A 52,009-nucleotide genomic window follows, 5' to 3' on the forward strand; every position below is an offset into this window, starting at 1 on the left:
GTCACACCCGTTCCCATACCGAACACGGAAGTTAAGCTTCTTTGCGCCGATGGTAGTTGGGACTTTGTCCCTGTGAGAGTAGGACGTTGCCAGGCTATTATTATTATTATTCCGCAGTAGCTCAGTGGTAGAGCTATCGGCTGTTAACCGATCGGTCGTAGGTTCGAGTCCTACCTGCGGAGCCATTTTTATTAATTTGAGGATTAGCTATGCTTCCATAGCTCAGTAGGTAGAGCACTTCCATGGTAAGGAAGAGGTCAGCGGTTCGAGCCCGCTTGGGAGCTTACCTATTTTTATAAAAATGGCCCCTTGGTCAAGCGGTTAAGACACCTCCCTTTCACGGAGGTAACACGGGTTCGAGTCCCGTAGGGGTCACCAAATTTTTTCGCGTTAACGAATATATCTTACCATACACGATAGTGAATGCAACATTTCTTATATATTGGAGGATTAGCTCAGCTGGGAGAGCATCTGCCTTACAAGCAGAGGGTCGGCGGTTCGATCCCGTCATCCTCCACCATAATTTTTTCACGCTAGTGGAAATAATCTTTCCTTATGTGCCGGGGTAGCTCAATTGGTAGAGCAACTGACTTGTAATCAGTAGGTTGGGGGTTCAAGTCCTCTCGCCGGCACCATGCAGTTTTAATAAGTGGAGGGGTAGCGAAGTGGCTAAACGCGGCGGACTGTAAATCCGCTCCCTCCGGGTTCGGCGGTTCGAATCCGTCCCCCTCCACCACTTATATTTTAATTAAATGTTGGACAAACTAGATAATGTCCTTAAACATTGGGCTATAGCCAAGCGGTAAGGCATCGCACTTTGACTGCGACATGCGTTGGTTCAAATCCAGCTAGCCCAGCCAAGAGCCATTAGCTCAGTTGGTAGAGCATCTGACTTTTAATCAGAGGGTCGAAGGTTCGAATCCTTCATGGCTCATCATTTAACAAATTGGCCCCAAGAGAATTATTTCTCTGAGGGTCTTTATCTTTAAAAAATAGTGAGTTTCCCGGTTTTCTACTCCAATACTATGGGGCCTTAGCTCAGCTGGGAGAGCGCCTGCTTTGCACGCAGGAGGTCAGCGGTTCGATCCCGCTAGGCTCCACCATCACACTACATAAAATATTTACCTTAGATCATCTGGTGATCTAAGGTTTTTTTGTGTTCAAGCACGATTTAGTCCACATTGAACAGCTGATTCAAAAGCCCGAAAGGCAATAAGTGACCGGAATCTTGTAAGAAAAGAAAAAGTGGTCACTAATGAAGGCTATAAGTGACCGGAATCTTGTAAGAAAAGAAAAAGTGGTCACTAATGAGGGCTATAAGTGACCGAAATCTTGTAAGAAAAGAAAAAGTGGTCACTAATGAAGGTTATAAGTGACCGGAATCTTGTAAGAAAAGAAAAAGTGGTTACTAATGAGGGCTATAAGTGACCGAAATCTTGTAAGAAAAGAAAAAGTGGTCACTAACTAAAAGATCCTATAAAAAACGATAGCAGCCTTCAATAGATTAGCAATAATACTCCGTCCGCTACCGCCCGTATATATATACATAACTTTGTCGAGTTGAGTCATTGGCTTGCAAACGGTTAAAATAGGAATTAACAAGGGATAGGGGGAGACTATGAAAAAGCTATCTATTATTGGAATGCCGATGGATTTAGGACAAATGAGACGTGGAGTTGATATGGGTCCGAGTGCTATACGTTATGCTGGAATAAACGAGAGATTAAAACCACTTTTTGACGAAATCCATGACATGGGAGACATCCCGATTGGCAGACCCGAAGTGGTGATCGATAAAGAATCGAATTTAAGAAATTTAGACCTCGTAGCAGAAAAAAGTACATTGCTGGCAGAAAAAGTAGATGAAGTTATTCAGTCTGGTTCATTTCCTCTGGTTTTAGGAGGAGACCATAGCATTGCCATCGGTACATTAGCAGGTGTTTCAAAACATTATAAGCAGCTTGGAGTTATCTGGTATGATGCCCATGGCGATTTAAATACGGCTGATACATCGCCAACTGGAAATATACATGGTATGCCATTGGCTGTAAGTTTAGGTATTGGCCATCATTCATTAACGGATATTGCCGGGTATGCACCAAAAGTTAAACCAGAGAACGTAATCATCATTGGTGCGAGATCACTTGATGAAGGTGAGAAGATGCTTATTAAAGAACAAGGAATAAAAGTCTATACGATGCATGAGATTGACCGATTAGGGATGGCAAAAGTAATGGAAGAAACCATTTCATATCTAAAGGGAAAGACAGACGGTGTTCACTTATCGCTAGATCTTGACGGTTTAGACCCTAATGATGCTCCTGGAGTGGGAACCCCCGTTATGGGTGGGATTAGTTATCGTGAGAGTCATCTAGCAATGGAAATGCTTGAAGAAGCAAAGATAATAACTTCAGCAGAATTTGTTGAAGTCAACCCGATTTTAGATGAAAAAAATAAAACGGCAAGAGCAGCTGTTGAATTGATGGGCTCATTGTTCGGTGAAAAATTATTATAATCATTCGTCAGCAGCTTTCCACAGAAAGCTGCTATATCTTTTTCCACTATCTTTTTCCTCTAAAAAAAATCTTTTAAGCTTCCTTTTATCCAAATTAGTTAATATTTGTTAATATAAAAAGTGTGTAAGAAGATATTATTTATAGTGAAACCTTTTTGCTATTGATTCGTAAGATTGTATAGCCGCATTGGAGCTGAGAAAAACAAATGGATGCCCTTATAAAAAAGAGAATAAAACAAGTAATTAAAGGCGATCAGGATGCATTTGCTGAAATTGTTGAAATTTATAGCAATAGTATTTATCAGCTTGGTTACCGTATGCTTGGAAATCGTCATGAGGCAGAGGACATTGCACAGGAAGCCTTCATTCGTGCATATGTAAATATCAAATCTTTTAATCAAGATTTAAAGTTTTCAACTTGGTTATTCAGGATTGCAACTAATTTATGTATTGACAGAATTAGAAAGAAAAAGCCAGATTACTACCTAGATGCCGAAGTTTCGGGAACTGAAGGTCTCACCATGTATTCGCAGCTTTCATCCAATTCTCCTTTACCCGAAACGGAATTGGAAAGTCTTGAACTTCAAGATACCGTTCAAAAGGAAATTTTAAAGCTTCCTGAAAAATACAGATCGGTTATTGTTTTAAAATATATTGAAGAATTGTCTTTAAATGAAATAAGTGAAATCCTTGACATGCCATTAGGTACAGTCAAAACCCGTATCCATCGTGGACGAGAGGCTTTACGTCAACAATTACGTTATGTGTGATAAGAGGTGAACACGTTGAAGTGTGAAGAAGAAATCGTTGAATTAATGCATGAATATTTAGATGAAGACATAGACCCTCAAAATGAGATGATTTTAAGAGAACACCTCAAAGGCTGCAAGGACTGTGAGACACTGTTCAATGAATTCAAGAGGACAATCGCTGTTGTAAAAGGATCCTCTAGGATGCAGGCCCCTCCTAATTTTACAGCGAATGTAATGGCCCGCCTGCCTAAAGAAAAGAAAAAGGTCGGTGTCCAAAGATGGATGCGAAATCATCCACTAATCGCTGCGGCTTCACTATTTTTAGTTTTAATGATGGGAAGTATATTTTCAACCTGGAATCAAGAACGAGAATTTTCTGTTTCTAAACAAGAAAACCTGATTGTTCAAAATGATACGGTAATTGTCCCTGAAGGAGAAGTGGTCAAGGGCGATGTGATTGTTCGCAATGGAAAGTTGAAAATCGAAGGTGAAGTCCAAGGAAATGTAACGGTTATAAATGGAGAACAGTATTTAGCATCTGCCGGTCGTGTAACGGGGCAAATAGAAGAGGTTAATGAAGTATTCGATTGGATCTGGTATCACATGAAAAAGACAGCTATCGAGGTTGTTGATATCTTTAACGAAAGTGAAGAATAATAGTAAGAAGTCACTCGGAGTGAGTGATTTCTTTTTTAATGAGGCAGTTTTCTGTGAAAACACAGTACAATCATTAATTTTTGTTATAATAAGCAACAACGTTTAAAAAAAGAGCTTTTCATGATTTCTATTCTGACAAAAATAGGGTGCAAGCTTAATTTGTGGTATAATAAATTGGTTATAAGTTAGACAAATTTACGGAGGAAAAACAATGCCGTTTTTTGAAGATTTTACTATATGGGAGTATCTAGCTAGTATTGTTGATATAATCCTTGTGTCGTATGTCATTTATAAACTTTTAAATCTAATAAAGGGAACAAAGGCCGTACAATTATTAAAAGGAATTGTGGTTATTCTCCTTGTAAGAGTTGTAAGTGGTTTTTTTGGTCTAAATACACTAAGTTGGCTCATGCAACAGGCAATTGATTGGGGATTTCTTGCAGTCATTATTATTTTCCAGCCTGAGCTTAGAAGAGCCCTTGAGCAACTTGGAAGAGGGAAGTTTTTTTCAAGAAGCAGTGGACCTGATGATGAAGATCAAGAGAAAATGGTGGACGCCATCACGAAGGCAACCGATTATATGGCAAAACGGCGTATTGGGGCATTAATTTCCATTGAGAGGGAAACAGGCATGAGTGATTACATAGAAACAGGTATTCCACTCGACGCGAAAATTTCTTCCGAATTACTCATAAATATCTTTATTCCAAATACACCGCTCCATGATGGGGCCGTTATTATTCAAAAAGGTAATGTAGCTGCAGCTGCATGTTATCTTCCTTTATCTGAAAGTCCATTTATCTCAAAAGAACTAGGTACAAGACATCGTGCTGCTTTAGGGATAAGTGAGGTTACGGACAGTATTACGGTGGTCGTTTCAGAAGAAACAGGAAATATCTCTTTAACGAAAAATGGCGAGCTGCACCGAAATTTAACCGTAGAGGGTTTTAAGGAATTAATTTCGCATGATTTAATTGTTACCAACACAAAAGTAAAACCGGCTTCTTCAGCTCGTTGGAACTGGAGGGGGAAGAGTAATGGATAAATTGATGGATAATCCCTGGTTTATTAAAATCCTTGCTTTATTAATGGCTGTTCTACTTTATTCAGCCGTTCCGAATGCTGCCAGTAAAACGAATGATATTAATGTACCAGGGGTAAAAACCTCTGAGATACTAGAAGAAATTCCAGTTAAAGCCTATTATGATACCGAAAACCTAGTTGTTTCAGGACTGCCTGATATGGTTGAAGTAACACTCGAAGGTCCAATGCCCCATGTGCAGTCAGCAAAGGCGTTAAAAAACTTCGAGGTATTTGTTGACCTAACCAATGCTAAAATAGGTAATCAAAAAGTAAAGTTTGAAGTAAGCGGGTTATCAGAAAAATTAAAAGCAACCATCAAACCAGCTTCAGTAACCGTATCGATTCAAGAAAGGATATCGAAAGAGTTTACCGTAGAAGCTGAATTTGACCGTGAATTGATAAAAGAAGGTTATTCAGCCGGACAACCTACGGTTAAACCAAACAAGGTGAAAATCACCGGTGCCAAGGATGTAATCGATCGAATTACATATGTAAAGGCAACACTTGATGGTAAAGCTCTTCTTGATAGTACTGTTTCAAAAAATGCACAGGTACGGGTACTCGATAAAGAATTAAATAAACTAGATGTAGTGGTCGAGCCGGATACAGTGGAAGTGACCATTCCAGTTAAAAGCAACAATAAAACTGTACCTATTAATATTGTTGAAAAAGGTACCCCGCCAGCAGGGGTGACACTTGAATCGATTACTTTAGATGTTAAGGAAGCTGTCATTTCAGGATCTGAGGATGTTTTAAAAGATACTAATAGTGTCCGTGTCGAAGTTGATATCAGTAAAATAAATGAAAATACAACACTCACATTACCAATCATTATCTCAAACGGAGTAACGAAAGTGACACCTGAAACAGTCAAAGCAACGGTTGTTGTTGCTAAAAGTGAAAGCGAGAAAGCTGTATCAGCTATCCCGATAAATGTGAAAGGATTATCCGACCAATATGAGGCGGTTGTTAATGATCCATCCAATCGATTAATAAATTTATTAGTCTTTGGACCAGGTAATGCAATAACTGGGTTAGGACCAAATGACTTCACGATATTCGTTGATTTAACGGGCCTTACAGATGGTGTTCATACCGTCAATATTCAGGTTACTGGGCCAACTAATGTAACATGGAAACCGGATAAATTATCTGCAAAAGTTACCATAATGAAAGCCAACGCATAAATCACAGCAGTATACATGATAAGGAGCGATTTTGATAATGGGAAAATACTTTGGAACCGATGGCGTCCGCGGAGTTGCAAATAGCGAATTAACACCTGAATTAGCCTTTAAACTAGGACGTTTCGGGGGTTTTGTTTTAACAAAGGACAAGGACAGACCAAAAGTGTTAATCGGCCGTGATACACGCGTATCAGGTCATATGCTCGAAGGGGCATTGGTGGCAGGTTTACTTTCAATTGGTGCAGAGGTTATGCGCTTAGGAGTCATTTCAACTCCAGGAGTATCTTATTTAACGAAGGCACTTGGTGCTGAAGCAGGTGTAATGATATCTGCCTCCCACAATCCAGTTGCAGACAACGGAATTAAATTCTTTGGTCCAGATGGTTTTAAGCTATCAGATGAGCAAGAGCTTGAGATCGAAGAGTTAATTGATATGGCAGATGATCAATTACCAAGACCTGTTGGTGCAGATCTAGGCCAAGTGATGGATTATTTTGAAGGCGGACAAAAGTACCTTCAATACCTGAAGAATACAGTTGATGAAGATTTTTCGGGGATCCATATTGCCTTAGACTGTGCTCATGGTGCAACGTCTTCGCTCGCGACACACTTATTTGCTGATTTGGATGCAGATATCTCTATTATGGGTGCTTCTCCAAATGGCATTAACATAAATGCTGGTGTTGGCTCAACCCACCCGGAAAGCTTAGCGGCTATGGTAAAGGAAAAAGGAGCTGATGTGGGACTATCATTTGATGGTGATGGAGACCGCTTAATCGCAATCGATGAAAAGGGGAATATCGTCGATGGCGACCAAATCATGTTTATTTGTGGAAAGTACATGAAAGAACAGGGGCGTCTGAAACATAGTACGATTGTATCAACGGTTATGAGTAATCTTGGCTTTTATAAAGGTCTAGAAGTACTCGGAATCCATAGCGTTCCTACTGCAGTGGGTGATCGCTATGTTGTGGAAGAAATGAAGAAAAGTGGATTTAATCTCGGCGGTGAACAATCCGGACACATCATTTTCTTGGATTACAATACTACAGGAGATGGCTTATTAACGGGTCTGCAATTAGTCAATATAATGAAATCAACCCAGAAAACTTTATCTGAATTAGCTGCAGATATGAAAAAGTTTCCTCAGAAGCTTGTTAACGTTCGGGTAACGGATAAGCACCATGTTACGGATAATGAGAAGGTAAAAGCGGTAATCGAACAGGTAGAAGCAGAAATGAATGGGGACGGGAGAATCCTCGTTCGTCCATCTGGCACAGAGCCACTTGTTCGGGTAATGGCAGAAGCCCCTACAGAAGAATTATGTGAAGCTTATGTTGAACGAATTGTTTCTGTAGTAAAGGAAGAAATGGAATTAAAAGAATAGACTTTTATAAAGATATGCATAAGGGAACGGTATGGAGCCCTTATGCATATTTTATTATGTAAATGGAAAAAAACAGTAACTAGTTGACGAATGTCCATTCATCAGTTACGATTATTTTGCTTTTTCTTTTTAAAGGCAAAAATTTTAGTAAAGGAGGGCCGAGAAGTAAAAAAGTAGTAATAAAAGCGCCTGAACTAACCAAGGTGGGTTAGTTGACGAGGAGGAGGTTTATCGAATGTTCGGCGGATACCTCCCGGTTGGACGCACAACCGATTGTTTCTTCTTTAAAACATCAAGGCAACTTGGTGCACAAAGAGAAGGAAATGCGCATACTAAACATAGCAACAAAAAGAAGAAGGTATATACAGATACCTTCTAAAACAGAGATAAGGGGGCAAGGTGAGCCTCCCAAGCATTCTTGCCCCCTGTATCAGGGAGGAAAAGAAAAATGTGTGGAATAGTTGGATATATTGGAAATAATGATACGAAAGAAATTTTACTAAAAGGCTTAGAAAAGCTCGAATATAGAGGTTATGACTCAGCAGGTATTGCTGTAATGAACGAAAACGGAGTTCAGGTTTTTAAAGAAAAGGGTCGAATTGCTGATTTACGTGAGATTGTCGATGTGGATGTTATGGCTAACATCGGAATTGGCCATACACGCTGGGCTACTCATGGCGTTCCAAGTAGAACAAATTCCCATCCACATCAAAGTGCATCTGGACGGTTTACTCTTGTTCACAATGGTGTGATCGAGAATTATGACCTGTTAAAACGTGAATACTTAACAGATGTTACTTTTGTCAGTGAAACAGACACAGAAGTCATCGTTCTATTGGTTGAAAAGTTTGCTCACGAAGGCTTAGAGGTTTTAGAAGCTTTTCGTAAGACGCTTACTCTTTTACATGGCTCCTATGCGCTTGCATTATTAGATGAACAAAATAGTGACACAATCTTTGTTGCAAAAAACAAAAGTCCATTACTCGTTGGCGTAGGTGCTGATTTCAATGTAGTGGCCAGCGACGCAATGGCAATGCTGCAAGTTACGAATGAATATGTTGAGCTTATGGATAAAGAGATCGTGATTGTGACTAAGAATGGCGTCACCATCCAAAATCTTGCTGGAGAGACAATTACTCGTACTTCCTACATGGCAGAATTGGATGCAAGTGATATCGAAAAAGGCACTTACCCACACTACATGTTAAAAGAGATTGATGAGCAGCCTGCAGTTATGCGTAAAATTATCCAAGCATACCAAAATGAACAGGGTGTATTAACCATAGATCCTGAAATCATTTCTGCGCTGAATAACGCTGACCGTGTATACATTATTGCAGCTGGAACATCCTATCATGCAGGTCTTGTTGGGAAGCAGTTCATTGAAAAAATGGCTAAAATTCCTGTAGAAGTCCATATTTCAAGTGAATTTGGTTATAATATGCCACTTCTCTCTGAAAAACCATTATTCGTCTTCATTTCTCAGAGTGGTGAGACTGCGGATAGTCGTGCGGTTCTTGTTACGATTAAGGAAATGGGTTATCCATCATTAACGATTACAAATGTGCCTGGATCTACCCTTTCTCGTGAAGCAGACTATACGTTATTGCTGCATGCTGGTCCTGAAATTGCTGTTGCCTCTACAAAAGCTTATACGGCACAATTAGCAGTTTTGGCTATATTAGCAGAAGTAACAGCAAAAAGCCGCAATCTTGAACCAGGATTTGATCTTATTCACGAACTTGGACTCGTTGCCAATGCGATGGAAGTACTTTGTGACTCAAAAGAGATTATCGAGTATATTTCTAGGGAGTTTTTATCGGTAACACGTAATGCTTTCTTCATCGGACGTGGAATTGATTACTACGTTGGGTTAGAAGGTGCCTTAAAGCTAAAAGAAATTTCTTATATACAAGCAGAAGGATTTGCTGGTGGAGAATTAAAGCATGGTACCATTGCTTTAATTGAAGAAGGTACCCCAGTGATTGCACTTGCCACCCAAGCAAGTGTAAACTTAAGCATTCGCGGAAACGTAAAGGAAGTAGTGGCCCGCGGTGCAAACCCATGCATCATTTCCATGAATGGACTAAACATGGACGAAGACAGCTTCGTTATTCCGGAAGTACATGATTTATTAACACCACTTATCTCTGTAATACCATTGCAAATCCTTTCCTACTACGCAGCACTACACCGTGATTGCGATGTTGACAAACCGCGTAACCTTGCTAAATCGGTGACAGTGGAGTAGGTAGAATAGTACAAGAAAATTTATTGTGGATGACAACATAGTCAGGACCTAATCGTGCTATTTCAAAAAACTAGTAACTCCTTATCTCAAGTAGAGACCTCGGTAATCAGAGGTCTCTTTTCTTTAATTCAATTCAACTGTTTTATTAACATCTGCCGATTTAGAACTTTGCCCTGTCATGCGTTTATAAAAAAAGGCGATTCTTTTCGTGAAATTACCGGTTTCCCAATATTCAGCAGCTTCTGCTTTAACCTTTATCAAGACAACGTTAGGATCATCATAAGAAGTTTGCATAATCTTCTCATATGCTTTGTTCCACAATTCCTTTTTCTTGCGTAAGTCTTCAACGATTTCCGCTCTTCCACGGACGGAAACATAGGATTTACCTGCATAAGCCACATTCACTTCTTGATCATGTAAAATTTCTTCATATTTATTAGTCTCTTTTTTTGTGAAAAACCATAAGTCACCATCAAACTCTACTTCTTGTGTTTTCATAGGACGAGAAACTAGCCCATCTTCTGTTAACGTAGTCAACATGGCCGTGTCTACGTCTTTGATTAACTCGCGTAATGTTTGCAATTCCTCTTGTTTTATCATGTTAGACATTTTCATCACCTCATTAATTCTTACAGAGGTATACTCCCCTTTACACCAACTTTTATTCAGGTAGGATGAATTAAATAAAATTTTAAACAAAATGAAAGCAGACAACTATAATGAATAGATAAGGTAAAATAGTTTGATTTACTAAATTATATATTTTAGTTTATATATAGACCAATTGGTATAAAAAATTGAGTAGGGTGCCTTTATTGGATATAAGTGATGCCAAAAAGGCACTAGTTTATTTTACGATTTTTGATAATACAAATATTTGTATATACTTAAACTAGTATGAGTTTAAAAAATAAGGGGGAGCTAAATTTGAACAGCATTAAGCTGGAGTTGTCACTAGAACAGCGTGAAGAATTACTAGGAGTATTGGAAGCTCGTTTTGAGAAAAACATGAACCGCCATATTGGCCTTGAATGGGCTAAAGTCCAAGCAAAGCTGGAAGTTAATCCTGATAAACTATGGTCGCTCAATGAAATGGAAAGAACGGGCGGTGAACCAGATGTTGTTGGTCATGGTGAGCAGAATGACGAATACATTTTTTATGATTGTTCAGCGGAAAGTCCTAAAGGCCGCAGAAGTATTTGTTACGACCGTGAAGCACTGGAGTCAAGGAAACAACATAAACCAGAAAATACCGTTATTGATATGGCAACTGCCATGGGCATTGAACTTTTAACGGAAGAACAATATCGAGCTTTACAGGAACTTGGAGATTTCGATAAAAAATCATCGAGCTGGGTGCAAACACCATCTGATATTAGAAAACTTGGTGGTGCAATCTTTTGTGACCGTCGTTATGACACTGTCTTTGTGTATCACAATGGTGCGGACTCTTACTATGGCGCAAGAGGATTCCGTGGATCGCTAAGGGTCTAACATAATAGAAACAAAGAAGGCCGAGTAGCCTTCTTTGTTAATAGGTTTCATAAATAATTTTTCCAATCTGCGAGGTATCATAATCTCCTAATGAGGTAATTTCAGAATTGAACTGTGGGGAAGATAAGATTCCTTTAATCGTGCTAATGAGTTGTTCAGTTTCAGTTGTTTTTAGAATAACCAAATCATACTGTTCGGTGATTAATGGAATAAAATCGATTCCAACTATTTTTGCAGCCTTTTCAATTCCCACACCAACATCAGCTATTCCAGTTGAGACTGCAGAAGCCACACTTAAATGATTGGTCTCTTCATGATCATAGCCCTTAATCTTCCTTGTAGGTATCTCGTTAATTCTTAGTTGTTCATCAAGTAGGATTCGTGCCCCTGAGCCTTTTTCTCGATTAATAATTTTCACATCTTCCCGTTTTAAATCAGCCCAAGATGTGAGGTTTAAAGGGTTCCCTTTTTTAACGTAGAAACCTGCTTTTCTTGCTAGGAGGTTTATTAAAATAAATGGATATCCCACTAAAATTCTTTTTATATATGGCAGATTATACTCGCCTGTATCCCCATCAAATAAATGTAAGCTAACGATGTCACCTTCACCATTGTACATAGAGATTAAGCTATTTAAACTTCCTGTAAAAGATCGTAATGGTTTATAGGAAGTATTTTTCTCGATGTGTTTACCGAGTATGTCTAAAACCAGGTCTTGTCCGCTAATGACAATGTTATTCTTTGTTTCGTTCCTGTGAGGAACGGCAGCTGAGGGCTGGAAGGTGGGTTGTTGATTCGTCTTGTGGTTATTTATATAAACCTCCAAGTCTTTTGCATCTATTCTCATCTGTCTACCTACACGGAATACAGGTAGTTGCCCTTTTTTAACAAGGTCATATAAGGTTAATTTTGATACTTTTAAAAGCTGCGATACCTCTTCAATCGTATAGGAAAGCTCCTTGGACATTTGCATCCCTCCATTCTTAATTGTAACGTATTATCTGTGAAAAAGTATAACTATAAAAAAATGACGAAATGTGATTATTCTTATACCTTTTTATGACATAACTAATTATAATTAGTTATAGTTAGTTATAAATAGTTTGAAAGGGAGAAGGAAAATGAAAAAACTTTTATTTTTAACGATGATGCTATTTTTACTTACAGTGGCTGGATGTTCAGGTGCAGCAAATGAGCAAACGAAAAAGCCTGAAGGGAAGAAACAAGAAGCTCCTGTGGAGAAAGTGGAGTTGACCGTTTCAGCAGCTGCAAGTTTGCAAGATGCATTAAATGAAATTACAGCAAACTTTGAGAAGGAACATTCAAATGTAAAAATAAACTATAACTTTGGAGCTTCAGGAGCTCTGCAACAACAAATTTCTCAAGGTGCACCTGCAGATCTTTTCTTTTCTGCTGCCGAAGACAAATTTGATAAATTGGTGCTAGACGGACTTATCGAAGAGGCAAAGGGAATCGATTTAGTTGGAAATGAACTAGTATTAGTGGTACCGAAAGATTCAACGAAAGAGATTAAAACATTCGAGGATCTTACAAAAGCAGATAAAATTTCCATTGGTACTCCAGAAGCAGTACCGGTAGGAAAATATGCGAAGGATACATTAGAAAAATTAAATGTATGGCAAGCAATTGAAGGAAAAGTGGTTTTTGCCAAGGATGTTCGGCAGGTGCTTACATATGTTGAGACGAACAATGTGGACGCAGGAATTGTCTATAAAACAGATGCATTGATTTCTGAAAAGGTTAAGATTGCAGCGACGGCACCTGAGGATTCTCATGCTCCTATTATTTATCCTTTGGGTGTGATTAAGAATAGTGCCCATGCGAAAGAAGCCCAATTATTCTACGACTTTTTACAAAATGAAAATTCAATGAAGACTTTTAAAAAGTATGGGTTTAAGGGTCTAAAATAAAATGGCAACTGATTTTTGGTCACCCATTAGGCTATCCGTTGAGATAGCCTCTATTTCTGGAATAATGGTAGTGGCGCTTGGGCTTGTTTTAGGGAAGATGATGGCTAATAAAAAATTCAAAGGGATCGCCGTAGTTGAAACGATTTTCCTTTTACCGTTAGTCTTACCACCTTCCGTTGTTGGATTTTTGTTAATTGTTATTTTTGGAAGGAATAGTCCCATAGGACAGTTGATAGAAGAGTTGTTTAGGCAACCTATTATGTTTACCTGGTGGGCTGCCGTTATTGCCTCTTCTGTTGTCGCGTTCCCTCTTATGTATCAATCTGCTAAAACAGGATTTGAAGCGATTGATGAGGATATTGAGAATGCAGCACGTGTTGATGGGGCAAATGCGTACAAGTTGTTTATGTTTGTTACCATTCCACTCGCATATAGAGCTATCATATCGGGTGCAATATTGAGTTTTGCACGAGCATTAGGGGAGTTTGGAGCGACTTTAATGTTTGCTGGAAACATCCCAGGGAAAACCCAAACCATCCCTACAGCAATCTATGTTGCCATTGATTCAGGTAATATGGAATTGGCCTGGTTATGGGTGGCGAGCATAATGGTGATTTCATTTTTGATGTTAATATGCATGCGCCTAGTGAAAGCTTGATTTTATAATATGGTTTTATCCCTAGGAACTTGGTTAAAATCCAAAAACTATGACCAAGGCCTGGCGTCCGCCAGGCTTTTAAGCTGTTTCGGAACCAATAAAATTGTTTAATTTTATACTGCATTTTAAAGGAGATAAAACTCCTTTTTTTATTTGGGATTAAATAATAATTACAACATTAAATTTTTTTAATCATTCAATCCTTAAATTTTCATTCTTTATTGTTACTCTTTATTATATGTTTCCAGAATACCAATTCATTGATAAATGAAAGTAGGTGTTAACTAAATGAAATTAAAAGGGCATTTATTAAGTGCTTTTCTCATAGGCCGTGTATCACTAATTGGTTTTAGTTTAGTTAACTATGTTAAAAAGAAAGCAAAAAAGAATAGCGACTGATAGGAGTGCTTGTACGTGGATTCAGTGAATGTGATTGAACTATTAAAATATTTAATATTAGGACTAGTACAGGGGATAACAGAACCAATTCCTGTCTCGTCCAGTGGACATTTAGTTTTATTCGAACATTTTTTCGGCTTGGAAATTTCCGGATTAAGTTTTGAGGTGTTGGTCAACTTCGCTTCATTACTTGCTGTATTGTTCATCTACCGCTCTGACTTGATGCAGTTGGCAAAGAATAGTGTATCCTATTTAGTCGTTTCAGATAAAACCGAGAGTATGAAGAAAGACTTTTATTTTGTCCTTTATCTGATTATTGGTACCATACCTGCAGGAATTATTGGTGTCCTCTTTCAGGATCAGATAGCATCCACATTTAAAGGCATAAGGGTTATTGGCTACACTTTAATATTAACGGGTATTGCACTTTGGCTAATCCGAAACTTAAAGGGTAGTAAAGGTGATGGCGAATTAACCCTCAAGGATTCGATTATTATTGGGTTATCACAGGCAGTGGCATTAATACCGGGGGTCAGTCGCTCAGGGGCAACCATTGTATCTTCTATGGCCCTAGGAATAAAACGCGAGACAGCACTTAAGTTTTCCTTTTTCCTCTATATTCCTGTTAGTGTAGGCGGGATGATTTTATCACTTTCCGATTTAATTCACGATCCAGGAATAGGACAACTCTTTCTCCCATATACAATAGCCTTTATGGCTTCCTTAGTCGCTTCCTATTTTTCATTAAAGTGGTTCATTAATATTATGAAAAAAGGAAAACTCGGTTACTTTTCAATCTACTGTTTTGTAGTTGGAATTGCAGTGATTATTTTAGGGTAAATAAATTCTTATTATCCACTCCACTTAATAGTGGGGTTTTTTATTTTGTTGATTATGAAAAAAATTTCATTGAAATTTTAAGTTGTATTTTTTTAACTTTCGGGAGTAGTTCATAGTTATTCTTTATATTAAATATGTACTTAAAAAGTAGGCGGTAGGGGGATTTGAAATGATTAAAGCAACAAATTTAACTAAACAATACGACAATGGTTTTGTGGCTGTTGACTCTTTGAATCTTCAAGTGAATAAAGGGGATATATATGGCTTTTTAGGTCCAAATGGTGCGGGGAAAACGACTACGATTCGAATGTTAAATGGATTAATAGAACCTAGTAATGGGTCAGTAACCATTGAAGGAAAGGAAGTAAAGCGTGAAAACGCATCGGTGAGCAAATTAATTGGGGTATTGCCAGAATCTCATGGTTACTATAATTGGATGACGGGAAGAGAATATTTAAAATTATTTGCCGAACTCTATGGTGTTAATAAAAGAAGGGTCAAGTCGAGAGTTGAAGAGGTTCTTGAGTGGGTAGGAATGGCCGGGAAGGCAGATGTTCTCATTGGAAAATATTCACGAGGTATGAGGCAACGGATTGGTATTGCGAAAACAATTGTGCATGAGCCCTCTATTATTTTTCTTGATGAACCTACGTTAGGCTTGGACCCACAAGGGCAAAAAGATATACAGTCGATTATTACAAGATTAAATCAAGAACAGAATGTTACTGTTTTTATCACATCACATTTATTAAAAGAAATCTCAGAAATTTGTAACCGTGTAGCTATTGTAAAACAAGGAAAACTGCTTGAAGAAGGGTATTTAGACGAGTTAATAAAAGGTTATCGTTTAGTCTTAAGGAATGAGAATCCTACATTAGAGGATATATTCTTTCGTTTAACAACGGATGAAGTTGGGGGGAGCATCTAATGTCAAGTTTAATAAAAAAGGAAATAAGGGAACATGTCTTTTCCCGAAAAGGCATTTGGATTTTCTTTGCTATTTCCATTCTATTCAGTGGTTTGACCTATAGTTTTATCTCGGTGAAGGAACTAAGTTTGCTTGCTCAAGTCGAAGTAAATATGACATTTATGAAGGCGTTAATTGGTATCAGTATTCTATTATCCATCATTTTAGGATCAACAATGGTTTCTGGTGAAAGGGAGCAAGGAACATTAGAAAGTCTATTATTAACACCCTTATCAAAGGTGAAAATAATCCTTTCTAAGGTAGTGGGAATTTTGGTTTTTTGGCTAATAATCTCAGTTATATCCATTCCCTACTTCTATGCTTTGACATATGGAACGAATATGCTATTTACGATTTTAGCCTATTTATATCTAATTGGATTGCCGTTAGTAATTAGTTTTTCATTGCTGTCATTAGCATTTTCTTCTTGGATATCGTCAAGTAAAAATGCAACACTTTTGTCGATTGTCTTGTTTTTGGTGACTGCCATACCTATGTTTCTATCGACAACAATGAAAAAATCAGGATTTGCCCATTTAGTTGATTCATTAAGTCCTGTTTCTGCTAGTATGCTGACTTTAAAAGATTGGTTAGTAAATAAATTAAGTTTCTTCTCTATCGTTATGGATAGTTTACCTGTTTTGTGTTTCTTGGGTATATCAATCATTTGCTTATTCTATGCAAGTAAAAAAATGGACTTTTTAGGAGGGGAGTAATTTGTTGAAAAAGGCAGGAATCATTCTGGTGATACTTCTGGGATTTGTAGTAACTGGGCAAAATGTTTTTGCTATGGAACAACCAAATGTTGAGGTTAAAGTAATCTCTCCTAATCAGGTTAAAGATTATCCAGGGAAAGAGACAACAGTTAAAGCACAAGTTACAAATCATACAAATCAATCTATAAAAGATTTAGTCGTCTATATTACAATGGCGGATATGGGCAAAAAATGGACGGTTAATTTAGAAGACTATAGTGCAGATAAACCGGAACAAGTTAAGGAATTAAAGCCGGGTGAAACAAAGGAAATTTCACTCCCCATTCGTTTTGTATATACCAGCAATTATTATCTATACGTAACGGCTGCTAGTGCTCATAGTTTAGATATATATTCTAGTAATGGAATCCCTATCGAAATTATGGGTAATACAAAGATTAATCCGACGATTATACAAGTTGTATCAATAGGAACCCCGCTTATAATTCTGATTTTTGTGGGATTGAATTTCACAAAAAATAGAAGGAAGCGAGTTGCTTAAAGATTATTAAAATGAAAATTTTTTCACGTAAAGATTAATTTAATTTTCAATTCAATTCAGATTTACTTCATGGTAGAGGCTTAAGATGAGGATGTACCACAGTTAATAATATGAGGAGGAAGACAAATGAAGAAAAAGTTTATAATACCCGCATTGGCAGCAGCAATTTTAGGAGGCGGAGTGGCAGGCTCTCTTTTAAACACTTCCGCATTTGCAGCAAATAATGATAGTAATAGTAATAAGGTAGAGGTAACAGATAAGCAGGAGCAGAACCAATTGGCAAAAGAAGCATCGATCACTAAGGAAGAAGCCATTTCAGCTGCATTAAAAGAGGTTGCAGGAAAAGCAGAGAAGACAGAACTTGAAGATGAAGATGGAACCGTTGTTTATGGCGTAGAAGTTACTGACGATCAAGGGAAAAAACATGATGTAAAAGTAGACGCCAAAACTGGTAAGGTCTTAAAAGTTGATGTGGACGATGAAAATGATTCCGAAAGTGACAGTGAACAAGAGTAATAAAGTAAATTCAAAAGGGTCCTACTTGCTTGTGCGAGTAGGACTTATTCATTTCAGATGAGCGCACTAATTTCAATTAAATGCATTTGGTATTATAACTTTTCTTTTTGGTTTAAGATAATAGGGACATTTTAATCATATATAGAAAAAATTAAATAGATGCAGTCATATTTGGAGGTTGAAAAGTTGGATATTTTAGTAATTGAAGACGAAGAGGCTTTATCAGAATTTATTGTACTTGAGTTAACGCATGAAGGATACAATGTAAGTGCTGCTTTTGACGGGAGAGAAGGGCTTGAACTTGCATTAGAAAGAAAGTGGGATGTTATCCTTTTAGATTTAATGCTGCCAAAGTTAAACGGTATCGAAGTTTGCCGAAGATTAAAAGCAGTTAAGGATATTCCGATTATTATGATTACAGCAAGAGACAGCGTAATGGACCGAGTAGCAGGGCTGGATAGTGGTGCTGATGATTATATACCAAAACCTTTTGCGATTGAAGAGTTACTGGCAAGAATTAGAGTCATTATGAGAAGAGAAGAAAAGCGTAACGACTTACCGACTTTGCTTTTATCATTTAAAGATTTAGAGTTGAATATTGAATCAAGGTTATTAAAAAAAGGCGAACAATTGATAGAATTAACGAAAAAGGAATATGACTTATTGTTTATGTTTATGAAAAATATTAATCGTGTCTTAACAAGGGAGGTTCTCCTAGAAAATATTTGGGGTTATGATGCAGAAATTGAAACAAATGTCGTCGATGTTTATGTAAGACATCTTCGAAATAAACTAGATTCTGTAGATAAAGAAAGTTTTATTCAAACAATGAGAGGGATGGGGTATGTGATGAGAGAATGAGAAACTTAAAAGATTTAATTCCAAGAAGCATCAATATTAAATGGAAATTAACTTTATGGGCTGCCCTTTTAATGCTATTTTTATTTATCTCTTATAATATTTTACAGTATTTTGTCATTCAGAACTGGGTAGTTAATCGAGAAAAGCAAACCATCCAAAAAAAGATGGATGAAGTAACCGCGTACATTCAAGATTCAAATTTTAAAGGGAATATTTCGGAGAGTGAACACTATTTAGACGTTCTGAATGAAAAGTATCAACTGATAAGGATTGTGAGGGAAAACAATTCTCCGTTATTTACGATATCAGACGAGGTACCACAAGGGTGGGTATCTCCGAAAAATGTGACAAAAGCAGAACTAGTGGAATTTTCTCCAAAAGGTGATCGTTTGTTGATATTTAGGAAGCCATTCGAAGTAAATGGCTTTAAAGGAACAGTAGAAATCGTTCGTAATTTAGAGAACTTTGATAGTTTGATTAATCAAATATTTATGTTGGTTATTGTAACAGGGCTGGTTGCAATTCTCCTTAGTTTATTTGGGGGCAGACTTATTTCCTTTCAACTGTTAAAGCCAATTAATTCAATGATAAGAACAATGAAAAGAATAAAAGAAAATGGTTTGAAAGAAAGGGTTCCAATAAACAAGCAACGTGATGAAATGACAGAATTAGGGATTATGTTTAATGAATTAATGGATAACTTAGAAAAGTCATTTCAGCAGCAACAACAATTTGTAGAAGATGCTTCCCATGAATTAAAAACACCGTTATCCATCATTCATGGGCATTTATCGCTTATCAATCGCTGGGGGAAGGATGACCCAAAAGTATTGGAACGCTCCATTCATTTAAGTTTACATGAAACCGATAGACTTATTCACCTTGTTTCGGAATTATTAACTCTCTCAAGAGTAGAAGAATCCACTACAAATATGAACTCATTGGAAGAAGTCAAAATGAAGGAGATTTTGGTGAATATTGTTGAAAACTTCCAAACTATAAATAATGATTTTGAAATATCCTCCACTATTGATATTGATACGGATTTTACGATAAAAATTCTAAAAAGTCACCTTGAACAAATAATGATAATATTATTAGACAACGCCATTAAATATTCAACAAATGAAAAAGTTGTACAGATGAATGTAAGACATACAGATAAGCAATTGACGATTGAGGTAAAAGATTATGGAGTGGGTATCCCGAAAGAAGAATTACCTTTTGTACTCAATCGCTTTTATCGTGTGGATAAGGCAAGAAGTAGAAAACATGGTGGGAATGGGCTAGGACTATCGATTGCAAAAAGGTTATTGGATATTTATCGAGGAACCTTAGAAATCGATAGTATGTATGGGAAATGGACGAAGGTTCAAATTACTTTTCCACTAGATTAGTGAGGAATGGTTTTTCGATATTTGTCGATTTTCACCGTAGGTTTCCTGATGCGATTTAGCAGATTCAAACGAGTCAAAAGCGTGAAATAAGCCTGGAAAAGCGGGAATGATATTTTAATTCGAAGACATTAGACTCAATTCAATTTTAGAATTGAGTTTTTTTGTATTCTGGATGAATATGAAACGATTTTTAACTATTTCAGTTAGTTATTTTATTCCATGAATCCAAAGAATCGTACCGTTCTTATGCCCATCTCGATTCTTTTTTATTAATCAATCGTTTAATTAGTTTAGGTCGAATACTAATCAAACGATTGATTAACAACGGAGAAAGCCCGATAAATCAACGATCTGTCTCAGAATAAAAATGGATACGTTTGTTAATAGCCATTGGTATTGCTGTGATTGTCATTTTTTATAAATAAAGTGAGACCAAAAGGGTTGATGTTTCGTAGATAAATAGTGAAACATTATTTGCGATACTTGAATATATTAACTATTTTCATATTCAACTTTCATACGACAATTCTTCTGATATCAAGTATCTTCTAAAGTCAAAGAGGCTAAAACAGGCATGTTTACGTAAAGACTTTGAGAGAGTAGAGGAAAGGAAATGGTATCAACAGAGTTAGTAATATGAGATTGAAGCAATTTGCTGTTACAAATGGGCTTATTTTATTTCAGGAAGTTAAAGAACGGAGGGGATTTGCGAGTGAATAGAAGAATTCAAGAATTAATTGATTTTACGAAAGAGAAATTTGGATTAGAGAACTACTACTTAGAACGACATAGCCTTTCTCGAAACGTCACTATCTTCAATGAAACGGTCTATACACTTTGTATGGAATGGTTTCCGAATCATGTAACCGAACTAGAGGAAGATGGTTCAAATCCAGATGGTACAGCAGTTATTGAGATCAATATGGATACTCGTAAGTTTGAGAGTGCTATTTTTGTAATGGGTAAGACATATGCAAAAGATGGGGTTACATTTACCAATCTGGATACAAAGACAATCATAAAATGGATTGAACGTGAAACAGGACTTACATATAGGAGGCATTTCCAACTACATAAAGAAAGTGAAGGAGAACTTCAATTTAAAGAATGCTTTGAGGGTGTAGCGGTGTCTCCTTCTGGATTTATAGACGTTAAATTTAATCAAGAAGGGAGGCTCACCTCGTTCTCTGTACATGGTCATTTTCCTTCTAAAGAAATAATTAATGAAGAAACGTATACGATTTCCCTTGAAACGGTGGAACATTTGGCGAAGGAACAATTGAAATTAGTTGAATTTCCTTCCTATGAACAGAAAAAATTATTCCCTGTTTATGCGGTGGAAGAGGTTTTTGTTACGAATGATGGAACGACAACGATTCCATTTGAATTTATAGCGGATGTAAGGTCGTATTTGAAAATTGACGAAACCATTTCTTGGGATGAACCAATCAATGATCCTTTTGAAAGAAAAGAGATTAGTTGGATTGAGAATGTAACAGCAGAACAAGCATTTTTATGCGAGCCAAGCCCTGTTTCATTCCCAATCACAAAAGTAGAACAAGATAAATGTTTAATGGCGGTCAATAACTTTTTACGACAGGAATATCCTAATGACACAGGAAAGTGGATGCTTAAAACGTTACATCGAGACAAAGGTTATATTCATGCAATAGTAAGGGCTAACCACCAGGACAATCGAGTATTTCAAAGAAAACTGATGGTGATGATTGATGCGGGGAGCCTCCAAGCAGTAAATTACATGGATAATAAACCAATGTTGGAGATTTATGATCAATTTCAAGCAGCTGATAAAGTAACAATCGCGAAAGAAGAGGCATTTGAAAAAATCAAGGAGTTGTTTGAGCTAACCCCTTATTATGTTTATGACTATGAGCAAAAACAATATGTTTTATACGGAAAATTAGATTGCCACTATGGGGTACATGCAGGAAGCGGTAAAGTCGTTTCATTAGATGATTTGTAGTTTTATTGGTCAAGGAGGAGAGATTGGTCGTTCATTAAAAGGATTAACTCTCCTTATTGAAAATGCTATAGCACTTACAGCAGAGGATTTTGTAAATGAACAGGATGTATTTGTGGTGGATAAGGAAGGTCATTGGTGACTGAAACAGCAGGGAAAGTAGAAAAGTGGTAACCAATAGAGGTCGTTGGTGACCGAAACAGCAAGGGGAAATGGAAAAGTGGTCACCAATAAAGGTCATTGGTGACCGAAACAGCAAGAGAAATAGCAAAGTGGTAACCAATAGAGGTCATTGGTTACCAAAACAGCAAGGGAAAATAGCAAAGTGGTAACCAATAGAGGTCATTGGTGACCGAAACAGCAATGGAAAGTAGAAAAGTGGTAACCAATAGAGGTCATTGGTGACCAAAACAGAAAGGAAAATAGCAAAGTGGTAACCAATAAAGGTCATTGGTGACCGAAACAACAATAGAAATAGATATATGGTAGCCAATGAAGGAAATCCTTCTTAAACCCCTATTACATTACTCATAAAAAGCCCATTGCCCATACCCTACAGTTTTAAAGTTCTTCTTTAAAAACTTTCGAATCGTCTTCCTAGACTCAACCACCCGACACCAGTCATGAATAATATTAGTAGTGATTTTTAGATTTGGAAAAAGCAGCTTAAATTCTCCCACACTCCGTACGACTGCTGATTCAACCTCCTCTACAAAACCGCACTGATCACACTTAGCTTTTCTATCATCACAGGAAATAAAAAAGGAGTTACAGATTGCACAAGTTAAACCTTTCTCAAGTGAATGGTATTCATAAGGAGGTAATTTGGGATAGGGAGGTTCAATGATGTGATCTGATATCATCTTGTCAGCCAGTTTTTGCTGCTTCCCATTTAGGTTTGATGTCTTTGAGTTTAGTTTTTCCATAAAGGAGCTTAGCTGTGGGGGGAAAATAATCGAATCGTTTTGGGGAGCTTGATATAAGAAGAACTTTGGATTAATAAAAACTAGATAAGGAACAATTCGAAAATAGAACCCATTTTTTTGAGATATTGTTGGAGTAACGTTTCAGCTCTCTTAACCTGGTGCAATGGATTCGTAATTGGATTTTTTGCACCACAAAAATAAAACTCATCATCCTTAAGAAAGTAATTACCTTCAAAATTTTTTACCTCACATGGAAAAATGGTGTCTTGAATGATTAGAGAAGAATCGATTTGAAATTTTGTATGGTTTATTTCAAGCATTATATCGTTTAAAACAAATACGTCACTATTGAGGTTTGCTGCCGTCAATAGATCAAAAGCCACTTCTCCTTCGTAACCTTTCTTCAAATTTAAATACTGTTTCAAGTCTTCTTCGGTTAAGTTCATTCGTGTGTTTAGAAATCCTAGTAGCTTTAATAAATCTGATTCAGTTCTAGATCTTAAGGGCATACTCCACTTCCTTTCAACTCTAATAATATAGAAAATTCCCCAACCAAGCTGTGACAATATATCTACAAAAAAACAATTCTAAAAATTCTTGACACTCTTCCGCCCTGAATGTTATTATTTTCCTTTGTGACAAAAAGGGAGGGAACTATTTGATAAAAGTAGAAGGCATTACGAAATCGTTCAAGGTGGCGAAACGTTCCACTGGGTTGCTACAAGCCACCAAGGCACTTTTCCATAGAGAACATACCATCGTAGAAGCCCTAAAAGATATCTCATTCACCATCGAACCTGGTGAAATTGTAGGTTACATCGGTCCGAATGGTGCAGGAAAATCAACAACGATAAAAGTCATGAGCGGAATACTTGTCCCTGACGGAGGAAATTGTAGCATAATGGGCTTTATACCATGGAAGGAACGCACCCAGTTTGTAAAAAATATCGGGGTTGTCTTCGGTCAACGTTCTCAGTTATGGTGGGATGTTCCGGTAATAGATTCATTTGAACTTTTAAAGGATATTTACAAAGTTCCACAGCAAGAATATAAAACTACATTAGACTTACTCGTTGAAACACTAGAATTACAAACGATCATGAATTCCCCTGTCCGGCAATTGAGTTTAGGCCAACGAATGCGCTGTGAAATTGCTGCTTCCTTATTACATAATCCTAAAATATTATTTTTAGATGAACCAACCATTGGGCTAGATGCCGTTTCGAAGATAGCTGTCCGTCAATTCATCAAGACGATCAATCAGGAAAAGGGTGTGACGGTTGTCCTTACCACACACGATATGAATGATATTGAGGCATTGGCCAACCGAGTGATATTAATTGGTAAAGGCAGTCTGCTTTATGATGGGAAATTGGAGGAATTAAGGAAGCGTTTTGGAACTAATAAAACGATTACCGCTGATTACCGCAAACACACACATTCCATTGATATACCTGGGACAACCATCATTCACTGGTCTCCTGAACGCGCTGTCCTAAGCATCGATACAGAACAAATCCTTACCTCGGATATTATTACCGAACTATCCAAACAGGTGGACCTATTAGACATGACAATCGAATCCCAGCCCATTGAAGACATCATCGTCCAGCTGTATAAGGAGTTCCAAATATGAAGGTATATGCAGCGGTTTTAAAACTAAGGCTCCTAATTGGTATGCAATACCGGGCGGCCGCTTTGGCTGGAGTGGCGACGCAATTTTTCTGGGGATTCATTTCGATCATGGTATTTGTAGCATTTTATGAATTCACAACTGTAACACCGCCAATATCTTTAAAAGAATTAATCACATACATATGGCTGCAGCAGGCTTTCCTAGCTTTTGTTATGCTCTGGTTCCGTGACAATGAATTATTTGACCTCATCACAAGCGGAAATATCGCCTACGAACTGTGCCGGCCAGCCGATTTATACGGTTTCTGGTATGCAAAACTTCTAGCACAGCGGTTATCCAGTGCGTTGTTGCGCTGTTATCCAATCTTAATCATAGCTTTCTTTTTACCAAAGCCCTACAACATGACGCTTCCTCCAAATGGTACAACCTTTCTTTTATTTGTGATTACCCTTTTATTAGGATTATTGCTTTTAGTAGCTATTTCTATGTTCTTATATATATCTGTATTTGTAACGTTATCTCCAATGGGGTCACTGTTAGTATTCGGGGTCTTCGGGGAATTTTTTGCAGGGTTGATAATTCCCATTCCATTGATGCCGCTCTGGCTACAAAAAATAGCCTACGTTCTGCCATTTCGCTGGACGGCTGATTTTCCATTTCGTGTTTATTCCGGACATATCGCTCAAACAGAAGCACTAATAGGAGTTTTTATTCAATTTGGATATCTTATTGGATTGCTATGGCTTGGAAAACTGGCACTTAATGCGGTATTAAAAAGAGTCGTCGTACAGGGGGGATAAAAAAAGATGAACCTTTATTTTAAGTATCTGTTAATCTTATTTAAATCACAAATGCAATATCGGACGTCATTCTGGCTTTTATCGCTTGGACAGTTTTTCATTCCTTTCTCCATTTTTGCGGGTCTTTATTTTTTGTTTGAGAGATTTGGGCAAATTAAGGGCTGGGATTTTTTCGAGGTGGCCCTTTGTTTTGCTGTTATTCACATGGCTTTTTCGTTAAGTGAATGCTTTGCTCGGGGATTTGACACTTTTTCCAGCTTAATCATAAAGGGAGACTTCGATCGCGTTCTAGTCCGCCCGCGAAGCACATTCATCCAGGTTCTCGGATCTAAATTTGAATTCACTCGGATAGGCAGGCTGCTTCAAAGTGCCATGGTCTTAATTTGGGCATTGAATAATCTCCCCCTCGAATGGAGTTTCACCAAAGCAATTACGCTGTTTTTTATGATTTCAAGTGGAGTGCTTATTTTCACAGGTATTTATATGCTCGCTGCAACGATGTGCTTTTGGACGGTTCAAGGACTTGAAATCGCTAATATTTTTACGGATGGCGGCAGAGAGATGGCTCAATATCCGCTTAATATTTACCAAAAGTGGGTTGCCCGTTTCTTCACCTATGTCATCCCATTTGGAACGGTCAATTATTTGCCTTTACTTTTTATTCTCGGAAAGACAGAAGGAAACGAAATCTTATATATGCTGACTCCTGTCGCAGGCAGCCTCTTTATTCTTCCCTGTTTTCTTGTATGGCAATTTGGGGTCAGGCACTATCGTTCGACGGGGTCATAAGAGAGGCAGTGGGGAGTCCCACTGCCTACCTTTTTTTAATCATGTTTTCCTGTGCCATTTTAACAAGTTCTCTAACCATGCTGCCACCAAGTCTGCCGCCGACCTTCCCAGCTTGCTCGGAAGTGAGTTGCCCATTGTATCCTTTCTTCAAAGGAACACCAACTTCTTCAGCAGCCTCAAATTTGGCATCCTCTGGGTTTTGTGCCTGAACGACCTTCGCCTTCAAGGCATCTAATCCATTTCGTGCTTCAGGAACGAGAATTTTATTTCTTCTAGCCATATTATCCCTCCTTTACTCGTTAGGATGACCAATTTTGAAAAATAATCAGCAATGACTGGATAAATCCTTTTTTATCCAGTATAATAACAACAAAATCAAGCCGAAAAAAATCAATGAAAAAGAGAGTAGTTTTCTGGAAAGTCGTAGCGAGTCAGGGGTGGTGGGAGCCTGATACGGAACAGAGGATGAAGCGCACTTTGGAGATGTCTGCCTGAAAATAGTAGGGCAAGCCGGAGCGATCCTCCGTTAACAAACCAAGCTGGTTCTTTGGAACAAGTAGAGTGGTACCGCGAGTTAACTCTCGTCTCTTCAATATAGAGACGGGAGTTTTTTGTATTTAGAAGATAAAAATAGGGAGGTTTTAAATATGAATTATAAACAGGAGCTTGCTGAGAAATTATTTGAAGTCCTGGGCCACGAAATGGATGTCAAAGAGCTTGAAATGCTAATTGAAAAGCCGAAAAACCAACAACATGGAGATTTAGCCTTTCCATGTTTCACATTAGCAAAAATAATACGAAAATCGCCCAATATGATTGCTCAAGAATTAAGTGAAAAGATCCAATCACCAACTTTCGAGAAAATTGAAGTGTTGGGTGCTTATCTCAACATCTTCTTAAATAAAAAATTGGTTTCGGAAGATACGGTTGCTGAAATTATTAAGCAAAAAGAAAAGTATGGTGCTCTAAACATTGGGAATAACCGCCCTGTAACCATTGACCTGTCATCTCCCAATATCGCAAAGCCGTTTTCGATGGGTCATTTACGTTCAACCGTCATTGGTAACTCTTTGGCCTTCATTGTAGAAAAATGTGGATTTAAGCCAATTAGAATTAACCATATAGGTGACTGGGGAACACAGTTCGGCAAGCTAATTACTGCTTATAAGCTTTGGGGAGATGCGGAGAAGGTAAAACAAAACCCCATTAAGGAATTGTTAACCCTCTACGTTAAGTTTCATGAGGAAGCGGAAAGTAATCCTTCACTTGTCGAGCAGGGCAGGAGCTGGTTTAAAAGTCTTGAAGATGGTGATGAGGATGCATTATCGCTTTGGCAGTGGTTTCGTGATGAGTCCTTACAAGAGTTTTCTAGAATCTATGAACTAATGAACGTTGAATTTGATTCCTTTGCAGGGGAAGCTTTTTATAATGATAAAATGGACCGTGTCGTCAAGCTGTTAGAGGAAAAGCAATTGCTTGTAGAATCGGATCAGGCTCAAGTGGTTGAACTAACAGACGAACAACTACCTCCTTGCTTAATTAAAAAGTCTGATGGTGCCACCCTTTATGCCACCCGTGATTTAGCGGCAGCTCTTTATCGTAAAGAAAACTATGACTTTGATTTGTCATTATATGTCGTCGGTAATGAGCAAAGCCTTCATTTTAAACAGTTAATTGCTGTGTTAGATAAAATGGGCTACTCATGGGCAAAGAAGATGGTCCATATTCCATTTGGAATGATGCTTAAAGATGGAAAGAAAATGTCGACACGAAAAGGGAAGGTTGTCTTATTAGAAGAGGTCTTAAATGAATCGATCGCGATGGCGAAAAACAGTATAGAAGAAAAAAATCCTAACCTCACGGACAAAGATACAGTAGCGAAACAGGTCGGCGTAGGGGCCGTTATGTTTCATGACTTAAAGAACTTTAGAATGAATGATATTGACTTTTCGCTGGAAGATATGCTTCGTTTTGAAGGAGAAACAGGCCCCTATGTCCAATATACGTATGCAAGGGCATGTTCCATTTTACGTAAAGCAAATAAGGCTACAGAAACTTCCATTCAACCATCTTCGATATCATGGGAAAAAGAATGGAAGGTTGTTATTCTACTGACAGAGTTCCCGAATGCGATTAAAAGATCATTTGAGCAGTTTGATCCATCCCAAATTGCCAAATATATTGTGGATCTCGCGCAAGCCTTTAATAAATATTATGCTGAGGTAAAAATTCTCGAAGAAAATGCAGACCAACAGGCCCGCTTAGCACTCGTAGCTTCTGTAACGATTGTTCTGAAGGAAGGGATGAGATTATTGGGGATTGAAGCCCCAGAAGAAATGTAAAGCGAAAAAATGTAGTCTATGTCAAATTGTTTTCCAAAACCACCTTTCTGGTGGTTTTTTTTTGTATAAGAGTAAATGGAAGGAGGGGCGGAATAATAAAAAGTGAATAACCTGAATTTTACTATTTTCCTTCAAATGATTGACACAAGTAACCGTTACCACTATACTCGGTTTTATGAATGAAAAAGTGTCGATATTTGTCGAAATAAAAGGTGTTTTCTAACTACTTAGACTATACATCATGAAAAGGAGAGAAAAATAATTTGAAATATGTTCTATTTCTGGCTGCAATTATAATCATCTTTTTGTTAGCCTATATCGTGAGTAACAATAAGAAAAGAATTAAGGTTAAACCGCTTGTCACAATGCTTGTAATTCAGCTCGTTTTTGCTTTTTTACTCCTAAACACAGGAATAGGTTTTGTCATTATTACAGCAGTCGCGGGTTTGTTCGATCATCTTTTAAGTTATGCTGCTGCGGGAATCAACTTTGTTTTCGGAGGAATGGCGAATGAAGGTGCCGGGCCATTTTTCTTAAATGTACTTCTTCCCATCGTTTTTATTTCTGTATTAATTGGGATTGCGCAATATATTAAAGTACTTCCGATAATCATTCGTTATCTCGGCATTATTTTAAGTAAGGTAAATGGTTTAGGCAAATTAGAATCCTATAATGCAGTTGCGTCTGCTGTTTTTGGTCAGTCAGAGGTGTTTATCTCGTTGAAAAAACAGCTTCCCTATATTCCTGAACATCGCCTATATACTTTATGTACTTCAGCAATGTCAACGGTTTCTGCGTCGATTTTAGGGGCTTATATGACAATGATTGACCCCAAATATGTTATTACAGCGTTAGTATTAAATTTATTTGGCGGATTCATGGTTGCCAATATTATTAATCCTTATGATGTAAAAGAGGAAGAAGATATTATCGATGTCCAAGAAGGAGAAAAGCAAACATTTTTCGAAGTCCTAGGGGAGTATATCTTAGATGGTTTCAAGGTTGCTATCATCGTTGGAGCAATGTTAATCGGTTTTGTAGCGATCATTAGTATGATTAACGCTGTATTTGAAGCGATTTTTGGAATCAGCTTCCAGGTGGTCCTTGGATATGTATTTTCACCGCTTGCCTTTATTATTGGTGTACCTGCAGCAGAGATGGTGGAGGCTGGTACAATTATGGCAACAAAATTACTGTCGAATGAGTTTGTAGCGATGATGGATTTAGCAAAAGTAGCAGATTCTCTATCCAGTAGAACGGTTGGGATAATCTCCGTATTTTTGGTATCCTTTGCGAACTTTTCATCGATTGGGATTATTACGGGTGCTGTAAAAGGTCTAAATGAAGCAAAAGGAAATCAAGTAGCGAAGTTTGGGTTGAAATTGCTTTACGGAGCAACCCTAGTAAGCTTATTAACAGCTGCTATAACGAGTATTATGTTATAAATATGTAAATAAAAACAACCACAGAGCTCAATCTGTGGTTGTTTTTTTGGTTTTCTTTATTAAATAGTAAATAACGCCTAGAATTACAGCACCGATGAGAATAGGCAAAGTATATTGCGCTGCATATTCTTTAATATGTGACCAATTCTTCCCTAACACATGTCCTAAATAAAGGAAAAGAATCGTCCATGGAATGACGGCCGCTACCGTATAAAGCGTAAATTTTGTTGCAGACATTTTTGCAATACCAGCGGGAATAGATATTGCATGGCGGACAACAGGAATAAAGCGGGCAAAGAAGATGACACCGACACCATATTTTTTAAACCATTGTTCTGATTGGTCAATTTGCTTCTTTTTAATTAAGACATACTTTCCATACTTTTCTAAAAATGGACGACCTCCGAAATACCCAGCCCAATAAAGAAATAACTGTGCAAGGGTTCCGCCAATGGTCCCGGCAATAATGGCTCCAGGGTACCCGAGAATTCCTTCCGAAATCATATAACCGCCATACCCTAAGACTATTTCACTTGGAATCACTTCTATCATTAATCCTAGTGCAATTCCGAAGTAACCTAACTGTGATAAGAACTCCAATACTGAAAAAATAAATTCCTTCATAGTCCACCTTCACTTTTGTAAATAATTTTTACTTTTCTTAGTGTATACCACTTTCGATAATAAAGAAATAAAAACAGCGGAATTCTCCGCTGCTCTTCTTTTAGCTGCTTAACGCCCTGGAGGATGAGAACATGTAGTTGCGATGATGAAAACGAATGCTGTAGACGAACCCCATGGCAAACATATTGCCCATCAATGAACTGCCCCCATAGCTGATGAAGGGTAAGGGAATTCCTGTAATCGGAAGGACCTGAATGGTCATGCCGACATTTTGGAAAACATGGAAGGTAATCATTGAAATGATTCCAGTACAGACATATGTATTAAAAGGATCATTCGTATCTAACGCCGTTTTAATTAAGTGATAGATTAAAAGAAAGTATAAACCAATGACAATACTGCCGCCAACAAAACCATATTCCTCACCAATTACGCTAAAAATGAAGTCCGTATGTCCTTCAGGAATGTAAACTTCACGATTGCCAAAGCCTTTTCCGGTTATCAGCCCTGATCCAATGGCACTTAATGATTTTAACAAATGGTAGCCTGAGCTGCTTGAATGGTTAAACGGATCGAGCCATGCATAAATCCTATTAAATTTATACTGCTGTACATGTAAATATTTTTCAAGAATATCCGGTCTTTGCACAACTAAATAGATGATGAAAACCCCAAGTGATGCACCAGTACCGAATAGCGGTAAAATAATTTTCCATGTAATCCCCGAGACTAAAATGAAACCCATTAAAATCGATAATAGGACGAGTGAAGTCCCTAAATCATTCTGCTTCATAATGAAGAAAATAGGAACAGCTGTAGTAATCCCCAATTTAATCAATAACCAAAAGTCTAATTTTGCGGTTTTCACAAGATATTTTTCCTGGTGCTGGGTAGCAACACGGCTAAGGGCTAAAATCAAAAATGTTTTAACAAACTCAGAAGGTTGAATGGAACCAACGGGAGTGATAAACCAGCTTTTTGCTCCGTTTCTAATTGGTGCGATATCTAACGGTGCAACCAAAACTCCTATTAGTAAAATAATTCCAAATCCATACAAATACCAAGAAAGCCGCTTGTATTGATAGCTGTCAAATAGAATTGTAATGGAAATGATTACCGCCCCAACGACATACCAGAAAGTTTGTCTGACTAAAAAATTATCCTCGTACTGCCCAGCAGTTTGTGCGCTATAAATACCTACACAACTAACTAGAAAAAATAAAAACAGAATTAATGTTAACGTCCAATCAAAGCGGTCCACTTTTTTTGTATATTTGTCCATACCATATGTCACACCCATTTTTATCTGTTTGTATAGTGTTATGCTAACAAAGAAAAGATTTAGTAACAATATATTAAGGAAATATATTACAATACCCTCTTTATTAAGACGGACATGCTACGGGGAATGTTTCAAAAAAACGGTCTAGAAGACCGTGCCTACATAAGACGATTTAGGAACATCGTTGCAATGCCAAAGTAGGTGAGTAACGAAAAAATATCATTAATTGTCGTAATTAATGGACCGGATGCTACAGCTGGGTCTATTTTTAAATAAAATAATATAAGGGGGATAATCGTCCCGGCTAACGTTCCGATAATCAGTGTAAAAAAGAGTGAAACACCCACGACTGCCCCTAAGATAAAGCTGCCTTGCCAGATATAAGCAATGATAGAGATGAGAATGGCGCATGTAACACCAATGGTCACGCCGACACCAAGCTCGCGAGCGACTAAGCGGACGATTACTCCTTTATCGATATCATGTGAAATTAGTCCCCGTACTACAACGGCAAGCGATTGAGTTCCTGTATTTCCGGTCATGCCAGCTATCATTGGCATAAAGAAGGCAAGAGCCACCACCTGATCTAGAGTATTTTCAAAGCTGCTTATGATTTTGCCAGAGATGAGTCCGATAAATAAAAGCAATATGAGCCACGGAAGCCTTCTAGCAGCAGCCACCAATGTTTTGGTGTCAAAGTCAATCGATTTCCCGGAGGCTGATAATTTCTCTATATCTTCATTCGCTTCCTTAATAACGACATCAATAATGTCATCAATTGTTACAATCCCGACAAGGATATTTTCCTCATCGACAACTGGTATAGCAAGGAAATCGTAGCGTTCTGTCATCTGGGCCACTACTTCTTGATCGGTCGTAACCGAAACAGAGATTACGCGTTCATACATAATGTAATTTATTTTTTCATTAGGATCCGCCAAAAGTAAGTCACGGTAAGAAACAACACCCACCAATTTCCTAGCTTCATCGACAACATAGAGGTAGTTAATGGACTCGGCATACTCGGCAAACATTTTTAACTTATCAACTGCTTCCCTAACGGTGTAATAATTTCGAATCCAGACAAACCGATTGGTCATCAATCTACCGGCTGTTTCAGGCGGATAATTCATAATATCCGTAACAGCTTTAGATTCTTCAATCTTCATGCCCGAAAGAAGTGACTCTTTTTTCTCTGGTGAGAGGTCATCAAGCATTAATGCTAAATCATCATTGTCCATTAAATCCAGGACTTTACTGGATTTCTCAATCCCAAGCTTATTTAACACCTCAATCTGTTCTTCTTTTTCTAGTTCCTGCATCAGGTCAGCAAGTACCTCAAAATTTAAAAACAGAAGGAACCGAAGTTTATGTTTTTCGGGTAATTCTTCGTATATTTTTGCGGTATCATATGGTTGTAATTCTTCAAGAATCGTTATAAAGTCTGCCTTTTTGTTTTCTTTTAATAACTTAATAATATGCAGCGAAATTTCGTCTTGGGTCATATCCTTAATCATTTAATACAAGCTCCTCTCTATACATATATGTAAAAAAATGATTTGCTGATAATTATGGTGTAAATACTAGTAGGGAACTTAAGACTAGTATGTGTTAATTCATAAAATAATCCAGCTGGCTCTGTTTCAAAGGTATCACAAATAGCTTGAGAATTGTAAAACAATTGAAATAAGCTATTAGGACTATTAATGATAAAATAATGATTGACTGACTAATATTGGCGATTGTTAAACTGGAGTACTTTTCTAACACAACTTGATCATTTAATTTTCCCTGATTGGAGGAGTTTGGCATTGAAAAGGCATCATCAAGACATACGGGATCTTGTCTATGTCCACTTAAATCAAAATGATCAGTATGTCCTATCCTATGGAATTGAGTTTGCTGAATTTGCTGCTGCTTTTTCAGGTTCTTTAAATCATTTACTTTTATTAAAGCACCGCTTTGAAGATAGTGACTTTAACATGCATACACTACTCGAATACTGTCCAGAGGACAGAATCAATCGATTAGCGGCTGAAGATATATATGGATACGGTGATTTTTGCTGGATCGACTTTGTTGAAGAAGAAGGGTTAAATGAACTCACTGGGCAGGAAATCGCAGAAATATTATATTTGGGTCATCAAAAGCAGCATTTAAAGCTTCCCTTTTATAATAAGCTAGGAAACCGATTTGTTTATTTAGCGCATGATGATGGTTTCTTTAATAAAATATATTACCGAAGCTTCAAGGACTTCTTTCATCTCTTAAGTGAGGCACTTTCAAATAAATTAGGAGACTTGAAGCTTGAAAAGTCAATTTTTGGAATTAGAAAGAAGCGTGTGTATCCACCGATTAATAAGGAGATTCTCCTATCTTTAACCCCTTTTATGAAGGAAGGTATCTGTATTTCTTTAAGGGACCTTGATCAACAGCGTAATCGACTGGAAATCCCTATCTGGGTGATCGGTGATTTTGCCTCAATGGATGATATGTATGAGGAATACGAACAAATTTCTGTTGAAAACTGCCATGCTAAAATCATCTTTGATAAAAAAACAAAAGAATGGAAGCTTACTGTTATCTAATCTCTCCATTTACTGGGGGGATTTTCTTTTTGTTAAATCGAATCATGAGTTTTTAACCAAGCCTTATGTTTCATAAAATAATGATTAGATAATAGTAAGAAAAAAATCGATAAAACAGTATCACTACAGTCTCATTTTTATCCGATAAAGTGGTAAAATAAAAACGTGAATGCGAAAATGGAGGTTTACTATGAAAACGAAAATTGGTTTATTATACGGAGGTAAATCCGCTGAACATAAAGTATCCTTACAAACTGCTCTTGCAGTCATTAAGGCGCTTGATCTTGAAAAATTTGAAATTCATCCGATTTACATAAATGTAGAAGGTCAGTGGATAAAAGGACCACAACTGAATGCACCGGTCAGTAACGTTCAAGCACTAGAATTTTCAAGTGAAAATCAGTTATCACCATTATCATTAGCACCATCCCTTTTTAGCAAAAGTGAAAAACAGGAAAATGAACCATTAGATGTAATATTTCCGCTTCTGCACGGACCAAATGGTGAGGATGGAACGGTTCAAGGATTATTAGAATTATTGAATCTTCCATATGTCGGTAATGGAGTATTGGCTTCAGCTGCAGGTATGGATAAAGTTATGATGAAAAATGTCTTTGCTCAAGCTGGCCTCGCGCAAGTAAATTATCTAGCCTTTATCAGAACTGAATGGGAAAAAGAAAAAGCGACAATATATGAAAGTGTAGAAGAAAAGCTTGGCTACCCATGCTTTGTAAAACCAGCGAACCTAGGTTCAAGTGTAGGAATCAGTAAATGTACAAACCGAACGGAACTAGAAGCGGCCTTCGTTGAGGCTTTCCAATTTGACCGAAAAGTGATCATTGAGGAAGGCGTGATCGCACGTGAAATAGAAGTGGGAATCCTAGGAAACGATGAACCGAAGTGCTCTGTAGCAGGTGAAATTGTTCCGAAGAAAGATTTTTATGATTATAAAGCGAAGTATGAAGATGGGGATACTGCGTTAATAATTCCTGCAGATGTTTCCGCAGAAGAGTATCAACAAATTAAAGAGATGGCGATTCGAGCCTTTAAAGCATTGGATTGCTCTGGTCTTGTTCGCGCCGACTTCTTCTTAACAAAAGATGGCAAGGCGTTAATTAATGAAGTGAACACAATGCCTGGCTTCACACCGTTTAGCATGTTTCCATTGTTATGGAAGCATACAGGAGTTGAGTACCCACAATTAATTGAAACCCTAGTCAATCTTGGAATAGAAAGACATACTGAAAAGCAGAACATAAAATACACCATCTAGAAAAACATTGACACGGCAAGCAGCCGTGTCTTTATTTAAACTTCCCAGACTTGGAGGATTGAAATGATAAAAAAAACGTTAAGACAGATTTCAGAAATGATTTCTGTTAAAAATGAGGTTACCTCATTTGCTGATACTGAAATCACCGGTGTTTCCATCGATTCTCGGAAAATTGAAAAGGGAAACTTATTTATTCCATTTAAAGGTGAAAACTCGGATGGTCATAAATTTGTCGAGGATTCACTGAAAAAGGGAGCAGCCGCGGCGCTGTGGCAAAGCGATATACCTAATCCACCGACAGACTTACCCATTCTTCTTGTTGAAGATACCTTAGAAGCTTTGCAGGAATTAGCGAGAGCCTATCGAAAACAATTGCCTGTAAAAGTAGTAGGCATTACAGGCAGTAATGGGAAGACCACGACAAAGGATATGACCGCATCCCTCTTGTCCACCACCTATAAAGTACAAAAAACAGAAGGGAACTATAATAACCATATCGGCCTTCCGTTAACCGTCTTAGGTTTGGATGAGGATACCGAGATTGCTGTGTTAGAAATGGGAATGAGTGGAAGAGGTGAAATTGAATTCCTTACCAAACTTGCCTCTCCAGATGCGGTAGTTATTACCAATATTGGAGAATCTCATCTGCTTGACCTTGGATCAAGAGAAGGTATTGCTGAAGCAAAGCTGGAGATATTGCAAGGCCTAAAAGATGGTGGATTGGCGGTGCTACATGGTGATGAGCCGCTTCTAATGGAACGGATTAATAGGTATAAAGGGAATATTAATGTTCAGACATTTGGAAGAAGTAATACAAATGATTTTTTTCCTACAGAAATCATCCAGTTAGAACAAGGAAATATGTTTAAAATAAATAAGTCCTCGGAAAGTTTCGAACTTCCTGTATTGGGTACACATAATATATTAAACGCGCTAGCAGCGATGATGATTGCTCATTACTTTAATGTGCCATTTACTAAAATGAATGAGGGATTGACTAGCGTTAAGCTCACCAATATGAGAATGGAGTTAGTTGAGGGTGCCCATGGTGAAAAAATCATCAATGATGCCTATAACGCCAGCCCTACTTCGATGATGGCTGCAATCGAACTTGTTTCAAACCTTAAGGGATACGAAAAAGTCATCTTAGTTCTCGGTGATATGCTTGAATTAGGGCCGCAGGAAGAACAGTACCATCTGCAAATTGGTGCGGGTTTACATCCTAAAAAGATCGATCTAGTATTTACTTTTGGTAAATTAGCGGAACATATTGCTGAAGGCGCACGTTCCACATTAGGAAACAACAGAGTTTTTTCCTTTATGGATAAAAATGTGTTGAAGAATGAACTTGTACGGCATGTTACTAATCGTACGTTAGTCCTTGTTAAGGCATCAAGAGGGATGAAATTAGAGGAAATTGTAACTGCATTACAAAAAAAATAAACTCATAAAACTTATCGTATGCAAAAGATTGTTAATGGCACACTAAAGAAAATATCCAATTTCAAAGCAAAGTAGGTGAAGAGTGTGATTGGCTGTTTATGTATTCATGGCTTTACAGGGGCACCCTATGAAGTTGAGCCGCTTGCAGAGTATCTAACGAAGCAAACGGATTGGATATTTAGTGTCCCGACTCTTCCTGGTCATGGTGAAAATCTTTCCCTAAAAGGTGTCTTTTATCAACAGTGGATTGAACATGCCGAAACTGAATTAAAGAAATTATTTGATAGCTGTGATCAGGTCTATGTAATAGGGTTTTCCATGGGCGGGATGATTGCAAGTCTTCTTGCGGCAAAATACCCGGTGGACAAGCTTGTACTACTTAGTGCTGCGGCCTATTATGGTAACCCAAAACAAATGGCAAGTGAAATTAAAACAATGCTGATGGATTCATTTAAAGGAAACTTAAAAAACAATGAATTTTTTCAGCGCTATAAACGGAAAATAAAAGCAACTCCCATAACAGCGACTTTACAATTTCGCAGACTTGTCTCTTACATCAAACCGCTTCTGCCGCAAGTAGAAGTGCCAACACTGATTGCACAGGGAGAATGTGATGGAATTGTACCCCCTAAAAGTGCAGAATACTTATATCGAACCATAAGTGCAACAACAAAAAGACTTACGTATATAAAGGATTCTAACCATCATATATGTCATTGTGAGGAAAAAGACGCCCTATTTTCCCAAGTATATGACTTTTTGATGGAGCAGTAATGCTTGAATGGGATTTGTTGCAAATAAGGTTAAAAAGTGTTATGATTATCAGCAACGTGTCTAAAGAACGAGTAAAATAGGGCATACTCCTTTGGAGGGATGTCTTTTTTTTGGTAAAATAAAGATGTTACCTAGTTACGGCATTTGATGCGAATCATAAGTATTCAGCATATAGATTTTATATACAATGAAGGAGAATGAAAACATTGACAAAGTTTGAAGATTTAGGCCTAAGTCAGGCCACTTTAGAAGCTGTCCTCAAAATGGGTTTTGAGGAAGCAACACCAATCCAGGCAGAAACCATCCCAATGGGCCTAGCAAATAAGGATTTGATCGGGCAGGCACAAACAGGAACTGGTAAAACAGCTGCATTTGGTATTCCTTTAGTGGAAAAAATCGATGTTACCAAGGATGCGATTCAAGGAATCATTATCGCTCCAACACGTGAGCTTGCGATTCAAGTATCGGAAGAGCTTTACAAAATCGGTTCAGGAAAAAGAGTTCGCGTTTTATCCATTTATGGAGGACAGGACATCAGCCGCCAAATTCGCTCATTAAAGAAATTCCCACATATTATTGTAGGTACTCCAGGGCGCGTTTTGGACCATATTAATAGAAAAACGATGCGTTTAGATACTGTGAATACGGTTATTCTTGACGAAGCAGATGAAATGTTAAATATGGGATTCATTGAAGATATTGAAACGATTCTTGCTGCTACACCGTCAGAGCGTCAAACCTTACTTTTCTCGGCTACAATGCCTGGTCCAATTCAAAGAATGGCTGAAAAGTTCATGCATGACCCACAAATTGTTCGCGTGAAAACGAAAGAAATGACAGTTCCAGCGATTGAACAATTTTACCTTGAGGTCATGGAAAAAAATAAATTTGATGTCTTAACACGTCTTCTCGATATTCAATCACCAGAATTGGCGATTATTTTTGGTCGGACAAAACGCCGGGTGGATGAATTATCTGAAGCATTAACGTTAAGAGGTTATACAGCAGAAGGAATTCACGGGGATTTAACACAAGCAAAACGTATGCAAGTCCTTCGTAAATTTAAAGAAGGAACCATTGATGAACTTGTAGCAACAGATGTGGCAGCAAGAGGACTCGATATTTCTGGTGTAACACATGTTTATAACTTTGATATCCCTCAGGATCCTGAAAGCTATGTTCACCGAATTGGACGTACAGGACGTGCAGGCAAGTCTGGTATGGCACTTACATTCATCACACCACGTGAAAAATCTTACCTTACTGTATTAGAAAGAACCACAAAACGTAAGATGGAAAGAATGACTGCTCCAACCCTTGATGAAGCGTTGGAAGGTCAACAACGTGCTGTAGTTGATAAAATTGTCCAAACGATTGAAGGAAATAATCTACAGTATTATAAACGAGCAGCACAAGAATTACTTGAAGAAAATGATGCTTCAACTGTAATTGCTGCTGTTTTAAAAATGTTAACAAAAGAGCCAGATACAACTCCGGTTAAGTTAACAGAAGAAGCACCAGCACATCATAAAAGGGATAGAAAGCCGCAAGACCGTGACCGTAGAAGAAGAGATGACAATAGAAGCAGCTATGGATCTTCACGCGGTGGAGACCGTGACCGTAAAAAGGCACAGCCAAGAACCGGTGAAAAGCGCACATCTTCCGGGAAACCAAAACCAAGAAGCTTTAATCGTTAATAAATATGTAAGGGAGCATGGACATAAAGTCTATGCTCTCTTTTTCTATTTTACGGGCACAGTAATAGTAACTGTGTGTTAGGAGTGATGACGATGATTGTTAAACTTGGATATGTAGCAATGAGTATGGAACTTCAGAATGCATCACCGTCCCAAACGATGACGTTTTCGCAATTTAGCCGGATAAAAGACAGGGAAGCGGGTATCCGAAAGCTGGAACGAATAGCCAACTCTAATGTAAATAATTGCCTAAGGTTATTAAAACACAATGCAGGAAACCAGATTCATTTCTTTCGCTTAAGCTCCCGCTTAATTCCACTAGCTAATCATGAAGAGCTGACTGATTGGGAGTATATCAAACCCCTTAAGGAATCATTATCGAAGTTTGGTGACTATTTAAAAGAGCACCCCATGCGAATCGATTTTCATCCAGACCATTTTGTTGTGCTCAACACACCGAACAAGGAAATACTCTCAAATGCACTAAAAACGCTTGATATGCACAAGAAGTTACTTTTAGGAATGGGGATAGATACAGAACATCGTTGTGTTTTGCATGTGGGCGGCGGCTATGAGGACAAGGAAAAGGCGCTTGAACAATTTATCCATAATTGGGGATATATTCGGCCTGCTATCCAAAAGATGATTATGCTAGAAAATGACGATACCACATTTACAGTAAAAGAAACCTTATACCTTTGTGAAAAGTTGGGAATTCCAATGGTATTTGATTACCACCATCATTTAGCAAATCATGAAGAAGGAGATTGGCAGCAAGAGTGGGAACGGATTTTAAACACTTGGAAATCATCTCCGCTACCAGTGAAAATGCATATATCAAGCCCTCGATCTGATAAGGAATATCGTGCACATGCCGATTATGTTGATGTGGAACTGTTTTTAAACTTCCTTAATGGAATAAGAGGTACTGTCCCTGAAATTCACTGTATGATAGAAGCGAAACAGAAGGATGCTGCACTATTTCGGTTAATAGAGGATTTGCAAGGTAGAAAAGGAATAACGCTAGTAGATCCTTCTAGTTTTGAAATTCACTAACAAATCTTGATTCCTTCCGTGTATACTTATAGGGTATTGTTGGAAATGGAGGGGGAAATATGATACTAGAGCCGCAAAAACGAATTTCTGAAAAAGCATTAACAGTTTGGAAAGTTTCTGCCTTAATTAAAGTTGCGATTAGTTGGGTCGTAGCAGCGGTAGTGATCTTTTTTTTACATAGATTTGATGTCCCGTTGTGGATTATTGTTCTCTTACTACTAATCGAACTGCTGTTTACTTATATAAGTGTAGCTCTATTTCCGTCATTGAGATGGCGACGCTGGCGGTATGATGTGAGAGAAGAGGAAATTGAACTTCAGGAAGGAATCTTTATTGTAAAACGTACGTTAATCCCGATGATTCGTGTGCAGCATGTTGATACTATTCAGGGGCCGATTTTACGAAAATACCAGTTAGCGTCAGTCATTGTGAACACAGCTGCAACAGCCCATGAGATTCCTGCGCTAGAAGAGAAAGAAGCGGAAGAGTTAAGGCGATTTATTTCCAATCTGGCAAGGGTGGCGGATGAGGATGTTTGAGCCAAAAAGACTTCATCCTGTTGTAATTGTTTTGAATATCGGAAAAAGAATTAAGGATTTCATTTTCACCTTTATCGCTTTGTTTTTTATCTGGAATAATGGTGAAAGTAGTAAGTTGATGCTGTTCGCAGCGGTCACGATTGCGATCATCTTAATTATCCTAACAAGTAACTTAACCTGGATGAGGTATACCTATCGATTAGAAGATAACGAACTTCGGATCGAATACGGTGTTTTCGTCCGTAAGAAAAGATATATTCCCATGGAGCGAATTCAAAGTATAGATATATCAGAAGGCATCCTTCAACGGATATGCGGCATGGTAAAGGTACAAATTGAAACAGCAGGCGGAAGCGGAAAAGATGAAGCAGAAGCCGTTCTTGCTGCCATTACCAAAGAAGAGGCCCGGATTATACAAGAATATGTAACGGCATCAAAAGAAAATCCTGCAATGCAGGAAGTTGGAGTAGTTCAAGAAACTCGAAATCAAACAATTTATAAAATAACCCCATCACAGTTAATTTTACTTTCGCTCACTTCTGGAGGAGTTGGCGTTGTTATTTCAGCTGTTTTGGCCCTTTTATCACAGTTAGACGATCTTATTCCTTTTGGGAGATTATTTCGCGGTGTCGAACAATGGGCCGTCGGGAATATCATTTTGATTGCTATTCTTGTTTTTGCTGGCTTTGTAGTGGCGTGGATCTTAGCGCTTATTGGCACGATGTTAAAGTATGCTAATTTCAACGTCATCAAAACAGATCATGACCTGATTATCTCTCAAGGGCTTTTAGAAAAAAGACAGATTACGATTCCATTAAAGCGAATTCAATCGGTACGGATTGATGAAAATATTGTTCGGCAATGGCTTGGGTACGGGTCGGTTATCGTTGAAAGTGCTGGTGGTTCTGCAAGTAACAAGGAGGGTTCGAAAGTTTTACTCCTGCCGCTGGTTAAGATTCATACCATTGAACAAATTTTGAAGCCATACCTAATAGACTATCAATGGAATCCAACTTTTACTCCAGTTCCAAAAAGGGCCATGAGCCGCTATATTCTCAGAAGTTGGTTGGTAATCGGTCCGATTGTGGTGATTACTATTGCCTTTTTAAAGGTCTGGGGACTTATTTCGTTGGTTTTTCTTGGATTGTTTACGATTTGGGGTCTATTAAAATATAAAGATGCCGGCTGGAGTTTTAATCATGAGCAGTTGAATCTTCGGTATCGGACGATTGTAAGGACAACTGTATTTATAAAGAAGAATAAAATACAAAGTCTAGATATGAGAGAAAGTTATTTTCAAAGCAGGAAAAGGCTGGCAACCTTAGAGGCGTTCGTAAAAGTTGGTTTCGGTGGTGCTGGGGGTCGTGTGATCGATATGGAACAAGGTGATGTGAAAAAAGTCTATTCTTGGTTTTCGAGGGAAGACAAAAATGGGGATTGAACCGAAAAGCTCGGTCTCAATCCCTCTTTTTATTTAGTGTAGCGGCTCCCAGTAAAAATCCTGCTAGTAAGCCGAATATGTGGGCAGTAATATTTATATTGGGCTGGATAAAGGTCATAATTAAGCTAAGCGCACAAATGATCACGATAATTTGCGAGTTTTGCTGTGAAAGCATATGCTTACGAAAGACAATAATGCTTATATAATAACCAAATAAACCAAAAATCGCTCCACTTGATCCAACATGTACATAGGTTAAAGGTTCGAGCAGCAAGGTAGCGACGTTCGCTAGGACACCAGAAACAAAGTAGATGAGCAGGAATTTACCTTTACCTAATATGTTTTCAAGTGCAGGGCCAAATAGGACGAGTGAGAAGCTGTTAAATAAAACATGAGCAAAGCCGCCATGCATAAAAATCGGAGTAACCAGTCTCCAGTACTCACCTTCCATAATATAGAGGTTGACTCCTGAAAAAGTAGATTTAAACCAAAAGTTTGGAAATATAGGTAAGGCGGTAAAAAGATATAAAAGCAAATGGATGGCAATAATAATAGAAATAACCGGATAAAAGCGGATAAATTCGCGAAAACTTTCTGTTCTCGTAAACATATTAACCTCCTTTAGTATTCTTTACTTATCATCATAGACGGAAAATGGATCTTGTAGTACTATTATGCATTTTGCAATTTAAATAGAAGGAGTTTAGACCATGATTAAAGGCATAGGGATTGATATTATTGAACTTTCAAGAATTGAAGAAATAGTCTCTAGACAAAGGAAATTAATTGATCGAATCCTTACTGAAAATGAAAAGCAAACATTCGAACAGCTTCCAGAACGGCGAGGAATTGAATTTCTAGCCGGGAGATTTGCGGCGAAAGAAGCATATTCAAAAGCAGTAGGAACGGGGATAGGTAAGGAACTATCGTTTTTAGATATTGAAATCGAAACCGATTCTTTGGGCAAGCCTTTTATTGTAAAACCTGAAAGGAATGGATTTCTTTCTATTTCACACAGTAGAGATTATGCAGTTGCCCAGGTAGTTATTGAAGAAAAATAGAAAAAATCATTACAACTGACAATCCCTTAACATATTCCAAAAGGTTGTCTCATATATTCATAGGGAAATGGGAGAGACAAGTCTTCTTTATATTCATATGAAAATGAGACAAGAAGGGGTTGAAGAAATTGAAGAAAAGGTTTTTGCTGGTGATTACGGGTTTACTGGTTATCTTTTTACTAGCTGCCTGCGGCACAAAGTCAAAAGATGATGTGGTGAAAGAATTAACTGGGAAACTAAAGGATTTAACAGGTTATAAGGTGGATGCGAAGATGACGTTAAAAATGGGCACAGACTCACAAGTTTATAACGTCGAGATTTGGCATAAAGACCCAACATTTTACCGCGTAAATCTAAAAAATGCCGAAAAAGACCAAAGTCAAATGATTTTACGAAATAATGAAGGGGTTTTTGTGTTAACGCCTGCCCTTAAAAAGAGCTTTAAATTTCAAAGCGATTGGCCACAGAACAGCAGTCAGGCCTATTTATATGAATCGTTAATAAAGGACATCGTTGAAGATAAAGATTCAAAATTCACTACCACGAAAGAACATTATGTATTTGAAACCAAAACGCGCTATCAAAACAATAGCATGCTGCCCATCCAGGAAATCAAGATAAACAAAAAGGATTTATCACCTGCGGTGGTAAAAGTAATGGATCCAGATCGTAAAGCGCTTGTGACTGTAGAGTTCTCAAAGGTTAAATTTAATGCTAGCTTTGATGATAGTGATTTTGATATGAAAAAGAATATGGCACGTGCTGATCTGAATCTTCCTGTAATGGCAGATAGCAAGGATACTGCCTTTACAGTGAAATATCCAACGGCCGACCTTGGTGCTGAATTAGTAGATGAAAAAGAAGTAAAACTACAAAATGGTAAACGGGTAGTTCTAACTTATGAGGGAGAAAAGTCATTTACACTCATTCAAGAAAAGGTCACCGTAAAAGAAGCCTCGACGACACCAACCTATGTGGATGGAGATTTAGTTGACCTGGGCGTTACCATCGGTGCTGTTTCTGCAGGTTCCCTCACTTGGACCGTGGATGGCGTTGACTACATGATTGCTTCAAAGGACTTAACGAAACAGGAACTCGTTGAAATAGCAAGAACCGTACAAGGCGAAGTGGAAAAATAAGCATTCATGGCAGGCTCTTAATCAGAGCCTGTATTTTTGTTTTTATTTGACAACCACTAGTTCTAGTTCGATAATCAAAAGGAAAAATGAATTTAGTGACTTTATGTATTTAGGAAGTGGAATAATGACAGAGCAGAGCTTTTTCTATAGAGATACATGGGCAGAAGTTGATTTGGATTGTATCAATGCGAATGTTTCCTCCGTAAAAAAACTTTTGCCGCCACAAGTAGAAATAATAGCGGTAGTAAAAGCAAATGGGTATGGTCACGGAGACCTTAAAGTGGCTGAGAGTGCGCTGAAGGCGGGAGCAACCTACTTAGCAGTAGCATTCATGGACGAAGCCATTGCTCTCCGAAATAAGGGAATACAGGCACCTATTTTAGTCTTAGGAGCTACACGCCCGGAGGATGTAAAACTCGCAACAAACTATGACATCACGATTACCGTTTTCCAATTAGATTGGATAAAAGCGGCTCAATCCTATTTACCAATAGATCAAGTACTTTCCGTTCATATCAAGCTTGATACTGGGATGGGAAGGATAGGGATACGTACAAAAGAAGAATTATCAGCTATAGTTCAAAGTATCTCTGAAGATAACCGGATAGAAATTGAGGGCATCTTTACCCACTTTGCTACAGCAGATGAAGTGGACCTGACTTATTTTGAAAAACAAATAGAGGTATTTCATGATTTGCTGTCCGTATTAAAGGAACGTCCCAAGTATGTCCATTGCAGCAATAGTGCTGCTGCTTTACGTTTTTCAAAGGCTAATTTTAATGCCGTTCGTCTTGGAATTGTTATGTATGGTTTAACCCCTTCACTGGAAATTGTCGATGAACTGCCTATCCCTCTAAAAGAAGCCTTTTCACTCTGTTCGCGGCTTGTTCATGTGAAAAAGCTCAAAAAGGGCGATAAAGTTAGCTATGGAGCTACGTATGAGGCAGAAGGAGAAGAGTGGATTGGGACGATTCCCATCGGTTATGCGGACGGATGGATTCGCAGACTCCAAGGGCAGGAAGTATTAGTTGAGGGCAAAAGAGTGCCAATTGTAGGCAGAATTTGTATGGATCAATGCATGGTAAAACTACCGCATTTTGTTCCAGTTGGGACGACCGTGACATTAATTGGAAAGCAAAATAATGAATTCATTTCCGTTAATGAAATTGCCGGGAAACTAGAAACCATTAATTACGAAGTACCGTGTATCATTTCAACTAGAGTACCGCGTCTATATAAACAAGGTGGGAAAATTGTCGTATTAAAAAACTACCTTCTTCACGAATAAGTGGGCTAATTAGTAAAATATATCATATTTATGTTAATGCGGAATTTTAGTGCATAAAAGGTAGATTGTTTGGCCTATAATACAGAAGGATGATATTTTGTCTTTGCATGTTGGGCATTAAGTGGTATTATTAAATATGGTAGATAGAAAAATTGGTGTGTAGTGATGGTGGAGGTGTATGTTTGTGTCTGAATCCGGCGCAACTACGGAAATCTTAGTGAAATTACCGCAACATCTTTTAACCGAGTTAGATGGTTTTGTGAAATTAGAAAACGTTAACCGGAGCGAGTTTATTTATCAAGCAACCAAAATGTATTTACGCGAACGTAAAAAGAGACAACTTCGCGAATCCATGAGACGTGGATACATGGAAATGGCGATGATCAATTTATCGATTGCATCGGAAGCATTTCAAGCAGAGTTCGAGGCAGAACATACAGTTGAACGTCTTGTAAGCGGAGGGTAATCCCTTGATTGTCAAGCGTGGTGACGTTTATTTCGCGGACCTATCCCCAGTTGTTGGTTCTGAACAAGGCGGCGTCCGTCCTGTACTTGTCATTCAAAACGACATCGGGAATCGGTTTAGTCCCACAGTTATTGTTGCAGCGATTACAGCACAAATTCAAAAAGCTAAGCTTCCCACTCATGTAGAAATTGATGCGAAGCGCTACGGTTTTGAACGAGACTCAGTCATACTTTTAGAACAGATTCGTACAATTGATAAACAGCGGTTAACCGATAAAATAACCCATCTCGATGACGAAATGATGGAAAAAGTGGATGAAGCCTTGCGAGTAAGTATAGGTCTCATCGAATTTTAGTATTAAGCACGCTCTTTTAATGAAAGGGCGTTTTTTTATACGTATGCTCTGACCTTATATTTGTTTCTGCTTTTAGCAAGCTAATTAGCTTGCTATTTTTTTATTGTAGAAAACGGTTCCTGGAATGAATCGATGGTTGTAATTTGATACAATATGGTAATAGGAATGGAGGTTTGTTTTGTGAATGATACAGTTGTAAAAGATGAACAGCTTCTTGGGAAGGTAGCAGCCGAGTTAACCATATCTCATAAACAGGTAAAAAGTGTGATCTCTCTATTGAATGAAGGTAACACTGTACCGTTTATCGCCCGTTACCGCAAAGAAATGACAGGAGCGCTAGATGAAGTCCAAATAAGAAATATTCAAGAACGCTGGCAATACATACAAAACCTTGAGCAAAGGAAGGAAGAAGTACTTCGGATCATTGCTGAACAAGGAAAATTAACAGATGAGCTAACACATAACATTACGAAAGCAGAAAAGCTGCAAGAGGTTGAAGATTTATACCGTCCGTATAAACAAAAACGGCGAACAAAAGCAACAATCGCAAAGGAAAAAGGGCTGGAGCCTTTCGCAGAATGGTTATTAACCTTTCCTAAAACCCCGATAGAGGAAAAGGCTAAAGAATTTTTATCGGATGAAAAAGAAGTCTTTACGGTTGAAGAGGTCATTGTGGGTGCAAAAGATATCATTGCTGAAACGATCTCTGATGATGCTGAAGGGCGGAAATGGATTCGTAACGAAACCTTTAAGTCTGGGAAAGTAGAATCTGTGGTGAAAGATGCAGATAAGGATGAGAAAAAGGTTTATGAGATGTACTATGAATATGAGGAGCCGGTAAATAAAATCGTTCCTCATCGAATTCTTGCTCTAAATCGCGGCGAAAAAGAGGATATCTTAAGGGTATCGATAAAGATGAATAATGACATCATCCTTTCTTACTTATCGAGAAAGTGGGTACGTGCCCAGCACTCACCTGCTGCAACTTTTATTATAGAAGCAATTGAAGATAGCTATAAGCGTCTGATCCAGCCCTCGATTGAAAGGGAAATTCGAAGTGAACTAAATGATAAAGGTGAAGAGCAGGCGATTCATATTTTCTCTGAAAATCTTCGTAATTTACTTTTGCAGCCGCCGTTAAAAGGAAAAGTAGTCATTGGGGTGGATCCCGCTTATCGGACAGGCTGTAAGCTTGCTGTAGTGGATGAAACGGGTAAAGTGTTGAAAATTGAGGTTATTTATCCGCATCCACCCGTATCAAAAACAAAGGAAGCAAAAGAGAAGTTCATTCGAATTCTGCGTGATTATAAGGTAGAGATGGCTGCTATTGGGAATGGGACGGCATCTCGTGAAACGGAACAATTTGTCGCCGACATCCTTAAAGAAATGGATGAAGAAATCTTTTATTTAATTGTTAATGAAGCTGGTGCCAGTGTGTACTCTGCCTCTGACCTAGCGAGAGAAGAGTTTCCTAATTTTCAAGTTGAGGAAAGAAGTGCCGTTTCAATCGCTAGAAGATTACAAGACCCGCTAGCCGAACTGGTAAAGATCGACCCTAAATCAGTCGGAGTGGGCCAATACCAACATGATGTAGCGCAAAAACGCCTTTCGGAATCTCTGCATTTTGTTGTTGAAACTGCAGTAAACCGTGTAGGTGTTAATGTAAATACGGCTTCAGCCTCCTTGCTGCAATATGTTGCCGGGCTAACAAAAACGGCAGCCCACAACATTGTAAAGAAAAGAGAAGAGGAAGGAAAGTTTACTAGCCGGGTACAATTAAAGAAAGTACCGCGCCTAGGTGCTAAAACATATGAACAAGCAATTGGCTTCTTACGGGTATTAGATGGGAAGCAGCCGTTAGACAAAACAGGCATTCACCCGGAAAATTATGATGAAGTGAAGAAACTATTGACTAGCCTAGGCTTTTCAGCCAAGGATTTAGGGACATCTGAACTAAGGGAAGCGCTAAGTGGACTTGATCTTAAAGCGGTGGCTGCTGAACTATCCATTGGCGAACTAACATTAAAAGATATTATCGATGCATTAGTAAGACCAGAACGTGACCCGCGTGACGACTTGCCGCGTCCACTATTGAAGAAGGATGTTTTAAAATTAGAAGATTTAAGTGCTGGGATGGAGCTTCAGGGAACAGTTAGAAATGTGGTTGATTTTGGTGCATTTGTTGACATTGGTGTTAAGCAGGATGGACTAGTTCACATTTCCAAACTAAGTAATCGATTTGTGAAACATCCATTAGATATAGTATCTGTAGGTGATGTAGTAACAGTTTGGGTTGACTCGATTGATATGAAAAAGGGAAGAGTAGCTTTGACTATGCTGCCGCCTTCTAAATAATGCGAAATCTTTAAATATGCAAAAATGGGTGACCCAATCGCTTAGCGTTGGGTCATTTGATTTTTCTGGCATGATGGGGGATTTCTGTGATGCCCGAAATTGAAAGGGGATCGTAATTATGGTCCTCATAAAAGGTTCATGAAGCCTGAAATCGTAAGGGAATCATAAAAATGGTCTTCATAAAGGAATACCTTATGAGCTTTGTTTCTTTCTGTAAAAAAACCAGCATTGGTTTAACAGTTTAATTTGGTATCGGTCCTTCTCGTAGAAAGCTCTTTTCATTTGGTTTTGGAACCAAGTTGGCATAGACTAACCCTCCCGAAAAGTAGATCATTATAGGTATATACAATATATGCTATAATAGGTTGTCACGTTCGCTTTAAAAGGAGGAGTTACTAAATGGAGGATAAAGAACTACAAAAATTGGTCCAAAAAATTTCCATTGACGCCTTTGGTAAGCCATTTAGGCATAAAGCTACTTTTAATAGCAGGCTCCGCTCAACGGGAGGGAGATATCTGCTAGGGACTCATAATATTGATATTAATAAAAAATATTTGGATCAACTAGGCTTAACCGAATTAATCGGGATAATAAAGCATGAACTATGTCATTACCATCTCCACTTAGAAGGAAAAGGATATCAGCACAGAGACCCAGAATTTAAAATGTTATTGAAAAAAGTAGGTGCTCCGAGATTTTGCACTCCGCTTCTAGACAAACCTAAGAAACAAACACCTAATAAAATTCTCCTTTATAAATGTACAAAATGCCATCAGCAATATAATAGAAAACGCAGTATCAATACGAGTCGTTATGTATGTGGGAAGTGCAGAGGTAAGCTAACCAAAGTGAAAGAAATACTTCAGAATTAAGGGTGTTTTTCACAGTGTATTTTATCAATAAATCATATTGACTTTATGAAACATCGTCATTATAATGTAAAGAGTCGACAAGATGATTGTCCTTGTTTGGTGACTAATTTAATATATTATTCCGCAGTAGCTCAGTGGTAGAGCTATCGGCTGTTAACCGATCGGTCGTAGGTTCGAGTCCTACCTGCGGAGCCAATTTTATGGGGAAGTACTCAAGAGGCTGAAGAGGCGCCCCTGCTAAGGGTGTAGGTCGGGTAACCGGCGCGAGGGTTCAAATCCCTCCTTCTCCGCCATAAAATTTAGGCCCCTTGGTCAAGTGGTTAAGACACCTCCCTTTCACGGAGGTAACACGGGTTCGAATCCCGTAGGGGTCATCAGGGACGGGAGATGAATTTAGCTCATTTCCTGTTTCTTATTTAATATCATATATGGTCCGGTAGTTCAGTTGGTTAGAATGCCTGCCTGTCACGCAGGAGGTCGCGGGTTCGAGTCCCGTCCGGACCGCCATTACTATTAAAAGATGTCTCTTTACCAATAAAGTTGGAGATGATAACTAGTAATGTCGTAACATGTAACTACAGAAGTAATGCAAGGTAAGTATAAGATTAATGGGCTATAGCCAAGCGGTAAGGCATCGCACTTTGACTGCGACATGCGTTGGTTCAAATCCAGCTAGCCCAGCCAAGATCCATTAGCACAATTGGAACATCTGACGACGCGGGAAACAGAAGTACGAGCCATTAGCTCAGTTGGTAGAGCATCTGACTTTTAATCAGAGGGTCGAAGGTTCGAATCCTTCATGGCTCATTAGAATTATTTGCACAAACAAGTAATTCTGAGTTTACACTAGTAAATTCACATTCTATATGCGGGTGTGGCGGAATTGGCAGACGCACCAGACTTAGGATCTGGCGCCGCAAGGCGTGGGGGTTCGACTCCCTTCACCCGCACCAATTATTTACTCTTGAAAATCCGTTAATAATCTGTTATGATTAGAAATGTCGCTGAAATACGCGGTCGTGGCGGAATGGCAGACGCGCTAGGTTGAGGGCCTAGTGGGGGCAACCCCGTGGAAGTTCGACTCTTCTCGGCCGCACCAAAAAAAAGTATTGACATATCAAATTCAGTTTGATACAATATAAAAGTTGACTCGAAAGAGGCGCCCGTAGCTCAATTGGATAGAGCATCTGACTACGAATCAGAAGGTTGTAGGTTCGACTCCCGCCGGGCGCACCATATATACGGGAAGTAGCTCAGCTTGGTAGAGCACTTGGTTTGGGACCAAGGGGTCGCAGGTTCGAATCCTGTCTTCCCGACCATTCAACATTTTAATAATTTTAATATGCGGGTGTAGTTTAGTGGTAAAACCTCAGCCTTCCAAGCTGATGATGAGAGTTCGATTCTCTTCACCCGCTCCAATTTATTTAATTGCTCCTGCGCCATAGCATATTCGAAGATGTAATTCTTCAGCTCGTCGCAAGGCAGCAAGAAGTTATTCAATGTAGTAGCATTGTTCTTTGAAAACTAAACAAACAAGAACGTCAACAAACAATTTTTTAGCTTTTTATAAAAGCTAAGCCAACGTAACAAAATGAGCTATATCAACTTTCTTGGAGAGTTTGATCCTGGCTCAGGACGAACGCTGGCGGCGTGCCTAATACATGCAAGTCGAGCGAATCTTGAG

The 52,009-nt window shown here is 38.2% G+C and carries 50 protein-coding genes, 20 tRNA genes, 2 rRNA genes and 1 other annotated feature; of the genes, 62 read left to right on the plus strand and 10 right to left on the minus strand.

Translation table 11 applies throughout. The features are described from left to right. The 18 genes from rrf to glmS all read left to right on the plus strand — a co-directional run. Positions 1 to 95: ribosomal RNA gene (gene rrf, locus BLR86_RS23665) — 5S ribosomal RNA — on the plus strand; the annotation flags it as partial. 15 nt (positions 96 to 110) lie between these two features. Next, positions 111 to 185, plus strand: a tRNA-Asn gene (locus BLR86_RS23670). A gap of 26 nt (positions 186 to 211) precedes the next feature. Continuing rightward, a tRNA-Thr gene (locus tag BLR86_RS23675) sits at positions 212 to 284 on the plus strand. A 19-nt stretch (positions 285 to 303) separates the two neighbouring features. Then, a tRNA-Glu gene (locus BLR86_RS23680) sits at positions 304 to 378 on the plus strand. A gap of 66 nt (positions 379 to 444) precedes the next feature. Then, a tRNA-Val gene (locus tag BLR86_RS23685) sits at positions 445 to 520 on the plus strand. 39 nt (positions 521 to 559) lie between these two features. After that, positions 560 to 635, plus strand: a tRNA-Thr gene (locus BLR86_RS23690). Positions 636 to 651: 16 nt separating this feature from the next. Continuing rightward, positions 652 to 736 (plus strand) — tRNA-Tyr (locus tag BLR86_RS23695). Between the two features lie 49 nt (positions 737 to 785). Beyond that, positions 786 to 860, plus strand: a tRNA-Gln gene (locus BLR86_RS23700). Position 861: 1 nt separating this feature from the next. Then, a tRNA-Lys gene (locus BLR86_RS23705) sits at positions 862 to 934 on the plus strand. A 93-nt stretch (positions 935 to 1,027) separates the two neighbouring features. Then, positions 1,028 to 1,103: transfer RNA gene (locus tag BLR86_RS23710), tRNA-Ala, on the plus strand. Between the two features lie 515 nt (positions 1,104 to 1,618). After that, entirely contained in the window at positions 1,619 to 2,515 is an 897-nt protein-coding gene (gene rocF / locus BLR86_RS23715) for an arginase (RefSeq protein WP_090767724.1), read from the plus strand. Positions 2,516 to 2,721: 206 nt separating this feature from the next. Beyond that, positions 2,722 to 3,285, plus strand: coding sequence for an RNA polymerase sigma factor SigW (sigW, locus tag BLR86_RS23720; RefSeq protein WP_090767727.1), 564 nt, complete (start codon positions 2,722 to 2,724; stop codon positions 3,283 to 3,285). A 15-nt stretch (positions 3,286 to 3,300) separates the two neighbouring features. After that, positions 3,301 to 3,924, plus strand: a complete 624-nt coding sequence (locus BLR86_RS23725; RefSeq protein ID WP_090767730.1) for an anti-sigma factor family protein — start codon at positions 3,301 to 3,303, stop codon at positions 3,922 to 3,924. 211 nt (positions 3,925 to 4,135) lie between these two features. Continuing rightward, positions 4,136 to 4,969: a diadenylate cyclase CdaA gene (gene cdaA, locus BLR86_RS23730; protein ID WP_090767732.1), complete on the plus strand. Its 834-nt coding sequence runs from the start codon at positions 4,136 to 4,138 to the stop codon at positions 4,967 to 4,969. Beyond that, a complete protein-coding gene (locus BLR86_RS23735) occupies positions 4,962 to 6,194 on the plus strand; it encodes a CdaR family protein (protein WP_090767735.1) in 1,233 nt (410 codons plus the stop codon). The genes cdaA and BLR86_RS23735 overlap by 8 nt, the downstream gene beginning before the upstream one ends. 37 nt (positions 6,195 to 6,231) lie before the next feature. Beyond that, positions 6,232 to 7,581 carry a phosphoglucosamine mutase gene (glmM, locus tag BLR86_RS23740; RefSeq protein WP_090767738.1) on the plus strand — a complete coding sequence of 450 codons (1,350 nt, stop codon included), beginning with the start codon at positions 6,232 to 6,234 and terminating at the stop codon, positions 7,579 to 7,581. A 235-nt stretch (positions 7,582 to 7,816) separates the two neighbouring features. Then, a complete protein-coding gene (locus BLR86_RS26315) occupies positions 7,817 to 7,960 on the plus strand; it encodes a hypothetical protein (protein WP_175493035.1) in 144 nt (47 codons plus the stop codon). Between the two features lie 69 nt (positions 7,961 to 8,029). Further along, positions 8,030 to 9,832, plus strand: coding sequence for a glutamine--fructose-6-phosphate transaminase (isomerizing) (gene glmS / locus BLR86_RS23745; protein ID WP_090767740.1), 1,803 nt, complete (start codon positions 8,030 to 8,032; stop codon positions 9,830 to 9,832). Between the two features lie 123 nt (positions 9,833 to 9,955). Here glmS and BLR86_RS23750 read toward each other — a convergent pair whose 3' ends face one another. Next, complete coding sequence (locus tag BLR86_RS23750; protein WP_090767743.1) at positions 9,956 to 10,441, minus strand: pyridoxamine 5'-phosphate oxidase family protein; 486 nt, start codon at positions 10,439 to 10,441, stop codon at positions 9,956 to 9,958. Positions 10,442 to 10,729: 288 nt separating this feature from the next. On the opposite strand from BLR86_RS23750, the gene BLR86_RS23755 reads away from it, so the two are divergent. Beyond that, positions 10,730 to 11,326 (plus strand): DUF4256 domain-containing protein, encoded by a 597-nt coding sequence (locus BLR86_RS23755; protein ID WP_090767746.1) that lies wholly within the window; start codon positions 10,730 to 10,732, stop codon positions 11,324 to 11,326. A gap of 37 nt (positions 11,327 to 11,363) precedes the next feature. Here BLR86_RS23755 and BLR86_RS23760 read toward each other — a convergent pair whose 3' ends face one another. After that, on the minus strand, positions 11,364 to 12,293 hold the full coding sequence (locus BLR86_RS23760; protein WP_090767750.1) for a helix-turn-helix transcriptional regulator: 930 nt from the start codon (positions 12,291 to 12,293) through the stop codon (positions 11,364 to 11,366). A gap of 154 nt (positions 12,294 to 12,447) precedes the next feature. Here BLR86_RS23760 and modA point away from each other — a divergent pair, with 154 nt between their 5' ends. From modA to BLR86_RS26320, 11 genes are all read left to right on the plus strand, one after another. After that, complete coding sequence (gene modA / locus BLR86_RS23765; RefSeq protein WP_090767753.1) at positions 12,448 to 13,257, plus strand: molybdate ABC transporter substrate-binding protein; 810 nt, start codon at positions 12,448 to 12,450, stop codon at positions 13,255 to 13,257. A 1-nt stretch (position 13,258) separates the two neighbouring features. Continuing rightward, complete coding sequence (gene modB / locus BLR86_RS23770) at positions 13,259 to 13,915, plus strand: molybdate ABC transporter permease subunit (RefSeq protein WP_090767757.1); 657 nt, start codon at positions 13,259 to 13,261, stop codon at positions 13,913 to 13,915. Between the two features lie 423 nt (positions 13,916 to 14,338). After that, positions 14,339 to 15,154 (plus strand): undecaprenyl-diphosphate phosphatase, encoded by an 816-nt coding sequence (locus BLR86_RS23775; RefSeq protein WP_090767861.1) that lies wholly within the window; start codon positions 14,339 to 14,341, stop codon positions 15,152 to 15,154. Between the two features lie 169 nt (positions 15,155 to 15,323). After that, complete coding sequence (locus BLR86_RS23780) at positions 15,324 to 16,082, plus strand: ABC transporter ATP-binding protein (protein ID WP_090767760.1); 759 nt, start codon at positions 15,324 to 15,326, stop codon at positions 16,080 to 16,082. Then, positions 16,082 to 16,837: an ABC transporter permease gene (locus tag BLR86_RS23785; protein ID WP_090767763.1), complete on the plus strand. Its 756-nt coding sequence runs from the start codon at positions 16,082 to 16,084 to the stop codon at positions 16,835 to 16,837. Before BLR86_RS23780 ends, BLR86_RS23785 begins: the two co-directional genes overlap by 1 nt. A gap of 1 nt (position 16,838) precedes the next feature. Next, a complete protein-coding gene (locus BLR86_RS23790; protein ID WP_090767765.1) occupies positions 16,839 to 17,378 on the plus strand; it encodes a hypothetical protein in 540 nt (179 codons plus the stop codon). Between the two features lie 126 nt (positions 17,379 to 17,504). Further along, positions 17,505 to 17,894, plus strand: a complete 390-nt coding sequence (locus BLR86_RS23795; RefSeq protein ID WP_090767768.1) for a PepSY domain-containing protein — start codon at positions 17,505 to 17,507, stop codon at positions 17,892 to 17,894. A 159-nt stretch (positions 17,895 to 18,053) separates the two neighbouring features. Further along, positions 18,054 to 18,755, plus strand: a complete 702-nt coding sequence (locus BLR86_RS23800) for a response regulator transcription factor (RefSeq protein ID WP_090767771.1) — start codon at positions 18,054 to 18,056, stop codon at positions 18,753 to 18,755. Continuing rightward, entirely contained in the window at positions 18,752 to 20,152 is a 1,401-nt protein-coding gene (locus tag BLR86_RS23805) for a HAMP domain-containing sensor histidine kinase (RefSeq protein WP_090767774.1), read from the plus strand. The genes BLR86_RS23800 and BLR86_RS23805 overlap by 4 nt, the downstream gene beginning before the upstream one ends. Before the next feature lie 712 nt (positions 20,153 to 20,864). Then, positions 20,865 to 22,136, plus strand: a complete 1,272-nt coding sequence (locus BLR86_RS23810; RefSeq protein ID WP_090767777.1) for a hypothetical protein — start codon at positions 20,865 to 20,867, stop codon at positions 22,134 to 22,136. Then, positions 22,126 to 22,275 (plus strand): hypothetical protein, encoded by a 150-nt coding sequence (locus BLR86_RS26320; RefSeq protein ID WP_175493036.1) that lies wholly within the window; start codon positions 22,126 to 22,128, stop codon positions 22,273 to 22,275. The genes BLR86_RS23810 and BLR86_RS26320 overlap by 11 nt, the downstream gene beginning before the upstream one ends. Before the next feature lie 382 nt (positions 22,276 to 22,657). Here BLR86_RS26320 and BLR86_RS23815 read toward each other — a convergent pair whose 3' ends face one another. Together BLR86_RS23815 and BLR86_RS23820 are read right to left on the minus strand one after the other, a co-directional pair. Beyond that, positions 22,658 to 23,059 (minus strand): hypothetical protein, encoded by a 402-nt coding sequence (locus BLR86_RS23815; protein ID WP_090767780.1) that lies wholly within the window; start codon positions 23,057 to 23,059, stop codon positions 22,658 to 22,660. A gap of 80 nt (positions 23,060 to 23,139) precedes the next feature. Beyond that, positions 23,140 to 23,568, minus strand: a complete 429-nt coding sequence (locus BLR86_RS23820; RefSeq protein WP_090767783.1) for a nuclease-related domain-containing protein — start codon at positions 23,566 to 23,568, stop codon at positions 23,140 to 23,142. 149 nt (positions 23,569 to 23,717) lie between these two features. Between BLR86_RS23820 and BLR86_RS23825 the strand changes: the two genes are divergently transcribed. Genes BLR86_RS23825 through BLR86_RS23835 form a run of 3 tightly spaced genes read left to right on the plus strand, consistent with a single transcriptional unit; the run spans position 23,718 to position 26,284 of the window. After that, the gene (locus BLR86_RS23825) at positions 23,718 to 24,695 is read left to right on the plus strand and encodes an ABC transporter ATP-binding protein (protein WP_090767786.1); all 978 of its coding nucleotides are present in this window, start codon (positions 23,718 to 23,720) and stop codon (positions 24,693 to 24,695) included. Beyond that, complete coding sequence (locus tag BLR86_RS23830; RefSeq protein WP_090767789.1) at positions 24,692 to 25,495, plus strand: ABC transporter permease; 804 nt, start codon at positions 24,692 to 24,694, stop codon at positions 25,493 to 25,495. Before BLR86_RS23825 ends, BLR86_RS23830 begins: the two co-directional genes overlap by 4 nt. A 6-nt stretch (positions 25,496 to 25,501) precedes the next feature. Beyond that, positions 25,502 to 26,284 (plus strand): ABC transporter permease, encoded by a 783-nt coding sequence (locus BLR86_RS23835; RefSeq protein ID WP_090767792.1) that lies wholly within the window; start codon positions 25,502 to 25,504, stop codon positions 26,282 to 26,284. 25 nt (positions 26,285 to 26,309) lie between these two features. Here BLR86_RS23835 and BLR86_RS23840 read toward each other — a convergent pair whose 3' ends face one another. Next, a complete protein-coding gene (locus tag BLR86_RS23840; protein ID WP_090767795.1) occupies positions 26,310 to 26,564 on the minus strand; it encodes an alpha/beta-type small acid-soluble spore protein in 255 nt (84 codons plus the stop codon). A gap of 104 nt (positions 26,565 to 26,668) precedes the next feature. Further along, positions 26,669 to 26,876: a binding site (T-box leader), on the plus strand. A 55-nt stretch (positions 26,877 to 26,931) separates the two neighbouring features. Here BLR86_RS23840 and argS point away from each other — a divergent pair. Together argS and BLR86_RS23850 are read left to right on the plus strand one after the other, a co-directional pair. Beyond that, on the plus strand, positions 26,932 to 28,626 hold the full coding sequence (argS, locus tag BLR86_RS23845) for an arginine--tRNA ligase (protein ID WP_090767798.1): 1,695 nt from the start codon (positions 26,932 to 26,934) through the stop codon (positions 28,624 to 28,626). Between the two features lie 263 nt (positions 28,627 to 28,889). Beyond that, complete coding sequence (locus BLR86_RS23850; RefSeq protein ID WP_090767801.1) at positions 28,890 to 30,071, plus strand: NupC/NupG family nucleoside CNT transporter; 1,182 nt, start codon at positions 28,890 to 28,892, stop codon at positions 30,069 to 30,071. A gap of 27 nt (positions 30,072 to 30,098) precedes the next feature. Here BLR86_RS23850 and BLR86_RS23855 read toward each other — a convergent pair whose 3' ends face one another. The 3 genes from BLR86_RS23855 to mgtE all read right to left on the minus strand — a co-directional run bounded on the left by BLR86_RS23855 (position 30,099) and on the right by mgtE (position 33,494). Further along, on the minus strand, positions 30,099 to 30,695 hold the full coding sequence (locus BLR86_RS23855; protein ID WP_090767805.1) for an undecaprenyl phosphate transporter UptA: 597 nt from the start codon (positions 30,693 to 30,695) through the stop codon (positions 30,099 to 30,101). A 100-nt stretch (positions 30,696 to 30,795) separates the two neighbouring features. Then, entirely contained in the window at positions 30,796 to 31,977 is a 1,182-nt protein-coding gene (locus tag BLR86_RS23860) for an FtsW/RodA/SpoVE family cell cycle protein (protein ID WP_090767808.1), read from the minus strand. A gap of 158 nt (positions 31,978 to 32,135) precedes the next feature. Beyond that, entirely contained in the window at positions 32,136 to 33,494 is a 1,359-nt protein-coding gene (mgtE, locus tag BLR86_RS23865) for a magnesium transporter (protein WP_090767811.1), read from the minus strand. Between the two features lie 294 nt (positions 33,495 to 33,788). On the opposite strand from mgtE, the gene BLR86_RS23870 reads away from it, so the two are divergent. From BLR86_RS23870 to BLR86_RS23905, 8 genes are all read left to right on the plus strand, one after another. After that, positions 33,789 to 34,565, plus strand: a complete 777-nt coding sequence (locus tag BLR86_RS23870; RefSeq protein WP_090767814.1) for a hypothetical protein — start codon at positions 33,789 to 33,791, stop codon at positions 34,563 to 34,565. A gap of 190 nt (positions 34,566 to 34,755) precedes the next feature. Continuing rightward, the gene (locus BLR86_RS23875; RefSeq protein ID WP_090767818.1) at positions 34,756 to 35,838 is read left to right on the plus strand and encodes a D-alanine--D-alanine ligase; all 1,083 of its coding nucleotides are present in this window, start codon (positions 34,756 to 34,758) and stop codon (positions 35,836 to 35,838) included. A 63-nt stretch (positions 35,839 to 35,901) separates the two neighbouring features. Continuing rightward, entirely contained in the window at positions 35,902 to 37,281 is a 1,380-nt protein-coding gene (gene murF / locus BLR86_RS23880; protein WP_090767821.1) for a UDP-N-acetylmuramoyl-tripeptide--D-alanyl-D-alanine ligase, read from the plus strand. 84 nt (positions 37,282 to 37,365) lie between these two features. Next, positions 37,366 to 38,055: an alpha/beta hydrolase gene (locus tag BLR86_RS23885; protein WP_090767824.1), complete on the plus strand. Its 690-nt coding sequence runs from the start codon at positions 37,366 to 37,368 to the stop codon at positions 38,053 to 38,055. 206 nt (positions 38,056 to 38,261) lie between these two features. After that, complete coding sequence (locus tag BLR86_RS23890) at positions 38,262 to 39,752, plus strand: degradosome RNA helicase CshA (RefSeq protein ID WP_090767826.1); 1,491 nt, start codon at positions 38,262 to 38,264, stop codon at positions 39,750 to 39,752. A gap of 87 nt (positions 39,753 to 39,839) precedes the next feature. Further along, positions 39,840 to 40,808, plus strand: a complete 969-nt coding sequence (gene uvsE, locus BLR86_RS23895) for a UV DNA damage repair endonuclease UvsE (RefSeq protein WP_090767829.1) — start codon at positions 39,840 to 39,842, stop codon at positions 40,806 to 40,808. Positions 40,809 to 40,867: 59 nt separating this feature from the next. Further along, positions 40,868 to 41,347 carry a PH domain-containing protein gene (locus BLR86_RS23900; protein ID WP_090767832.1) on the plus strand — a complete coding sequence of 160 codons (480 nt, stop codon included), beginning with the start codon at positions 40,868 to 40,870 and terminating at the stop codon, positions 41,345 to 41,347. Further along, entirely contained in the window at positions 41,340 to 42,788 is a 1,449-nt protein-coding gene (locus BLR86_RS23905) for a PH domain-containing protein (RefSeq protein ID WP_090767834.1), read from the plus strand. Before BLR86_RS23900 ends, BLR86_RS23905 begins: the two co-directional genes overlap by 8 nt. 16 nt (positions 42,789 to 42,804) lie before the next feature. Here BLR86_RS23905 and BLR86_RS23910 read toward each other — a convergent pair whose 3' ends face one another. Further along, positions 42,805 to 43,398: a rhomboid family intramembrane serine protease gene (locus tag BLR86_RS23910; protein WP_090767836.1), complete on the minus strand. Its 594-nt coding sequence runs from the start codon at positions 43,396 to 43,398 to the stop codon at positions 42,805 to 42,807. Between the two features lie 100 nt (positions 43,399 to 43,498). Here BLR86_RS23910 and acpS point away from each other — a divergent pair, with 100 nt between their 5' ends. The 6 genes from acpS (at position 43,499) to BLR86_RS23940 (ending at position 49,452) form a co-directional block, all read left to right on the plus strand. Further along, positions 43,499 to 43,849: a holo-ACP synthase gene (gene acpS / locus BLR86_RS23915; protein ID WP_090767839.1), complete on the plus strand. Its 351-nt coding sequence runs from the start codon at positions 43,499 to 43,501 to the stop codon at positions 43,847 to 43,849. A gap of 128 nt (positions 43,850 to 43,977) precedes the next feature. Then, positions 43,978 to 44,988: a LolA family protein gene (locus BLR86_RS23920; protein WP_090767842.1), complete on the plus strand. Its 1,011-nt coding sequence runs from the start codon at positions 43,978 to 43,980 to the stop codon at positions 44,986 to 44,988. Positions 44,989 to 45,112: 124 nt separating this feature from the next. Further along, a complete protein-coding gene (gene alr / locus BLR86_RS23925) occupies positions 45,113 to 46,276 on the plus strand; it encodes an alanine racemase (RefSeq protein ID WP_090767845.1) in 1,164 nt (387 codons plus the stop codon). Between the two features lie 184 nt (positions 46,277 to 46,460). Further along, on the plus strand, positions 46,461 to 46,742 hold the full coding sequence (locus BLR86_RS23930) for a CopG family ribbon-helix-helix protein (protein ID WP_090767848.1): 282 nt from the start codon (positions 46,461 to 46,463) through the stop codon (positions 46,740 to 46,742). A 4-nt stretch (positions 46,743 to 46,746) separates the two neighbouring features. Continuing rightward, complete coding sequence (locus tag BLR86_RS23935; protein WP_034673264.1) at positions 46,747 to 47,097, plus strand: type II toxin-antitoxin system PemK/MazF family toxin; 351 nt, start codon at positions 46,747 to 46,749, stop codon at positions 47,095 to 47,097. A gap of 180 nt (positions 47,098 to 47,277) precedes the next feature. Further along, entirely contained in the window at positions 47,278 to 49,452 is a 2,175-nt protein-coding gene (locus tag BLR86_RS23940; protein ID WP_090767851.1) for a Tex family protein, read from the plus strand. Between the two features lie 192 nt (positions 49,453 to 49,644). On the opposite strand, the gene cmpA is transcribed toward BLR86_RS23940, so the two are convergent. Continuing rightward, the gene (cmpA, locus tag BLR86_RS23945) at positions 49,645 to 49,758 is read right to left on the minus strand and encodes a cortex morphogenetic protein CmpA (RefSeq protein ID WP_090767855.1); all 114 of its coding nucleotides are present in this window, start codon (positions 49,756 to 49,758) and stop codon (positions 49,645 to 49,647) included. A 93-nt stretch (positions 49,759 to 49,851) separates the two neighbouring features. Between cmpA and BLR86_RS23950 the strand changes: the two genes are divergently transcribed. From BLR86_RS23950 to BLR86_RS24010, 13 genes are all read left to right on the plus strand, one after another. Continuing rightward, a complete protein-coding gene (locus BLR86_RS23950) occupies positions 49,852 to 50,325 on the plus strand; it encodes a SprT family protein (protein WP_090767858.1) in 474 nt (157 codons plus the stop codon). A 120-nt stretch (positions 50,326 to 50,445) separates the two neighbouring features. Continuing rightward, positions 50,446 to 50,520, plus strand: a tRNA-Asn gene (locus BLR86_RS23955). A 7-nt stretch (positions 50,521 to 50,527) separates the two neighbouring features. Further along, positions 50,528 to 50,618: transfer RNA gene (locus BLR86_RS23960), tRNA-Ser, on the plus strand. 9 nt (positions 50,619 to 50,627) lie between these two features. Beyond that, positions 50,628 to 50,699: transfer RNA gene (locus BLR86_RS23965), tRNA-Glu, on the plus strand. A 56-nt stretch (positions 50,700 to 50,755) separates the two neighbouring features. Then, positions 50,756 to 50,832 (plus strand) — tRNA-Asp (locus BLR86_RS23970). A 102-nt stretch (positions 50,833 to 50,934) separates the two neighbouring features. Further along, positions 50,935 to 51,009, plus strand: a tRNA-Gln gene (locus BLR86_RS23975). A 50-nt stretch (positions 51,010 to 51,059) separates the two neighbouring features. After that, a tRNA-Lys gene (locus BLR86_RS23980) sits at positions 51,060 to 51,132 on the plus strand. Positions 51,133 to 51,193: 61 nt separating this feature from the next. Further along, positions 51,194 to 51,278, plus strand: a tRNA-Leu gene (locus tag BLR86_RS23985). A gap of 60 nt (positions 51,279 to 51,338) precedes the next feature. Next, positions 51,339 to 51,424 (plus strand) — tRNA-Leu (locus BLR86_RS23990). A 60-nt stretch (positions 51,425 to 51,484) separates the two neighbouring features. Further along, positions 51,485 to 51,561 (plus strand) — tRNA-Arg (locus BLR86_RS23995). Positions 51,562 to 51,567: 6 nt separating this feature from the next. After that, positions 51,568 to 51,644: transfer RNA gene (locus tag BLR86_RS24000), tRNA-Pro, on the plus strand. A 25-nt stretch (positions 51,645 to 51,669) separates the two neighbouring features. After that, positions 51,670 to 51,743 (plus strand) — tRNA-Gly (locus BLR86_RS24005). Positions 51,744 to 51,932: 189 nt separating this feature from the next. Beyond that, positions 51,933 to 52,009 (plus strand): 16S ribosomal RNA (locus tag BLR86_RS24010); the annotation flags it as partial.

This window comes from Bacillus sp. OK048, from assembly GCF_900103525.1.
In the GTDB taxonomy this organism is placed as follows: domain Bacteria; phylum Bacillota; class Bacilli; order Bacillales; family Cytobacillaceae; genus Neobacillus.

What these genes read in the sequence shown, in the direction of transcription:
- rocF (WP_090767724.1), top strand. Translation starts at nt 1,619, where the DNA reads ATGAAAAAGCTATCTATTATTGGAATGCCGATGGATTTAGGACAAATG.
- sigW (WP_090767727.1), top strand. Translation starts at nt 2,722, where the DNA reads ATGGATGCCCTTATAAAAAAGAGAATAAAACAAGTAATTAAAGGCGAT.
- cdaA (WP_090767732.1), top strand. Translation starts at nt 4,136, where the DNA reads ATGCCGTTTTTTGAAGATTTTACTATATGGGAGTATCTAGCTAGTATT.
- BLR86_RS23735 (WP_090767735.1), top strand. Translation starts at nt 4,962, where the DNA reads ATGGATAAATTGATGGATAATCCCTGGTTTATTAAAATCCTTGCTTTA.
- glmM (WP_090767738.1), top strand. Translation starts at nt 6,232, where the DNA reads ATGGGAAAATACTTTGGAACCGATGGCGTCCGCGGAGTTGCAAATAGC.
- BLR86_RS26315 (WP_175493035.1), top strand. Translation starts at nt 7,817, where the DNA reads ATGTTCGGCGGATACCTCCCGGTTGGACGCACAACCGATTGTTTCTTC.
- glmS (WP_090767740.1), top strand. Translation starts at nt 8,030, where the DNA reads ATGTGTGGAATAGTTGGATATATTGGAAATAATGATACGAAAGAAATT.
- BLR86_RS23750 (WP_090767743.1), bottom strand. Translation starts at nt 10,441, where the DNA reads ATGTCTAACATGATAAAACAAGAGGAATTGCAAACATTACGCGAGTTA.
- BLR86_RS23755 (WP_090767746.1), top strand. Translation starts at nt 10,730, where the DNA reads ATGAGTTTAAAAAATAAGGGGGAGCTAAATTTGAACAGCATTAAGCTG.
- BLR86_RS23760 (WP_090767750.1), bottom strand. Translation starts at nt 12,293, where the DNA reads ATGTCCAAGGAGCTTTCCTATACGATTGAAGAGGTATCGCAGCTTTTA.
- modA (WP_090767753.1), top strand. Translation starts at nt 12,448, where the DNA reads ATGAAAAAACTTTTATTTTTAACGATGATGCTATTTTTACTTACAGTG.
- modB (WP_090767757.1), top strand. Translation starts at nt 13,259, where the DNA reads ATGGCAACTGATTTTTGGTCACCCATTAGGCTATCCGTTGAGATAGCC.
- BLR86_RS23780 (WP_090767760.1), top strand. Translation starts at nt 15,324, where the DNA reads ATGATTAAAGCAACAAATTTAACTAAACAATACGACAATGGTTTTGTG.
- BLR86_RS23785 (WP_090767763.1), top strand. Translation starts at nt 16,082, where the DNA reads ATGTCAAGTTTAATAAAAAAGGAAATAAGGGAACATGTCTTTTCCCGA.
- BLR86_RS23795 (WP_090767768.1), top strand. Translation starts at nt 17,505, where the DNA reads ATGAAGAAAAAGTTTATAATACCCGCATTGGCAGCAGCAATTTTAGGA.
- BLR86_RS23800 (WP_090767771.1), top strand. Translation starts at nt 18,054, where the DNA reads ATGCAGTCATATTTGGAGGTTGAAAAGTTGGATATTTTAGTAATTGAA.
- BLR86_RS23805 (WP_090767774.1), top strand. Translation starts at nt 18,752, where the DNA reads ATGAGAAACTTAAAAGATTTAATTCCAAGAAGCATCAATATTAAATGG.
- BLR86_RS26320 (WP_175493036.1), top strand. Translation starts at nt 22,126, where the DNA reads ATGATTTGTAGTTTTATTGGTCAAGGAGGAGAGATTGGTCGTTCATTA.
- BLR86_RS23815 (WP_090767780.1), bottom strand. Translation starts at nt 23,059, where the DNA reads ATGGAAAAACTAAACTCAAAGACATCAAACCTAAATGGGAAGCAGCAA.
- BLR86_RS23820 (WP_090767783.1), bottom strand. Translation starts at nt 23,568, where the DNA reads ATGCCCTTAAGATCTAGAACTGAATCAGATTTATTAAAGCTACTAGGA.
- BLR86_RS23830 (WP_090767789.1), top strand. Translation starts at nt 24,692, where the DNA reads ATGAAGGTATATGCAGCGGTTTTAAAACTAAGGCTCCTAATTGGTATG.
- BLR86_RS23835 (WP_090767792.1), top strand. Translation starts at nt 25,502, where the DNA reads ATGAACCTTTATTTTAAGTATCTGTTAATCTTATTTAAATCACAAATG.
- BLR86_RS23840 (WP_090767795.1), bottom strand. Translation starts at nt 26,564, where the DNA reads ATGGCTAGAAGAAATAAAATTCTCGTTCCTGAAGCACGAAATGGATTA.
- argS (WP_090767798.1), top strand. Translation starts at nt 26,932, where the DNA reads ATGAATTATAAACAGGAGCTTGCTGAGAAATTATTTGAAGTCCTGGGC.
- BLR86_RS23855 (WP_090767805.1), bottom strand. Translation starts at nt 30,695, where the DNA reads ATGAAGGAATTTATTTTTTCAGTATTGGAGTTCTTATCACAGTTAGGT.
- BLR86_RS23860 (WP_090767808.1), bottom strand. Translation starts at nt 31,977, where the DNA reads ATGGACAAATATACAAAAAAAGTGGACCGCTTTGATTGGACGTTAACA.
- mgtE (WP_090767811.1), bottom strand. Translation starts at nt 33,494, where the DNA reads ATGATTAAGGATATGACCCAAGACGAAATTTCGCTGCATATTATTAAG.
- BLR86_RS23875 (WP_090767818.1), top strand. Translation starts at nt 34,756, where the DNA reads ATGAAAACGAAAATTGGTTTATTATACGGAGGTAAATCCGCTGAACAT.
- murF (WP_090767821.1), top strand. Translation starts at nt 35,902, where the DNA reads ATGATAAAAAAAACGTTAAGACAGATTTCAGAAATGATTTCTGTTAAA.
- uvsE (WP_090767829.1), top strand. Translation starts at nt 39,840, where the DNA reads ATGACGATGATTGTTAAACTTGGATATGTAGCAATGAGTATGGAACTT.
- BLR86_RS23900 (WP_090767832.1), top strand. Translation starts at nt 40,868, where the DNA reads ATGATACTAGAGCCGCAAAAACGAATTTCTGAAAAAGCATTAACAGTT.
- BLR86_RS23905 (WP_090767834.1), top strand. Translation starts at nt 41,340, where the DNA reads ATGTTTGAGCCAAAAAGACTTCATCCTGTTGTAATTGTTTTGAATATC.
- BLR86_RS23910 (WP_090767836.1), bottom strand. Translation starts at nt 43,398, where the DNA reads ATGTTTACGAGAACAGAAAGTTTTCGCGAATTTATCCGCTTTTATCCG.
- acpS (WP_090767839.1), top strand. Translation starts at nt 43,499, where the DNA reads ATGATTAAAGGCATAGGGATTGATATTATTGAACTTTCAAGAATTGAA.
- alr (WP_090767845.1), top strand. Translation starts at nt 45,113, where the DNA reads ATGACAGAGCAGAGCTTTTTCTATAGAGATACATGGGCAGAAGTTGAT.
- cmpA (WP_090767855.1), bottom strand. Translation starts at nt 49,758, where the DNA reads ATGCCAACTTGGTTCCAAAACCAAATGAAAAGAGCTTTCTACGAGAAG.
- BLR86_RS23950 (WP_090767858.1), top strand. Translation starts at nt 49,852, where the DNA reads ATGGAGGATAAAGAACTACAAAAATTGGTCCAAAAAATTTCCATTGAC.